Source organism: Flavonifractor porci (assembly GCF_037572415.1).
GTDB classification, from domain to species: domain Bacteria; phylum Bacillota; class Clostridia; order Oscillospirales; family Oscillospiraceae; genus Flavonifractor; species Flavonifractor porci.
In genome coordinates, this window is record NZ_JBBHLB010000011.1 from 56,964 (window position 1) to 104,683 (window position 47,720).

The window sequence follows — 47,720 nt, forward strand, 5'->3', positions numbered from 1 at the left end:
CCACCTGTTTTTGGGCGGCGGCCAGATCGGCCTGGGCGGCCTGAAGCTGACCGCGCATGGTCAGCAGGCCGGTGGCCGTGCCGATGAGCAGCGCCAGGATGACGAGTTTGGTCAGAAGGGATGCTTTCTTGAGTTTCATGGGTGACTCCTTCCCCGTCGGCGGCCTGGTCTGACCGGAGGGTATCTTCCGTTTCATCGGATATTGCATTTATTTTATACCACTTCGGCTCATAATGGAAGGCTTTTTTTGCGGATTTTCCGATTTTTTTACAGACCTTCCCCACCACCACAAGGGGTAGTGTGACGATGTGCCAAACCGCCCCAATAAAATCTGCCAGCCGGTAGCCCAGCCACAAAAAGCCCCGGCTCAGGGCCCAGAAATAAGTTGCGCCGCCGGCCAGCACCCCGGCCAGCAGATAGCCCCGCACCTCTCCCCGGCCGGCCACTGTGGTGTACACGAAGAGGGATACCGTGACCATCAGCCAAAATGCCAGGTCCAGCAGCCCGCCGATGAGGGGGAGGGGCAGGCGTACCCGCAGGATGCGCAGCAGGTCATATACCAGCCCCGCCGCCGCTCCCAGGCCCACCGCCCCCAGCAGAAAGAGGGCCTGCTCCCATACCCAGATCTCCATCTCAGCGGAACAGACGGCCGAAGAAGCCGCCGGATTTATCCCCCCGGCCGTCCTCGTAGGTCAGGGAGTCCACATCCCCCTCCACCTTCAGGTCCCCGCCGTCCAGACTCAGCTTTTCAATGTGCAGGTTCTCCCCCCGGATGATCAGGGTACCCTGGGAGGTGTGCATGACGATGGTATTTTCGTCAAAGCTCTCCACCTCCTCCACCCCGGACACTGACAGGCGCTCCCGGTCCTCCAGGATCAGATGGTGGGCCGCCTCCGGCCGGCCCCGTTCACTTTCATACGGCATGACAATGCCCCTTTCCCACATAGTCTTGTCTCTACTATATGGGACAGGGGCATGGGATATGAGTCACGCCATGGTCTTTGCCATCACAGGGGCCAGACGCCGGCTGAGAACCAGCGCCAGAGCCAGCTTGAGGCCGTCGGGGATCAGGAAGGGGATGACGCAGGTCCACAGGGCAGACACCACCCCAATGGGACCGCTGGTGGCGGCGTACATCAGCACGAACCAGGCGGTGCCGAAGGCGTAGCACACCGCCAGCCCTACAATACCGGACAGCGCAAAGACCACCGGGCCCTTGCCAAAGAGGACCTGAGCCCCCCACATCACCAGGGGGATGAGCAGAAAGCCCATAAGATAGCCGCCGGTGACCCCGGCAAAACGACCGATGCCGCCGGCAAAGCCGGAGAACACCGGCAGGCCCACCGCCCCCAGCAGCAGGTAGACCAGCACGGACAGGGAGCCCAGCTTGCCCCCCAGTATGCCTACCGCCACAAAAATGGCAAAGGTCTGCAAGGTAAAGGGCACCACCGTGGGGATGGTGATCCAGGCGCACAGGGTAATGAGAGCCGCCATCACGGCGACGTGGACCAGAGACTTGACTTTCATGGTGGTACCTCCGAATTGTAAACTTGATAATGATTATAGTTTACAATACAAAGAATGTCAACCATAAAATCAAATTGGTTGACAAAAAGAGCTGAGACAGGCTACAATATACCATAGAAAAAACGCAGGGGCGGCCTTTATGGCCGCCCGCTGAAAGCAGAGAGGATGGATGACCATGCTGCGGGACGAGGTGCTGGCACTGCTGAAGGCCCAGCAGGGCACTCCCCTGTCGGGGGAGGCCATGAGTCAGAAGCTGGGGGTAAGCCGGGCGGCGGTGTGGAAGGCCATGGAGGGCCTGCGGCAGGAGGGGTATGTGATCTCCTCCGCCCCCCGCCGGGGCTATGCTCTGGAGGACTCCCCCGATCTCCTCTCTCCCGGGGAGCTGATGGACCCGGGCCGGAAGATCGGTTCCAACCTGGTGTGCCTGGACACGGTGGACTCCACCAACAACGAGGTCAAGCGCCGGGCGGTGGATCAGGCGCCCGAGGGGCTGGTGGTGGTGTCGGCCACCCAGACCGGAGGCCGGGGCCGCCGGGGCCGCAGCTTTGTGTCCCCGCCGGGGGGACTCTACCTGTCCGCCCTGCTGCGGCCCGACTGCCCTCTGGAGCAGGTCAGCGCCCTCACCGCCTGGTCGGCGGTGGCGGTGTGCGACGCGGTGGAGCAGGTGTGCGGCCTACGACCGGGCATCAAGTGGCCCAACGACGTGATTCTGGAGGGGCGCAAGCTGTGCGGCATCCTCACTGAGCTGGAGCTGGAGGGAGAGACCGCCGCCCTGCGCTATGTGGTGGCGGGTATCGGCGTCAATCTCAGCCAAACCGAGGAGGATTTCGGTCCTGAGGTGGCTCCCGTGGCCATCTCTCTGGCCCAGGCGCTGGGAAAGGCCCCCAGGCGGGCGGAGATGGCCGCCGCCCTGCTGGACGCGTTGGACAGGCTGGACCGGGACTTTCCCGGGCAATGGGACAGCTGGCTGGAGCGGTACCGGGCGGACTGCATCACTGTGGGCCGTCAGATCAAGGTGCTGCGGGGCCAGGAGGAGCGCATCGGCACGGCGGTGGGGGTGGACGACACCTTCGCCCTGGTGGTACGCTGGGCCGACGGCAGCGAGGAGGCCCTGTCCTCCGGCGAAGTATCCGTCCGGGGCCTGCTGGGTTATGTGTAAGAAGAGGCTTCCCCCCTCTGGGGGGAAGCTGGCGAGCGCAGCGAGACTGATGAGGGGCTCCTCCGGTAAGCCCCCCTCATCCGGCCCTGGGGCCCACCTTCCCCCCTCTGGGGGGAAGGTCAGAAAGAAAAAGGGACCGCACCTCTTGGGTGCGGTCCCTTTTGGTGTTTTAATAAATCGAGTCCAGAATCTCCACGATCTGGGCCACGCAGCCCTCCTCGCAGGAGCACAGGATGCGGGCCCCCCAGTCCTTGACCTCCTGGGCGCAGTTGGAGGGGGCAAAGGGGATGGCCGAGATGGCCAGCATGGGGATGTCGTTCTGGTTGTCCCCCACGCAGTAGATCTTCTTGGGGTCCAAGCCCAGATAGTTGGCCAGATAGGCCACCATGCCACCCTTGTTGCTCCCCTTCCGGGTGAGCTCCAGCAGCACGGCGTTGGAGAAAATGACCTCGTAGTGCTTTGCCCACCGATCCAGCATATACCGCTGGGTCTCCAGCAATACCTCGTTGCGCTGCTGCAAAATAACCTTGCTCCAGGGCAGAGGCATCTGGGCAATGGGAACCTCCGACGCAGTGGCCCCAGCCCGGGTCAGATGCCGGTGGGTGACCTCGTTGGGCTGGTAGACGTAGATATCGTCGTGGTGGTAGGCTTCAAAGCCAATCTCCGGGATGTCCCGTGCCACCTGCTGCAGGTCCTCCTGCACCCGCAGGGGCAGGAAGGTCTCGTACACCATCCGGTCCTCGTCAAAGTCGTACAGGGCCGAGCCGTTGGACAGCACCACCGGCGCGTTGATGGGGGCGCAGTGGGCATGAGGGGCAAAGGTGGGGTGGGCCCGTCCGGTGGCCACCGTGAAGATGCCTCCCTCCCGGGTAAAGTACTCCAGGGCGGTCAGGTTGGCGGGCGCCACCTGCATATTCTCACCATAGAGGGTATCGTCAAAATCGCTGACCAGCAGAACACCGTCAAACTTTCCGATGGCAGCCGCCTCCCTTCTGAATAAAGTGATTTTATCAATAAAGTTTATCCCATGGAGCGCAGCCTTGTCAACACCGCCTCAAACCAGCGGGGCAGCGGGCACTCCAGAGTCACCCGTTCCCCGATACGGGGGTGGATAAAGGACAGCCGCCGGGCGTGGAGGCACTGCCCCGCCAGCCCCGGCCAGGGCTTTTTGGACCCGTAGACCACGTCTCCCAGCAGGGGGTGGCCCATGTAGGCCATGTGGACCCGGATCTGGTGGGTGCGTCCGGTCTCCAGGCGGCACTGGATGTGGGTATAACCGTTCAAATGCTCCAGCACCGACCAGTGGGTCACCGCCCGCCGGCCCTGGAGCTTGTTCACCGCCATCTTCTTCCGGTCGGTGGGGTGGCGGAAGATGGGGGCGTCCACGGTGCCCGATTTGTCCTTTAAATTGCCCACGCACACCGCCTCGTATTCCCGGTACAGGGAGTGGTCCTGAAGCTGCTCCGCCAGAGACAGGTGGGCAAAGTCGTTCTTGGCGGCAATGATGAGCCCCGAGGTGTCCCGGTCAATGCGGTGCACAATGCCGGGGCGCAGTTCTCCGTTGATTCCAGAAAGTGAATTACCGCAGTGATATAACAGTGCGTTGACCAAAGTGCCGTCGGGATGCCCGGCGGCGGGGTGGACCACCAGGCCCACCGGCTTGTTGACGGCGATGACGTCGTCGTCCTCGTAGATCACGTCCAGGGGGATATCCTGGGGCAGAACGTCGATGGGGGCGGGGTCGGGCAGGGCCAGCACCAGCTCGTCCCCGGCATTGGTCTTGTAGTTCTTCTTTACCGGCAGGCCGTTCAGGGTGACGGCTCCCTCCTCCAGCAGCCGCTGGGCCGCTGAGCGGGTCAGCTCGGGCAGCATCCGGGCCAGAAACTGGTCGGCCCGCTCCCCCGCCCGGTCGGCGGTCAGATGCAGAGGGGTCATGCCTTGTCCTCCTCTTTGCAAAACAGCAGGAAGTAGACACAGAAGGCAATGCCGCCGCACACGATGCAGATATCCGCCACATTGAAGATGGGGAAGTTCATAAACAGAGTCTGGAACATGTCGGTGACATAGCCCAGGAAGAGCCGGTCAATGAGGTTGCCCACCGCACCCGCCAGCACCAGGGCCAGGGAGACCATGCCGAAGGGGTGGTTGAAGGTTTTTCTGACCATCAGCACGATGATGAGGATGGAGGCAGCCGTCGAGATCAGGGTGAGAATCCAGGTGTGTTCTTCAAAGATGGAGAAGGCCGCGCCGGTGTTCTGGTAGTAGGTCAGCTGGAGGATGTGGGGCAGAAAAGGGACCCCCTCCCCCAGGGGGATGTTGGCCCGGACCAGGAATTTCACCAGCTGGTCCAGCACCACCAGAGCGGCGGCCAAAATGGCGTAGAGCATAGTTTTAGGCTCCTTTGACAAATCGTTCTCTTCATTGTAACATGGACGGCCCCGATGGGCAAGCCTTTGGTGGAGGTGCAGAAAGGACCCAACTGCAAAAAAGGACGCCGCAGAAGCGGCGTCCTTTTTGATGTTTCAGGTTACAATTATTCCCCAACAACAGCGGCGCAGCGGGGGCACAGCTCGGCGTGATGGCCGTCGGTGCCGATGGCGTCGTTGTGGTTCCAGCAGCGGGGGCACTTGGGGGCCTCGGACAGCTTGACGGCGATGGTGCAGGGGATGAGGCACTCCTGGTTCTTCTCCCCCTCCACACTGTCGGTGGTGACGGTGACCTTGGACACGATGCACAGGGAGGCCAGGTCCACGTCCTTCAGGAAGGCGGCGTCCTCAGCAGACACGGAGACAGTCACCTCGGTGTCCTGGGCCTTCTTGAACACGCCGGCGTTGCGGGCGTTCTCCAGGGCCTTGTTGACGGCGTCACGGAGAGCCACCAGCTTGGCCCAGCGGTCCTTGGAGCCCTCGTCCAGAGCGAAGGCGGCGTTGTCCTCGGGCATATCATTGAGCAGCACGCTCTCGGCGTCCACGCCCTTGGCGTGCTTCATGGCGTGCCAGATCTCGTCGGAGGTGAAGGCCAGGATGGGGGCCACCAGGCGGGTCATGCCGTCCAGGATATAGTAGAGGGCGGTCTGGGCGGAGCGGCGCTCGGCCTCGCTGCCGCAGTACAGGCGGTCCTTGATGATGTCCAGGTAGAAGTTGGACATATCCACCACGCAGAAGTTGTAGATGGCGCGGTACACACCGTGGAACTCGTAGCGGTCGTAGGCGGCCCGGACGTTCTTCACCAGCTCGTTGAGGCAGTGGAGGGCGTAGCGGTCCAGGTCCATCAGTCTCTCAACCGGCACCAGGTTGGCGTCAGGATCGAAGTCGCACAGGTTGCCCAGCATATAGCGGGCGGTGTTGCGGATCTTCAGGTAGGCCTGGGAGAGCTGCTTCATGATGTCCTTGGAGATACGCATATCCTGGGTGTAGTCGGCGGAAGCCACCCACAGGCGGAGCATATCGGCGCCGTACTCCTTGATGACCTCATCGGGGGACACGGCGTTGCCCAGGGACTTGTGCATGGCCTTGCCCTCGCCGTCCACGGTCCAGCCGTGGGTGGCGATCTGCTTGTAGGGGGCCACGCCGTTGACGGCGATGGAGGTGAGCATGGAGGACTGGAACCAGCCGCGGTACTGGTCGCCGCCCTCCAGGTACAGGTCGGCGGGATACTTCAGGTAGGGACGCTCTGCGGCCACGGCAGCCCAGGTGGAGCCGGAGTCGAACCACACGTCCATGATGTCGGACTCCTTGGAGAAGTGAGTCTTACCGCACTTGGGACATACGAAGCCCTGGGGCAGCAGATCCTTGGGCTCACGGTCGAACCACACGTTGGAGCCGTGCTGGCGGAAGAGGTCGGCCACATGGGCGATGGTCTCGGGGGTGACGATGTCCTCACCGCAGTCATCGCAGTAGAAGATGGGGATGGGCACGCCCCACACGCGCTGGCGGGAAATACACCAGTCGTTGCGCTCGGAGATCATGGAGATCATGCGCTCCTTGCCCCACTCAGGCTTCCACTGGATGTCGTCGCAGGACTTGACGGCGGCGTCCTTGATGGCGTCCACGGAGCAGAACCACTGCTCGGTGGCACGGTAGATGATGGGGTTCTTGCAGCGCCAGCAGTGGGGGTAGGAGTGGGTGATCTGCTCCTTGGCCACCAGGAAGCCTTCCTTCTCCAGGTCCTCCACCACCATGTCGTTGCCCTTGGCGTAGAACTGGCCGTTGTAGCGCTCGTCGGTCATGACACCCTTGGCGTTGACGGGCACGGGCACGCCGATGTTGGTGAGGCCAGCCTTGTCGTACTGCTGGCAGATCTGGAAGTCCTCGGCGCCGAAGCCGGGGGCGGTGTGGACGCAGCCAGAACCGGCGTCCAGGGTGACGTGCTCGCCGTTGAGGATGACGGACTCCCGGTCAAACAGGGGGTGCTTGGCGGTCATCAGCTCAAACTCAGAGCCCTTCAGCTCGGCCAGCACCTTGCAGGCCTCATAGTCGATGTGGGCGGCCTTGCACACGCTCTCGGCCAGGTCCTTGGCCAGCACGTACACGTCGCCGCTCGGCACCTGGAGCAGCACGTAGTCGAACTCGGCGTTCAGGCAGATGGCGAAGTTGCCGGGGATGGTCCAGGGGGTGGTGGTCCAGATCACGAAGTAGGTGCGGCTCAGGTCGGCGTACTGGCCCAGCTTGCCCTTGTCGTCCTTGACAGGGAACTTGACGAAGATGGTGGTACAGGGGTCGTCGGCGTACTCGATCTCGGCCTCGGCCAGAGCGGTCTGGTCGGCGGGGCACCAGTACACGGGCTTCATGCCCTTGTAGATCAGGCCCTTCTCAGCCATCTTGCCAAAGACCTCGATCTGCTTGGCCTCAAACTCGGGCAGCAGGGTGATATAGGGGTTGTCCCACTCGCCCAGCACGCCCAGGCGCTTAAACTGCTCGGTCATCTTGGCGATGTAGCCCTCGGCGTACTCCCGGCACTTGGTGCGGAACTGGGCGGTGGTCATCTCGTCCCGCTTGACCTTCTTGTCCTTGAGGACGGCGGACTCGATGGGCAGGCCGTGGGTGTCCCAGCCGGGGACGTAGGGGGCGTAATGGCCGGTCATGTTCTTCTCTTTGACGATGATGTCCTTGAGGATCTTGTTCAGGGCGGTGCCGATGTGGATGTTGCCGTTGGCGTAGGGCGGGCCGTCGTGGAGGACGAAGGTGGGCTTGCCGTCGTTACGCCCCACCATCTTGTTGTAGAGGTCGTGGTCGTACATCTCCTGGAGCATATCGGGCTCGCGCTTGGGCAGGCCTGCCCGCATGGGGAAGTCGGTCTGGGGCAGGTGGACAGTCTGGTTGTAGTCCATGATGGTTCTCCTTTATGTTGAAATTAAAATAACGCATGGGGAAAACCTTCTCCCCCCAGGGGAGAAGGTGGGCCAGGGGGCCGGATGAGGGGGCGCAGGCAAGGGGGAACCCCTCATCAGTCAGCCTGCGGCTGCCAGCTTCCCCCCACAGGGGGGAAGCCAGAGACAGGCAAACAAAAAGCGCCTTCGTCTCTTAAGAGACAAAGGCGCACACCTCTGCGGTACCACTCTCATTGTTCCGGGCATACCGGAACCACTCGACAGCCTGTAACGGGGCCAGCCGGGGCCGCTTACTCAGTTCGGCGGCCATGCTCAGAGGTGATTTTCCCGGCCCGTCCTGTCCGCCTTGCACCAAAATGGCGGCTCTCTGCGCAGGGTTGGGGGCGGTACTCGTCCTCGTCACAGCATGTTACAGATGAAAATCACTGGGAGACGCCCTTTTTCGGCGTCTCCCAGTATCTTACCCGTTTGCAGGGCTTCTGTCAAGGGGTTTTACCCCTTTTGCATCAGCTGAACGGTAAGTCCGTCCGGACCGGTGAGGAAACAGAAGCGGACCCCCGGATGGGGCTCACGGATGGGGCTGGGGTTCAGTCCGGCGACCTCCGCCCGGGCCCGCTCCCCGTCCAGGTCGGCCACGGCGAAGCCCAGGGACAGGCCGGCATAGCGGACGTCAGAGCGGCCGGCGCCCTGGATCAGCTCCACGGCGGTCTCCCCCTCCCCGCCGGAGAGGAAGGCAAAGTGGGCGTCGCCCATGGAAAACCGGCGAAGGACCTTCAGCCCGGTCCAGTTTTCCAGAAAGGAGACGGAAGCCTCCAGATCGGTGACGTAAAGGGTGGTGTGCAGATAGTGCATGGTCATACCTCCAGATAAAAAAGAGGCGCCGTGGAAAACCGCGGCGCCTTCCGTCATGGTTTGTGAGTGGTTCAGCGGATCTCGTAGTCCTTGCCGAACTGCAGGTTATCAAAGTCGATACGGCGGGTGGGCTCCTCCACCACGTCATCCTCGTCCTCCTCCGCAGGGGCGGCGGGGGCCTTCCGGCCGCTGAGTTCCATCAGCTCATCGTACAGGCTGCTCTCCTTGGCGCCCTCGGGGGCGGACAGGTCGGTGGTGTCCTCCTCCTGCTCCTTCTGGATGATCCGCTCCACATTCTCCTCAATGTCCCGGGCGGTGTCCCCCACCGGGTCCACGGATACAGGGGCGGCGGCGGTCACTTTAGACAGGCCGCTGAGGAAGTCCATCTCGTGCTGGTGGAGCTCCTTGAGCTTGCCCACATAGGCGGCGGTGGACTGCTGGGCGGCCACCAGGCGCATCTGCTCGTCCCGGATGGACTGCTGCAGCTCGGCAATGCGGGCCTTTGCGTCGGCCTCGGCGTTCTGCATCAGCTGGCTGCGCTTGGTCTCGGCCTCGGCCACCAGATCGTCCGCCATCTTCTGGGCGGTCATCAGGGCCTTGCGCATGGCGTCCTCGGTGGAGCGGTACTCCTCCACCTTCTCCACCAGCACCTTCATCTTGGCCTTCAGGGTGGCGTTTTCCTTGTAGAGGGTGGTGTAATCCGCCGTCAGGATATCCAGAAATTCGTCCACCATCGACATATTATATCCGTTAAACGCCTTGGTAAAGGCGTGTTCCGAAACTTCCTGCGGCGTAAGCATAGGTTGATTCCCCCTGATTTTTTGTGTCTTATACAGATTTTTGAAGGGGCGGGTCTGGGACCCGCCCGGCGGCTATGTTAGAAATACAGCCCGTTGTTCTCCAGCTCGTCGATGAGATCGCCCAGAATGTCCGCCCCACCCGATGCTGCGTATCGTGCGGGGACCCCGTTTTTAAATCTGCTCGGGCGAAATGAATTCGCCCGGCATCAAGGTTTTTGCTGCGCAAAAACGCTTGGGACGCCGGACTCCCGGCGGGACAACGTGGACGTTGTTCTCCAGAGACCGGGTTTAGAAATACAGCCCGTTGTTCTCCAACTCATCAATGAGATCGCCCAGGATGTCCACGTTGTAGGGCGTGATGATGTAAGTGGAGATGGCCACCTTCTTGATCTTGCCCTCGTTGGCGTAGGCCACGCCGGACAGGAAGTCCAGCAGGCGGCGGGCAATGTCCTTGTTGGTGGACTCCAGGTTGAGGACCACGGTGCGCTTTTCGCGCAGATGGTCGGCGATCTCGCTGGCGTTCTCAAAGCGCTCGGGCTTCACCAGCACCACCTGCAGCTGGGTGGTGGTGTGGATGTTGACCACCTTGTTGCTGCGGCGCTCGTTATCCAGGGAATAGAGGCTGCCGGTGGACTCGGAAACGGCCTGGCTCTTGGCGCTCTTGCGCTCCAGACGGTCGCCGCCGGTGCGGTCCATCCGCTCACTGCGGGAGACAGGCTCGAAGTCGTCCTCGTAGTCGTCCTCCGGCTCGTCCTCATAGGGGCGGGCCAGCCGCCGCAGCTCATCAAACAATCCCATATTCGGTTACCTCCTGAATCATAATCAAGCTTTATGCATGGGAGGGCGGGGGCCGAACAGGGCGGTGCCTACGCGCACCAGGGTAGCGCCCTCGCGGACGGCGTCCTCATAATCGCCGCTCATTCCCATAGAAAGACAGTCGATTGTGGTTCCATTATCCGACATCTTGTCTCTTATGTCAACAAAAAGCTGACGCATTTTTGCAAAAAAGGGCCGGTTTCCGTCCGGTCCCTCCGCCACCGGAGGGATGGCCATCAGTCCCCGCAGATTCACATGGGGGCAGGCGGCCGCTTTCTGGGCCAGAGCGGGCAGCTGGTCGGGGGAAATGCCGCTTTTGGACTCCTCCCCGCCGATGTTGATCTCCAGCAGGATGTCCTGCACCAGGTCCAGCTTGGCGGCCTGAGCCTCGATGGCGTCCAGCAGGTGCTCCGAGCCTACCGACTCAATGAGATCCACCCGGCCCACCACCTGTTTGACCTTGTTGGTCTGGAGATGGCCGATGAAGTGAAGGGCGGCCCCGGCATAGGCGTCGTCATCCAGATGGGCGGTCATCTCCTGGACCCGGTTCTCTCCGCAGATGGTGACGCCGGCGGCGATGGCCTGCCGGATGGTATCCGAGGTCTGAACCTTGGTGGCGGCCACCAGGGTGATCTCGGACGGGTCCCGGCCCACCTCACGGGCCGCGGCGGCGATGTTGGCCTTGACCTGCGCTACTTTCTCTTCCAGGGACATGATAGGCACCTCCAAAAAATACACACATAATAAGGCAAAACCGCCTGCGCGTCTTGGGCGCAGAGGGATCGTCCAAACTAATCAATGACCTTGCCGTCATACAGCTGGCCGGAGGAGATGATGATCTGGTCGCCCGCCCGCAGGGCCTTTTTGGCCTGAGAGGGGGCGGAGTCGGTGACAGGGGTCACCAAAAGGTAGTTTTCCTCCTCGGCCACCACCTGTACCTGCTTGCGTTCAGCCCGCTGGCCCACCAGAGCGTAAACGCAGGTCATGTTGACCTGCTTTTCTTCCCCGGTCTCGCTGTCGGTGACGGTCTGCTGCTCCACCCGCAGGGCCTCCTTGGGCAGGCGGATACCCGAGGTGGTGTCAAAGACCAGTTCCACGGTCTGCCGCCGCAGCAGGGTGGTGTCGGACAGGAACTTGTCGGTGGACAGCACCGCCACCACCTGCCCGTCGGCCGGGTCGCCCAGCCGCTCCACCTTCATGTACACCTCTCCCGACCAGTCCCGGGAAAAGCGGACGGTGATGCTCCGCCCCTCCACCAGCCGGGCGGCGTCCGCCTCCGGCAGGGTGCAGGCAAAGTACCAGGTGGAGTTGGTGATGAGCTTACCGATGGCGGAGGTGTCCTCCGCCGGCTTCTGGCTGGACAGGTCCTTCAGCTGGGCGGGGGTGAGGGTCTCCAGCATGGCCGGAGTAATCAGGCTTTCATATCCGTCCACCAGACCGGAAAAGGTGCCCGACTGGGCGGCAGTCACCCGGCTGGTGCTCTGGGAGGCCTGGGCCGTAAGGGAAGCGATCTGGGCATTGACGCTGTCCAGAGAGGCCTGGAGGGCGGCGGTGGAATCCTCTCCCTCCGTACCAAAGGTGTAACTGCGCTTGTAAACCAGGCTCTTCAGGTCCATGGTCTGGCTCTCCAGCCCGGTAAGGTCGCCGGAGGCGGCCGCTCCCCGCAGGTTGGCGATGGAATCGGCCACCCGGTCGCTGAGCTGGGCGGAGTCGCCGCTGCCGCCGGTCTGAGCCAGGGCATATTCCAGCTGCTCCTGCTCCAGCATCAGCTGCTGGAGGGTGGACCGCTGGGCAAGGCCGGCGTCGCTCTGGTAGAGCAGGGCCACCGTCTCGCCCCGGCTCACCTTCTCTCCCTCCTGGGGCAGGACCTCCACCGTGCCCCCCTGGCCGGGCAGGACGGTCTCCTGCCGGACCAGAAAGCCGGTGGTCTCCACACTGTCGCTGACGGTATAGGTATAGGCCAGCACCGTGGGATAGAGTTCCCGCAGGCTGCGCAGGGCGGAGACCCCGATGGAAATAAGTACCGCGGCCAGTACCAGCAGCATCACGATGCGGGCATTCAAAGAACCTTGCTTCATAGGCGCTCCTTTGGTCAGTCGCCACGCTCCTCCCGCTCCAGAGAGACGGCCCGTTCGGGCACAATGGTGGAGATGGCGTGCTTGTAGATCACCTGCTGCTTGTCCCCCGTCATAAGTACCACCACAAAGGCGTCATAGCCCACGATCTGGCCTTTCAGCTGATAGCCGTTCATCAAAAAGGTGGTGACGTTGGCATGGGTCCGCCGGGCGCGGAGCAGGAACAGGTCTTGCAGGTTGGGTGTCTTTTGCATATGGATGCACTCCTTTTTCTCTGAGATACATCCAATATATACCAATTGCTGGAAATGTTTTGTCGGATGTTGGGGAAGGGAGCACATTTCCCGGGACGAGTTTACATACCTGCCTTCCCCCTCGGGAGGAAGGTGGCCCGCAGGGCCGGATGAGGGGGCGTGGGTAAGAAGGAACCCCTCATCAGTCAGCCTATGGCTGCCAGCTTCCCCCCACCGGGGGGAAGCTTACGCCCGTCCGAATCGCTTCTCAATCTGCTGGCGGGTCAATTCTATCGCAACCGGCCTGCCATGGGGGCAATACTTGTGCCCCAGCGGGCAGGCCCGCCGGGGACCCCCGATGATTTTACATCCTCGGGCGAAGTGAATTCGCCCTGCGGCAAGGTTTTGCTGCGCAAAACGCTTGGACGCGCCGACGGCGCGCACAAGGTCAAGTTTATGCTCTGCCGAACCGTTTTTCAATCTGTTGGCGGGTCAATTCTATCGCAACCGGCCTGCCATGGGGGCAATACTTGACCGTGCCCGCCATGACGGCACGGGCTACCTTGAGCAGTTCGGCCTCCCCGTTTTTCTGGCCCCCCTTGATGGCCGCCTTGCAGGCCATGGTGTGGAGGAGGGCGTCCCGGGCGCTGTCCGGGTCGGCGGTGCCGCAGGTAATGAGCCTGCCCGCCAGCTCCAGCAGCACGTCGGGAATGGCGGCGGCGTCCACGTCGTCGGGGGCGGCGCGCACGATGATGGCCCCGCCGCCAAAGTCCTCCGCCTCAAAGCCAAAGCGCTCCAGCAGGGGCAGCTGAGCCAGCAGCGCGGCCCCCTCCTCCGCCGGAGGGGTAAAGACCACCGGGGTCAGGAGGGTCTGGACCATGGGGGTGTACCCCGCCGCCTTCAGGCGGTCAAAGTTCATCCGCTCATGGGCGGCGTGCTTATCGATGAGGAGCACCTTGTCCCCCTGCTCCACGATGATGTAGGTGTTTAAGACCTCCCCCGCCATGCGCCAAGGTGTTTCTTCCGGCTCAGGTTGGATGGGAGTCTGGGGCTCCACAGGGGGGACGGTGGGAGTGGGTTCCTTCTCGACCGTAGGGGCGACCCTTGTGGTCGCCCGCGGAGCCTCGGGAGATACCTCCACAGGCGGGGTGGTTTTGGCCGGGATGGGCCGCTCCGGGACCGTAGGGGCGCACAGTGTGCGCCCGCCGTCGGACAGGGCGGTGGAGGGACTCCCGGGCGCGCGCTGCGCGCCCATACAGGCGGGGGCCGCCTGCACAGGCTGAGCGGTTTGGGCAGGCCGGGCGGTAAAATCATGGAGGGCCAGGGACGACGCGGGCTTGCTTGCCGTCTTGCGGAACTGCTCCGCCGTCATGGTGCGGAAGGTGGTCTGGTGGGGGGGCACCGTGTCCTGGGCCGCCTTGGGAGCCAGCCGGGGGCTGTCCCCCAGGGCGGAGGGCCGGGACCGGTCAGCCTCCAGGGTGGATTTTACGGCGTAATACACCGCGTCAAACACCTTTTTATCGCTGCCGAACTTGACCTCCTGCTTGGTGGGGTGGACGTTCACGTCCACGGCGTTGAGCTTGGTGGTGAGATGGAGGACGCAGCCGGGGAACTTGCCCACCATCTTCTGGTTGGCGTAGGCCTCCTCCAGGGCGGCCATCATGGTGCGGCTCTTTACATACCGGCCGTTGACGAAGAAGTGCTGATAGCCCCGGGTGCCCCGGCAGCAGGTGGGCAGGGACACAAAGCCGGTGACCGTCATATCCTCCCCGGAGCCCTTCACCGGGGTAAAGCCCAGAGCCAGGTCACGGCCCAGCACGGCGTACAGGGCGGACTGGAGCTTGCCGTCGCCGGGGGTGAGCAGGTCCTGCTTGCCGTCCCGGAGGAACTTGATGCTCACCTCCGGGTGGGACAGGGCCAGCCGCTGGATCATGGCAAAGCAGGCGGCGCTCTCGGCGGAGTCCTTCTTCATGAACTTGAGCCGGGCGGGGGTGTTGTAAAACAGGTCCTTCACCACCATGGTGGTGCCCTGGGGACAGCCCGCCTCCTCCTGACTCACCACCACGCCTGCCTCCAGAGAGAGGGCGGTGCCCAGGGGGGCATCAGCGGGGCGGGTGAGCAGCTCCATCCGGGACACGGCGGAGATGGCGGCCAGAGCCTCGCCCCGGAAGCCCAGGGTGCCGATGGCCTCCAGGTCGTATTCGGTGCGCAGCTTGCTGGTGGCGTGGCGGAGGAAGGCGGTGGGGGCCTCGTCGGCGGCAATGCCGCAGCCGTTGTCGGTGACCCGGATCAGGGTCATGCCCCCGTGCTGGATCTCCACCGTCAGCTTGTCGGCCCCGGCGTCAATGGCGTTTTCCATCAGTTCCTTTACCACGGAGGCGGGCCGCTCCACCACCTCGCCGGCGGCAATCAGATCGGCCACATGGGAGTCAAGTTGTTGGATGTGAGGCATAGGATACCTGCTTTCTGAATGGAGAGATAACGGGCGGTCCGGGAGGCCCGCCCCTACATCGTTGGAAGTAGGGGGCGGCGTCCCCGACGCCCCGTGGGATCAGTGCAGCGCCCCCAGCAGCGTAAAAGCGTTGAGGGCCATATGGAGGGCGATGGCACTCCAGATGGAGCCGCCCCGGTCGTAGCACCAGGCCAGCGCCAGAGCCATGGGGGCATACTGGATCATCAACAGCAGATACCGCAGGTCCACCACCCCAAAGGCATACACAAAGGGGATGGCACAGTAGAAGGCGTAGAGGACCGCCGACAGCACATAGCCCAGAGGCCGGCTGTAATTGCGGACCGAGCCGAAGAGCAGTCCCCGGAACAGGGGCTCCTCCACCAGGGGCATGAGCACCACCAGGATAAAGACGGTGGCGGCGGGGGCGAAGTAGTATTGCTCGGGGTAGCTCATCAGGTTGGGGTTCTGCACCGGCAGGGGGATGAGGCCCACCAGGAAGGAGAGCACCTCGGCTCCCACCAGGCCGGTGACAAAGGCGAACAGGTTCTCCGGCAGCCAGTCCAGCAGCAGCCGGAAGCCGGTTTTCAGGAAGGACCAAAACACCAGGAAGATGAGGGAGGCAATGATGAGGTAGTACACCACGTTGGCCTCGGCCACCGGGAACTCCCCCTGATAGGAGCGCTGGACCCAGCCCATCAGCCAGGGAAAGAGAAACACATACAGGGCGAAAAAGACCCAGCCCCGGTAACATTCCGCCCGGGTGATCTGGGGCCGCCAGGGGCGGCGCCGTCCGGTGAGCATGGTGTGTTCCTCCTTTTTTGTGGTTGGTTTTATACCAGCTGCTTCAATTCAAAGAGCAGGTTCATGGCCTCAATGGGGGTGAGGGTGTTCAAGTCCACCGCCTGGAGCCGCCGGGCCACCTCGCCGCCCCCCATGTCCAGCAGGGACATCTGGTCGGTGGTCTGCGCCGCCGGGGCCTGGGGGGTCTGGATGCCTCCGGCCTCCAGCTCCTTCAGGATGTGGCGGGCCCGGGTGATGACCTTGTCGGGCACCCCGGCCAGCTTGGCCACCTCGATGCCGTAGCTCTGGTCGGCCCCGCCGGGGACGATCTTCCGCAGGAAGAGGATGTCGTCCCCCTTCTTCTTGGCGGCGATGTTGTAGTTCTTCACCCCGGGGATGACCCCCTCCAGGGCGGTGATCTCATGGTAGTGGGTGGCAAAGAGGGTCTTGGCCCCTAACCGCTTTTTGTCGGCGCAGTACTCCAGCACCGCACGGGCGATGGACATACCGTCGTAGGTGGAGGTGCCCCGGCCGATCTCGTCCAGGATGAGCAGGCTCTTGCTGGTGGCGTTTTTTAAGAGCTCCGCCACCTCGGTCATCTCCACCATAAAGGTGGACTGACCGGCGGACAGGTCGTCGCTGGCTCCAATGCGGGTGAATACCCGGTCCACGATGCCGATGCGGGCCGAGCGGGCGGGGACGAAGGAGCCCATCTGGGCCATCAGGACAATGAGGGCCACCTGGCGCATATAGGTGGACTTACCCGCCATATTGGGGCCGGTGATGATGGCCACCGTGTTGTCTTTCCCGTCCATCCGGGTGTCGTTGGGGACAAAGAGGGCATTTTTCAGCATCTTTTCCACCACCGGGTGGCGGCCCTCGGAGATGTCGATGGTGTCGGACAGGTCCACCTCGGGGCGGCAGTAGCCGTTCTCGGCGGCCACGGCGGCAAAGGAGGCCAGCACGTCCACCTGGGCCACGGCGGCGGCGGAGCGCTGGATGTCCCCCACCCGGGCGGCGGCCTGCTGCCGCAGGTCGCAGAAGAGCTGGTACTCCAGAGCGGTGACTCGGTCCTGGGCGGACAGGATCTCGTGCTCCAGGTCCTTCAGCTCCTGGGTGATGAACCGCTCGCAGTTGGCCAGGGTCTGCTTGCGGATGTAGTGCTCGGGCACCTGGTCGTAGTAGGACTTGGATACCTCGATGTAGTAGCCGAACACCTTGTTGAAGCCCACCTTCAGGCTCTTGATGCCGGTCTTTTCCTTCTCCCGGGCCTCCACAGCGGCCACCAGGTCCTTGCCGCCCGTGAGGATGTCCCGCAGCCGGTCCACCTCGGCGTTGTAGCCCGCCCGGATGAAGCCGCCCTCCCGGACGGAGAAGGGGGGCTCGTCCACAATGGCGGAGCAGATCAGCTCCCGCAGGTCGGGCAGGTCGTCCAGACTGGCGGACAGGGAGGTGAGCAGGGCGCCGGAGTAGGGGGAGAGCAGCTCCCGCAGCCGGGGCAGCTTGCCCAGGCCGGTGGCCAGGGCCATCAGATCCCGGCCTCCTGCGGTACCATACACGATGCGGCCGATGAGCCGCTCCAGGTCGGTGACCTCCCGGAGGGTGTTTTTCAGCTCGTCCCGGCCGATGGGGTCGCCCACCAGCTCCTCCACCGCGCCCAGACGGCGGCTGATGGCGCCGGGGGAGAGCAGGGGCCGCTCCATCCAGGTACGGATGAGCCGGTGGCCCATGGCGGTGCGGGTCTTGTCCAGCACCCACAGCAGGCTCCCCTTCTTCTCCTTGGAGCGGAGGGTCTCGGTGAGCTCCAGATTGCGCCGGGCGGTGAGGTCCAGCTCCATAAACTGGCCGGAGGTGTACCAGCTGAGGCTGGTGATGTGGGAGAGGTCGGTTTTCTGAGTTTCGTAGAGGTAGCTCAACAGGCCCCCCACCGCCTGGAGGGCGTGGTCGTCCCCCTGGGGCAGCTGGTCCAGACCGCTGGTGAACTGCTCCTCCACCAGGGAGCGGGCGGAATCAGGCCGGAAGCGGGCCTCCCCGCCGTTCTCGCACCGGCAGTCCAGCTTGCCCGTGAGAAAGTCCAGCAGGGCGGCGTCGCTGTAGGCCCCGTCGGACAGCATGGCCTCCCGGGGGGAGAAGCGGCCCAGCTCGTTGCACAGGTGCTCGGCGGCGTCGGGGCCGGTAAAGGAGGTGACGGAGATCTCGCCGGTGGAGATGTCGCAGAAGCACAGCCCCGATCCGGCAGAGTCCTCATAGATGGCGCAAATAAAGTTGTTGCGGCCCTCCTCCAGCATGGAGGAGGCGATGACGGTGCCGGGGGTGACGATGCGGATGATGTCCCGGTCCACCAGCCCCTTGGCGGTGGCGGGGTCCTCCATCTGCTCGCAGATGGCCACCTTGTAGCCCTTGGCGATGAGCCGGGCGATGTAGGCGTCGGCGCTGTGGTAGGGCACGCCGCACATGGGGGTGCGCTGATCCTCCGGCTTGCCCCGGTCCCGGGTGGTGAGGGTGAGATCCAGCTCCTTGGAGGCCAGCTTGGCGTCCTCCTGGAACATCTCGTAGAAGTCACCCAGCCGGAAAAAGAGGATGCAGTCCGGGTGGAGTTCTTTCATTTTGAGATATTGTTTCATCATGGGGGTCAGCTCGGACGGCATGGCGGGCGCTCCTTTTCTGTGACGGTATAGTAGCGATCCAGCTCCCATTTCTGGGGGTTCTGGTCGATATAGGTCCAAATGGTTTGAAAATCGTCGGTATTGCGGATAAGGTGGTCGTGGTAGCCCCGCTGCCAGACCGGTGCACCCCATGCTTTGGTCACCAAAGTCTTAAAGGAACGCACCACATTCGTCAGAGTAGGGGCCGATGCCCTCATCGGCCCGCTCTCCAGGGTTACCAAAAAATGAACGTGGTTGGGCATGACCACAAACTTGATCATACCGGGGATGGAGGACAGATGGCGCTCTGCCAGCTGTCCCAGCGGGGTGAGCCTGACCTGCGGGGCGATGTAGGCATCGCCCCCTACGATGGTAGATAGCGTGTGGCGGCGGTCCCTGGTGCAGATGGTAATGAAATAAGTACCGCCGGAGGTGTAATCCCAGGTTTTTAAACGGAGATTCTTACGGACAGGATAATCCGCCATCTAACCCACCTCCCTGCGGGCCGATGTGGGCATCGGCCCCTACGCCCTCTCCCCCATCAGGGACCACTTATTGGCTCCGGTAATCTTCACGTCCACAAACTGTCCGATGAGAGACTCCTCCCCGGTGAGGCGCACCAGTCGGTTGCCGGGGGTGCGGGCGGTGAGGCCCTTGTCGTCGGTGCCGTCCACCAGGCAGCGCACCGTCTTGCCGATATAGGCCGCGTGCTTTTCCTCGGAGATCTGGTCCTGCCGCTCCACCAGATGCTGGAACCAGGCCGCCTTCTCCTCCTTGGAGACGGGGTCCTCCATCTTGGCGGCGGGGGTGCCCACACGGGGGGAATAAATGAAGGTAAAGAGGGCGTCAAACCGCACCTCGTCCAGTAGAGTCATGGTCTGCTCAAATTCCTCGGCGGTTTCCCCGGGAAATCCCACGATGACGTCGGAGGTGATGACCACGTCGGGGATGGCCTCGCGCAGCCGGCGCACCTTGTCCAGGTAGCCCGCCCGGTCGTACACCCGGTTCATGGCCTTGAGTACCCGGTCGCTGCCCGCCTGGAAGGGCAGGTGGAAGCAGGGGGCGATCTTGGGGGAGGAGGCCATGGTGTCAAAGAGTTTCTGGGAGGCATCCTTGGGGTGGCTGGTCATAAAGCGCAGCAGGAAGTCCCCCTCAATCTCGGAGGCCGCCTTCAGGAGGTCGGCGAAGTCCATGGGATTGTCCAGATCCTTGCCGTAGGAGTTGACGTTCTGGCCCAGCAGGGTGATGTCCTTGTACCCCTCGGCCACCAGGCCCCGGATCTCCTCCAGAATGACCTCCGGCTGGCGGGAGCGCTCCCGGCCCCGGACGTAGGGCACGATGCAGTAGGTGCAGAAGTTGTTGCAGCCATACATGATGGACACCCAGGCCTTTACCTTGTCCTGGCGCACCACCGGGATGCCCTCGGCGATGGAGCCGGGCTCGTCGGTGATGTCGAAGATGCGGCCCCGGCGGGTCACCAGCCGGTAGAGCAGCTCCGGGAACCGCCACAGGGCGTGGGGCCCGAACACCAGGTCCACCTGCCGGTAGCTCTCTTTGATCTTCTGGGCACGGTGGGGCTCCTGAGCCATGCAGCCGCACACGCAGATGAGCTGGTTGGGCTTCTGGCGCTTGGTGTGGACCAGTGCGCCCACATTGCCCAGCACCCGCATCTCGGCGTGCTCCCGGATGGCGCAGGTGTTGATGAGGATCAGGTCGGCCTCGGCCTCGCTGTCGGTAAAGTTGTAGCCCATCTCCCGCAGGTAGCCCCGCAGCCGCTCGGAGTCGGCCTCGTTCTGCTGGCAGCCGTAGGTGTCCACGAAGGCCAGGGGGGCGGTGGGACGGGCGGCGTTGCGCTCATGAAGTTTCTGGCAGAAGTCCCGCTGACGCGCCACGTCGGCGGGGGAAATTTTGGTGGTCTGTCGGTTCAAAACGGTTCCTCCCGAAAAGTCTGTATCAATACTCAATCATAGCACTTTTTGCACTCAAACACAAGGCCTGTCCCCTTTTCATTGACTCAAATCGGCAGGGAGTATATAATGGAAAGGACTACCCACGGAAAGGCGGCTGAGCCATGAAAACCCTGGTCATCGAGCGGGACGCACTGAAACATAATATCTCCGTGGTCAAGGAGCGGGCGGGGAGCGCCGTGATCTACGGCGTGGTCACCGGAGACGGACAGGGGGCCGGTCTGGTGGAGCTGGCAAAGGCCCTGCGGGCCGAGGGCATCGGCCGCTTCGCCGTGTCCGAGGTGGCGGAGGCCGCCGCCCTGCGGAAGGCGGGCTTTGTGGAGGAGGAGATCCTCATGCTCCGTTGCACCACCGACCGGGAGGAGCTGGAACAGCTGCTGGACCTGAACGTGATCTGCACTGTGGGCTCCCACGACAGCGGCATGGCCCTCAACGGGGTGGCGGAGGCCCGGTCCACCATTGCCGAGGCCCATATCCAGATCGACACCGGCATGGGCTTCGGGGGCTTTCTCTCCAGCGAGCCGGAGAAGATTTTGTCCACCTTCCGGGACCTGTCCAGCATCGCTGTGTCCGGGGTGTGTACCCAGCTGTACACCAAGAGCCGCAAGGGCAAGGCCCTGGCGGCCCAGGTGGAGGAGTTTACCAAAACGGTGGAGGCCATCCACGCCGCCGGATTTGAGACGGGCACCGTCCACGCCGCCGGGTCCTATGTGCTGATGCACCACCCCGCCGCCCGGCTGGGGGGCGTCCGGGCGGGTACCGTCCTCATGGGCCGGTGCCGCCGGGCCAGAGGAGACGGCCTGCGCCGGGTGGGCTACGGCGAGGTCAAGGTGGAGGAGACCCGCTGGGTGCCCAAGGGCCACATTGTGGGGGGCAACACCCCCGCGCCCCTGAAGAAGAACACCCGGGTGGCGGTGCTCCCCGTGGGCTATCAGAACGGCTTCGGCATGGGCCGCCCCTGGGCGGGAGGCCTGCTGGACGCCATCCGCCGCTGGCTCACCCAGCGGCAGATCACCGTCCGGGTCAACGGCCAGAAGGCCAGAGTTATCGGGGGCATCGGCGCCATCGAGACCATCGTGGACGTGACCGACCTGAAATGTACCGCCGGAGACAAGGCGGTGTTTGATATCGACCCCATTTTTGCCAAGGGGTTTGTCCGGGAGTACCGGTAAGGGGACCCGGCACCCCCTCATCCGTCATTTGCTTTGCAAATGCCACCTTCCCCCCTGAGGGGGGAAGGTCTTACCCCAAAAAGAAAGGAATTTAAACTATGCGCGCAGTTGTGACAAGAGTGAAAAACGCCTCCGTCACCATCGACGGCAAGGTGAACGGCGAGATCGGCCAGGGCTTTCTGGTGCTGCTGGGGGTAGCCCCCGGCGATACCAAGGCCCAGGCCGTCAAGATGGCCGACAAGGTGTGCGGTCTGCGCATCTTTGAGGACGAGAATGAGAAGATGAACCTGAATCTGGAGGCGGTGGGGGGGTCCCTGCTGGTGGTGAGCCAGTTCACCCTGTACGCCGACACCAAGTCCCGCCGCCCCGGCTTCTCCGGGGCCGCCAAGCCGGATATCGCCATTCCCCTGTACGAGAAGTTCATGGCCGAGTGCGCCGGCCGGGGTTTTGAGGTCCAGCACGGCGAATTCGGCGCCGATATGCAGGTTTATTCTCAAAATGACGGTCCTGTGACCATCCTGCTGGACACCGACCAGATGTAAGGCTGAATTCGCCCCCGCGCTTTGCGCGTCCGAGCGTTTTGCCACAGGCAAAACCTCGATGCCGGGCGGATTCACTCCGCCCGAGCAGATCAAAAGATGCGGGGTCCCCGCAGGGCCGTGGCCCTGTGGGGGATTTGGCGCTGATATGCAGGTTTATTCTCAAAATGACGGTCCTGTGACCATCCTGCTGGACACCGATACCATGTAAAGAAGGGGGCAGACAACCCATGAAAATTCGCGTTTTACAGGTGGGGCCCATCGGCACCAACTGCTATCTGCTGGAGGACGAGGACACCCACACCGCCGCCGTGGTGGACCCCGGCGACGAGGCCGACCGCATCCTGGCCCAGGCCAGGGAGGACGGGGTGGAGATCCAGTCCATCCTGCTGACCCACGCCCACTACGACCACACCACCGGCGTGGCCGGACTGCTCAAGGCCCTGCCCGGCATCCCGGTGTACCTCCACCCCGCCGACATCGCCCGGCTGGGCACCCCCGTGTTCCCCGCCCTGGGCGCCGACCCCACCCCCTATAACGACGGCGACGTGGTGAAGGTGGGGGGCATCGATGTGCAGGTGCTCCACACCCCCGGCCACACTCCCGGCGGAGTGTGCCTGATGGCGGGCGAAGCCCTCTTCACCGGCGACACCCTGTTCCGGGGCTCCATGGGCCGCACCGACCTGCCCGGCGGCAGCTATGAGGAGATCATGGCCTCCCTGGCCCGGCTGACCAAGCTGCCCGGGGACTTCCACGTCCTCCCTGGCCACATGGATCTGTCTACCCTGGAGGCCGAGCGGAAGAGCAACTACTATATGCAGCAGGCCATGGGGTAATCTGGGCTGGGACGGTGACCGGAAGGGCCGTCGAGGACGCCGGCCCCTACCCGTAATCTGTAAAACCTTGTAGGGGGCGGCCTCTGGACGCCCCGTATCTCCTGTCCTCGCCTATTTCCCTGGAAAGGATTCTTCCTTCATGAAACTATACTTCAAGGGCCACGATTACAAATATGCCGCTGAGCAAATGTTATTGACCCTCTTCCCTGACCAGCGGCCGGACTACGACGACCAGCCCCCCGCTGCCGGAGAGGACCATCTGGTGCTCTCCCTGAGCCGGGGGAAGCTGTGGGCCACCGCCACCGCCAGGCTGACTTACCACGGTCAGTCATATGGGGCAAGCCGCCGGTGTAAACTGGAAGAGCTCACCGACGACCTCTCCACCAGCCGGGCCCTCCAGCGGATCTTGAAGCTGGCCTTCTACGACGCCGGGGTGGCCGCCCGGGGGAACGAGCCCCCCTGGGGAGCCCTTACCGGCGTGCGGCCGGTGAAGATCCCCACCAAGGCCATGCTGGCCGGGGCCACCCCCGCCCAGGCGGAGCGGGTGCTGAAGGATACCTACCGGGTGTCCTCCCTTCGGCGGCAGCTGGCAATGGACTGCGCTCAGGCCAGTCTGGACGCCCAGCGGAGCCTGAAACCGGAGGAGGTGTCCCTCTATGTGGGCATCCCCTTCTGCCCCACCCGGTGCGCCTACTGCTCCTTTGTGTCCGCCGACGTGGGCCGGGCCCTCAAGCTCATCGACCCCTTCCTGGACTGCCTTTCCCGGGAAATCAAGGCCACCGGTGAGATGCTTTCGGGGGCGGGCCTGAAGGTACGCACCGTCTACTTCGGCGGCGGCACCCCCACCACACTGTCCGCCCCTCAGCTGGACCGGCTCATGGGGGAGATCGCCCACTCCATTGATCTGTCCGCCTGCACCGAGTACACCGTGGAGGCCGGACGGCCCGACACCATTACCCGGGAAAAGCTGGAGGTATTGGCCCGCCGGGGCTGCGGCCGGGTGTCGGTGAATCCCCAGACCATGCAGGACCACGTTCTGGCCGCCATGGGCCGGGCCCACCGGGCTGAGGATATTTTAAAGGCCTATGCCCTGGCTCGTGACAGCGGCATCCCCTGCGTCAACATGGATCTGATCGCCGGTCTGCCCGCCGACAGCGTGGACGGCTTCCGGTCCACCCTGGACCAGGTGCTGGCCCTGGCGCCGGAGAACATCACCGTCCACACCCTGGCTATGAAGAAGGGCTCCCGGCTGATGGAGGAAGGAAGTGCGGTCCCCTCCAATGACGACGTGGCCGCCATGCTGGAGTACGCCTGGTCCGCCCTGCGTGGGGCGGGGCAGATCCCCTACTACCTCTACCGTCAGAAATATATGTCCGGCTCCTTTGAGAACGTGGGCTGGTGCCTGCCGGGCCATGAGAGCCTCTATAACATCTGCATGATGGAGGAGCTGCACACCATCGTCTCCCTGGGAGGCGGCGGGGTGACCAAGCTGGTCAATCCGGCCACCGGGCGTATCGAGCGCTTGGCCAACCCCAAGTATCCCAAGGAGTATATTGAGAAGATCGACGCCGTCTGCGCCGGAAAGGAGCGGGTCGCCCGCTTCCAAGGCGCCCTGTAAGGAGGTCCGTTATGCCCTATCAGCTGCAAGAGATCAACCAGAGCATCCGCACCGACCCCAAGGGATTTCTGGAGGCCTGCGACGCCGCCTATCAGAGCCGCATTGAAGGGGCGGTGGACCGCATTTTGGAGCGGATGAAGGAGAGCCCCATCGTGCTGCTGTCCGGCCCCTCCGGCTCGGGCAAGACCACCACTGCCCTCAAGCTGGAGCAGGAGCTGGAGCGCCGGGGTGTGAACACCCACACCATCTCCATGGACAACTACTACAAGACCCTCAACCGCAAGACCGCCCCCCGTACCCCCGAGGGGGACATCGACTACGAGTCCCCGGTGCTGCTGGACCTGGATCTGCTGGACGAGACCTTCTCCCGGCTGTCCCGGGGCGAGTGGGTGGTGGTGCCCAAGTACGAGTTTGCCCGGCAGATGCGCAACGACAGCAGGGGCACCTTCCTGAAGCTGGACAAAAACGAGATCGCCATCTTTGAGGGTATCCACGCCCTCAACGACGATATCTTCGGCCGCCACCCCGAGGCCACCGGCCTGTACATCTCCGCCCGCTCCAACGTGCTGGAGGGGGAGGAGCTGCGGTTCAAGGGCACCTGGATGCGCATTTCCCGCCGGGGCGTCCGTGACTATAATTTCCGGGGCACAGACCTTTTAGAGACGCTTTTGATGTGGTATAATGTGCGCCGGGGCGAGAAGAAGTACATCTCCCCCTTCAAGAACCGGGCCAATATCATCATCGACTCCTCCCTGCCCTACGAGGTGTCGGTGTTTGCCAACTACGCCCATGCGCTGAAAGAGGCGGTGGAGCAGATCCCCGCCGACAACCCCCGCTATCACGAGTTCCACGATCTGGTGGACGCCTTCCGGTATTTTGAGCCGGTGGACCCGGCCCTGGTCCCCCCCGAGTCCCTCATCCGGGAGTTCATCGGCGGCGGCAGCTATCACTACTAATAAAAGTCCAGGGGGGACTTTGTCCCCCCTGGATACAGCCCCGCCGCGCCGTAAGCGGCACAGTGGGGCTGATACCCCCCTCACCCGCGCCCACGCGGGTGGTTGCCCGCCAGTGGCGGAGCAAGCAGCAGTGTCCTGCGGCGAAGTGAATTCGCCTGCGGACTTATTTCTATCCCAATATCCGGTAACAACATAGGAAAGAAGGAAAAATACCATGTCTGAATGTACCCACAACTGTTCCTCCTGCGGCGAGAGCTGCGGCGAGCGCACCGCCCCCCAGGATCTCCACGTTCCCGCCAACGGCCTGTCCCACATCGGCAAGGTCATCGCCGTGGTCAGCGGCAAGGGGGGCGTGGGCAAGAGCCTGGTGACCTCCTCCCTGGCGGTAGCCATGCGCCGCATGGGCAAGAAGGTGGCCGTGCTGGACGCCGACATCACCGGCCCCTCCATCCCCGCCGCCTTTGGCATCCACACCCGGGCCGAGGGCAGTGAGCTGGGCATCTACCCCGCCGAGACCAAGACCGGCATCGGCATTATGAGCCTCAACCTGCTCACCGAGCATGAGACCGACCCCGTCATCTGGCGCGGCCCCGTCATTGCCGGCACCGTCAAGCAGTTCTGGTCCGACGTGATCTGGGGGGACGTGGACTATATGTTTGTGGATATGCCTCCCGGAACCGGTGACGTGCCCCTGACCGTGTTCCAGTCCCTGCCCATCGACGGCATCGTGGTGGTCACCTCTCCCCAGGATCTGGTGAGCATGATCGTCACCAAAGCCGTAAAGATGGCCGAGATGATGCACATTCCCGTGCTGGGCCTGGTGGAGAACTACTCCTACTTCCAGTGCCCCGACTGCGGCAAGCGCCACGCCATCTTCGGCGAGAGCCACATCGACCAGGTGGCCGCCGGCCTGGGCCTGAAGGTGCTGGCCCGTCTGCCCATGGACCCCGCTGTGGCCGCCGCCTGCGACGCCGGCAAGATCGAGGATCTGGAGCAGAACTATCTGGCCGACGTGTCCAAGACTCTGGCGGAATAACCAATATCAGCCTTTACAAAACGTTCATATCCGGTTCAAAACGGGTTCACAGGGAGAGGTTAGGATAAGAACCGTGGTTGAGACACACCACTCCTCTCTTTCCTCTCTTTTTCAGATCTTGGAAACACAGGCCCGCAACAGGCGGCGGGCCTGTGTTTCTGCGTTTCAGCCTCAAAAAGGAGGGACAAGCCATGCCCACCCGTGTGAAAAAACGCCGCCGTTCCCCTCTGCTGCCCATCATCGCTCTCCTTGTGCTGATTGGGGCGGCCTTCCTGGTCTGGCGGCTGGTATTCTCCGCCCCCCGGCCCTCGGGCAACCTGCCCGACTGGATCACCGAGGAGCTGCTCCCCATCAACCCCTACTCCCGGCCCGGCGAGGCACTGGAGGAGGTCAACGGCGTGGTGGTCCACTATGTGGGCAATCCGGGCACCACGGCGGAGCAGAACAACAGCTACTTTAGAAACCTGGCTACCACCGGGGAGACTTACGCCTCCAGCCACTTCCTCATCGGTCTGGACGGGGAGATCCTATGCAACGTCCCTCTGGACGAGATCGCCTACTGCACCGGCCCCCGGAATGTGGACACCATCTCCATCGAGTGCTGCCACCCCGACGACACCGGGGCCTTCACCCAGGCCACCTATGACTCCCTCATCAAGCTGGTGCGCTGGCTCATGGAGGAGTACCACCTGGACACCGACCAGGTCATCCGCCACTACGACGTCACCGGCAAGGAATGTCCCCGGTATTTTGTCCAAAACCCGGAGGCGTGGGAACAATTTAAGGCTGACCTGCAAGAATAGTCCGTTTTATTGGACAGCTGCTCTGGTATCCTGTACCCAACGATACAGGAAAGGAGCGCTGACTCATGGAATTTGAACTTCGCTATGTAAACGGACACATTGAGGTATACGACGCCGCCGGACGCTTCCGGTTTTCCGCTGACTCCCAGGGGGAGGCGCTGGCAGAACTGGAGGATATGGCTGCATGAGCAACAGGGCCGGACCGCAGAACCTGCGGTCCGGCCTTTCTTGACACTTTGGGCGGGAATGGGGTAATATAATGCTGTATGCGCACATTTGGCGCCGGCCCGGAAGGGCCGGCAGTTTTACGATATGAGGAGAGGCCCATGGCAAGAAGTTCTTCCCCAAAAAGTTACGGCAATGACTCCATTTCCTCCCTGAAGGGGGCGGATCGAGTCCGCAAGCGCCCGGCCGTCATCTTCGGCTCCGACGGGCTGGAGGGCTGCGAGCACGCGGTGTTTGAGATCCTGTCCAACGCCATCGACGAGGCCAGAGAGGGCCACGGCAATCTCATTACCCTTACCCGGTATGAGGACAAGTCCATCGAGGTGGAGGACTTTGGCCGGGGCTGCCCGGTGGACTGGAACGAGAAGGAGCAGAAGTACAACTGGGAGCTGGTGTTCTGCGAGCTGTACGCCGGCGGCAAGTACAACAACAACTCCGGCGACAACTACGAGTACTCCCTGGGCCTCAACGGCCTGGGCTCCTGCGCCACCCAGTACGCCAGCCGGTACTTTGACGCGGTGATCCACCGGGACGGCTTCGAGTACACCCTCCATTTTGAGAAGGGTGAAAACGTGGGCGGCCTGAAAAAGGAGCCCTACAGCGGCAAAAAGACCGGCTCCAGGTTCCGCTGGCTGCCCGATCTGGACGTATTCACCGATATCGACATTCCGGTGGAGTACTACCTGGACGTGCTCAAGCGGCAGGCGGTGGTCAACGCCGGCATCACCTTCCGGTTCCGCAACCAGGTGGGGGGCAAGTTTGAGACCACCGACTTCAAGTATGAAAACGGCATCGAGGACTATGTGAAGGAGCTGGCGGGGGACAACCCCCTGACTCAGCCGGTATTCTGGCAGACCGAGCGGAAGGGCCGGGACCGGGCGGACAAGGACGAGTACAAGGTGAAGCTGTCCGTGTCCTTCTGCTTCTCCAACACGGTGCAGGTCATCGAGCATTACCACAACTCCTCCTGGCTGGAGCACGGCGGCTCCCCGGAGAAGGCGGTGAAGTCCGCCTTTGTGGGCGGCATCGACGCCTGGCTCAAGACCCAGGGCAAGTACCAGAAGAACGAGAGCAAGCTGACCTGGGCCGACGTGGAGGACTGCCTGGTGCTGGTGAGCAACAACTTCTCCACCCAGACCTCCTACGAGAACCAGACCAAGAAGGCCATCACCAACAAGTTTGTTCAGGAGGCCATGACCGAGTTTTTGCGCGCCCAGTTGGAGGTCTACTTCATCGAGAACCCCTTCGACGCCGCCAAGATCGGCGAGCAGGTGCTCATCAACAAGCGCTCCCGGGAGAACGCCGAGCGTACCCGGCTGAACATCAAGAAGAAGCTGTCCGGCAATGTGGATATCTCCAACCGGGTGCAGAAGTTTGTGGACTGCCGCACCAAGGATACCACCCGCCGGGAGCTGTATATCGTGGAGGGCGATTCCGCTCTGGGCAGCGTCAAGCTGAGCCGGGACGCGGAGTTCCAGGGTATCATGCCCGTCCGGGGCAAGATTTTGAACTGCCTGAAGGCCGACTACGCCAAGATCTTCAAGAGCGAGATCATCACCGACCTTCTGAAGGTGCTGGGCTGCGGCGTGGAGGTCCACGACAAGCACGCCAAGGACCTGGCGGCCTTCGACCTCATGAACCTGCGGTGGAATAAGATCGTCATCTGTACCGATGCCGACGTGGACGGCTTCCAGATCCGCACCCTGATTTTGACCATGCTCTACCGCCTCACCCCCACCCTCATCCAGCGGGGCTATGTGTATATCGCGGAATCCCCCCTGTACGAGATCAACTATAAGGAAAAGACCTGGTTCGCCTACTCCGACGCCGAGAAGAACGACATCGTGAGCGGCGAGCTGGCGGGCAAAAAGTGCTCCATCAACCGCTCCAAGGGTCTGGGCGAGAACGAGCCGGACATGATGTGGCTCACCACCATGAATCCCGCCACACGGCGGCTCATCAAGGTCATGCCCGAGGATGTGGAAAACACCGCCCGGGTCTTTGATCTGCTGCTGGGGGACAACCTCCAGGGAAGAAAAGACCACATTGCAGAAAATGGATACAAATATCTGGAACTGGCGGATATTTCGTAACGGATACAGGCCGGGATCTGAAAAGATCCCGGCCTGTATATTCTTGCAAACATAACCATCGCTTGGTATAATCTATCTGCATCGTATTCGACAGAATACAAATCTGGATCAGGAGGGATCATCTTGAGGAAATTGCTTTCTTGTGGTCTTACCCTGGCGCTCTGCGGGAGCCTGCTCACCCCCGCTTTGGCCGCTGACCAGGGGCTGACCCGGGGGGAGCTGGCACAGCAGCTGGTGGAGCTGTGCGGCTACACCCAGGAGCTGGAGACCTACGAGGCCCAGCCCAGCGTCTATACCGACGTGGCGGATGACGCGGCCTGTCAGGGCGCCGCCAATCTGCTCCAGGACAAGGGCCTGATGCAGGGGGGCGGCGGCGGAGCCTTCCAGCCCCAGCGTACCGCCACCCCGCTGGAGGCGGCCACCGCCCTGATGCGCTGGGCGGGCCTGAGCGACCAGCAGATCGGCGCCTGGCCCAACGATTACAGCGCCCTGGCCCACAGCCTGACTCTGGCCGGAGGGGACGTACTGACCGAAAGCTCCCTGAAGGAGATGGCGGAGCTGGCCGCTCAGTACCGGGATACCATCCAGGCCGAGACTCCCGCGCCCCTTTTCGTCAACGGCGAGGCCCAGCCCATCTTCCCCTATGACACCATCATCCGGGAAGTGGTGTATGTGGAGACCCCCGTGGACACCGACAGCGACGGCAAGGCCGACCTGGTCAAGGTGCTCATTCAGCGCCCCGCCGCCACCGACAAGGGCATGAAGGCCGCTACCATTTTTGAGGCCCGGCCCTACTCCGCCGGCTGCACCGACGCCTATGACCTGGACACCTGGAACGCCCACATCGTGGACGCCAAGCTCACCCAGGCCCAGCAGTCCACCACCACTACCAAGGAGGACTGGGACTGGACTGCCGGTAAGAGCGAGGATGCCAAACTGACCCGGCAGACCGTGACCGGCACCGGCAAGGCCGGGGACGGCGGCGATGTGTGGGCCACCACCGAGAACGTGGATTCCTATGACTACTGGCTGGTGCGGGGCTACGCCTATGTGTCCTGCGCCGGACCGGGCACCCTGGGCTCCGACGGCTTTGAGACCTGCGCCAGCGCCGACGAGACCGCCGCCTTTGCCGCGGTGGTGCAGTGGCTGGCCGGCGACGAGAGCGTGAAGGCCTACACCGACAAGACCTCCGGCATTGAGGTAAAGGCCGACTGGTCCAACGGCAATGTGGCCATGAGCGGCCAGTCCTATGCCGGTTCCACCGCCTTCGCCGTGGCCTCCACCGGCGTGGAGGGCCTTAAGACCATCGTGCCCCGGGCGGGCATCGCCAGCTGGTACGACTACTACCGCTCCCAGGGCACCGCGGCGGGCGGACTGTACTACCCCGGCGACGACTGCAACATCCTGGCCGACTACTGTATGTCCCGCCAGCTGGATGAGGGGGATTACGCCGCCATCCAGGGGGACTATGAGGCCTATCAGGCCCAGATGATCCAGGATCAGGACGCCCTCTCCGGCGACTACAACTTCTTCTGGGACGAGCGCAACTACACCAACGGCGCGGAGAAGCTGAACTGCTCCGCCCTCATCATCCACGGCCTCAACGACTTCAACGTGCGGCCCAAGCAGTTTGACCTGATGTACGACGCCTTCCAGTCTGCCGGTCAGGAGGCCAAGCTGGTCCTCCACCAGGGCGCCCACATGACCCCCGACCAGATCGACGGCCTGGACCTGAACGGCATCCTGGGCCGCTGGTATGCCCACTACCTGTACGGGGTGGACAACGGCGCCGAGGACGAGGCCAACGTCCGCATCCAGAGCAACACCGACCTGAGCTGGGCCAGCTATGACAGCTGGGGCAGCGACACCACCGTGCGCTTTGACGCCGGGGAGGGCCAGGCGGCCTTTTCCAGCGACCTGTCCGCCACCAGCTTTGACACCTCTCTGGCGGACACCGGCGACGGCTGGATCGAGTACTGCACCGACATGGCCTACGCCTGGGAGAAGGATGTGATCTCCGGCACCACCGACGCCAGCCTGGTGTTCGCCTTTGACGTGGAGGAGGACCTGCACATCAACGGCACCCCCACCGTCACCATCAAGGCCAGCGCCGACCAGCCCACCGGTATCCTCAGCGCCATGCTGGTGGATCTGGCCCCCGAGGGCGGCATGAAGGCCGTCATGCTGGAGCAGTACGGCGAGGCTGTGGCAGCCGAGACGCTGAAGAGCGGCGCGGTGTGGCAGGGCGGCGGCCTGACGGCCAAGGACCTGCAGCAGTTCGCCCTGACCCAGACCGACCACAAGATCATCACCCGGGGCTGGATGGATATCCAGAACCGCACCTCCATCTACCATGTGGACACAGTGACCCCCGGCGAGTGCTACACCTTCCAGCTGGAGCTCCAGCCCATGGACTACACCGTGGAGGCCGGCCACCAGCTGGCCCTGGTGCTCTACTCCGTGGACCCGGAGGTTACCTACTGGCCCGAGACTGTCACCGCCTTTACGGTGGACCGCACCGGCACCTACGTCACCATTCCCGTCATGAAGTAAACCCTTCCGGCGGCCTGCGCGTTGCGCGGGCCGCCGGTCTTTGTTTTGACGCTTTACGGCGATGAATTGCGTTTTTTTGAAAGGAATGATATAATTCTAACCACTGAGCAGGGGCGGTCCGGACTGCCGGAGCAGTCTGTGATCCAGGCCTGGAAGCGCTTGCACACCGTGCAGCGGTTCCCCTGCCGGGGGCGGCCTCTGCGCCGCCCCGTGTCCCGTCTGAACCTGTGTCTGAGCGACCCCCGCCTTTTTCCGTCTCATGCCGCCCGCAGGGGCGTTTGGTACCATCCACCACTGTGAAAGGAAAAGGAGGTTCCCATGAAGAAGCTGCTTACGATCCTGTTGACGCTGGCGCTGAGCCTGTCCCTTTCCCTGCCTGCCCTGGCCGCCCCGGCGGAGGAGGCATACCCCCTGGATGAGAAGGCGGCCGCCTGGATGGCCGCCCATCCCGAGGAGACCGCCCAGATGGAGGCCGGTCTGGACGCCTATGTCCGGGAGATCTGGATCTACGGAAGCGTGGCGGAGATGGCGGAGGACTGGGGGATGTCGGAGGAGTATGTCCGCACCATGCTGCTGGAGGAACAGGTCCTCCAGATCGTCTATGAGGAGGAAAGGGCCGCCTTCCTGGAGGAATACAAGGCCGCCCATCCCGGAGTGCTGGAGCAGTTCGACGCCGACGCCTGGTTCCAGCGGATGTATGGGACCCAATACCGTCCGCCGGTGGAGGCCTTTATGGAGGATTACGGCCTGACCACCCGGCAGGAATTTGAGGCGTATATGCTCCAGAACTTTGTGGACCATCAGATCCATATCATGGAGATGCAGGACGAGATCGACCAGGCCCTGGCGGAGGACCCCCTCGTTCTGGACGGCTTTGACGTGGACGGGTATTTTGCCCGGGAGTATTCCTATTACCAGACGGCCGATGAGTTTATGAACGATTACGACCTGCTGGACCGGCAGGAGTTTGAGACCTATCTGACCTGGGAATATATCTTCTATTACGACGGTTCGGAGGGGTGGCAGAGCACCGACAGCTGGAAGCAGTCCATGGGCTGGGTCCCCGGTCAGATGGGGATCATGGTCAACGGCGCTTATCTGGCCTTTGAGGGCGACGCCCTGCCCTATGCCGAGCGGGGAGTCACCTATGTGCCCGCCGATGTGCTGGGAGAGACTCTGGGCCTTACCCTGACGGGGGACTACGTCCCTCTGCGGGAGACAGCGGAGGCGGCGGGCTGCCTGGTGTGGTGGGACCCCGTCTATGAGACCGCCGTGCTCATGGACCCGGCCGCTCTGGCAGAGACGGTGGACAGCCGCTTTACCATCTTCAACCAGATTCTGAATGTCCAGGCCGGGCAGCGGGAACGCTGGAAGAGCAGGGAACAGGGGGAGATCACCCTCACCCTGTTCGACAGCCTCAACGGCGACCAGACCTACAAGGCCACCTATACCGCCGACGGCCTGTTCGGCCCGGAGGGCGCCCAAATTGGGGTAAACTATGACCTCTCCCAGATGCTGAGCCAGATGCTGAGTACCATGGACCCGACCTACGGAATGGACCCGGAGATCGTGGAAGCGCTGGAGGAGCTGGAACGGGGAGACATTGAGCTGCGGTACGACAGCGCCACCGGCTCCACCGCCTTTACCGCTTCCTTCCTGCCCGCGCTGCTCACCGCCGCAGGCGTGCCAGACCTGGGACAGAACAGCTGGATCGTCCTGCCCGAAGGGTCGGTCCAGGAGATAGACACGATTCTGACCTTCCGGGCCGGCGGCATTACCGTGGGCAGTCTGCTGGCTGACAGCTATGCAGCACAGACCGGCCTGTACAACGACCCCGCCCTCTACTGGGAGGAGGCCCTGGCCGGGGCGGATCAACTGGCAATCTATCTGGGAGACGACGCCTTTACCCGGCAGGGGAATGCCTGGGTGCTGGAGATGGACCCCGCCGCCATGGGCTGGTACATGGGCTCGGAGGAGTTCAAGCTGGAGTGCGCCTTTCAGGACAGCGGCGCCGTTTCGGGCGCTCTGTGGGTCCAGACCCCGGACGGGGGCAGCTGGTCCCCCGCCACCCGCCTTGCCCTGGAGTGGACTGTAACGGCCAGCCGGGGCACCATGGAGCTGGAATATCACATCAAAAATCAGATGAAACTGGTGGTGAACATCACCTCCACCATAACGGAAACCACGGCGCGGCCCGAGACGCTGCCGCCGGAGGACGCCGTTGTCCCGCCCGCCGCCTGACGGGCCCCACCTGACAAGAAGGACTGATACCATTGGCAAAGAAAAAGGACCCCCAGGAGGGGGCGAAGAAGGTCAACAACCCCAACGTTATGGGCCTGCGGCCCGAGGTGCTGGAGCAGCCCATCACCGAGACGCTGGAGCTCAACTATATGCCCTACGCCATGAGCGTTATCGTCTCCCGGGCCATCCCGGAGATCGACGGGTTCAAGCCCTCCCACCGCAAGCTGCTGTACACCATGTACCAGATGCACCTGCTGGGCGGCAGCCGCACCAAGAGCGCCAACGTGGTGGGCCAGACCATGAAACTCAACCCCCACGGCGACGCTGCCATCTACGACACCATGGTGCGCCTCTCCCGGGGCTACGGCGCCCTGCTCCACCCCCTGGTGGACTCCAAGGGCAACTTCGGTAAGGTGTACTCCCGGGACATGGCCTGGGCGGCCAGCCGTTACACCGAGGTGCGGCTGGACCCCATCTGCGCCGAGCTCTTCCGGGACATCGACCAGGATACGGTGGACTTTGTGGACAACTACGACGGCTCCATGAAGGAGCCCACCCTGCTGCCCACCACCTTCCCCAACGTGCTGGTGAGCGCCAACCAGGGCATTGCCGTGGGCATGGCCTCCAACCTGTGCGGCTTCAACCTGGGGGAGGTATGCGACGCCGCGGCGGCCTTTTTGAAAAATCCACAGGTCAACCTGATGGAGCATCTGAAAGCTCCCGATTTCCCCACCGGCGGCGAGCTTTTGTACGATGAGGCCGCTTTAAAGCAGATCTACGCCACCGGCCGGGGCTCCTTCCAGGTGCGGGCCCGGTGGCGCTACCTCAAGAGTGAAAATCTCATTGAGGTGTATGAGATCCCCTACACCACCACGGTGGAGGCCATCATGGACAAGGTGGCCGAGCTCATCAAGGCGGGCAAGATCAAAGAGATCGCCGATATGCGGGACGAGACCGACCTGAACGGCCTGAAAATCACCATCGACCTGAAGCGGGGCACCGACCCGGACAAGCTGATGGCCAAGCTGTTCAAGTCCACCACCCTCCAGGACGCCTGCTCCTGCAACTTCAATATCCTCATTGCCGGGATGCCCCGTGTGATGGGTGTGGGCGAGATTCTGGAGGAGTGGACCGGCTGGCGGATGGACGGCGTGCGCCGCCGGACCTACTATGTGATGAAGAAGAAGCAGGAGAAGCTCCACCTGCTCAAGGGCCTGAAAAAGATCCTGCTGGACATCGACCGGGCCATCAAGATCATCCGGGAGACCGAGGAGGACGCCGAGGTGGTGCCCAACCTGATGATCGGCTTCGGCATCGACTCTGTCCAGGCGGAATACGTGGCCGACATCAAGCTGCGCAACATCAACAAGGAGTATATCCTCAAGCGCATTGAAGAAGTGGCCGGGCTGGAGGAGGAGATCGCCGACCTCCAGGACATCGTCAACAACCCGGGCCGCATCAAGAAGATCATCACCACTGAGCTGGCGGCGGTGAAAAAGAAGTATGCCTCTCCCCGGCGCACCGAGATCGTCTACGACTATCAGGCCGCCGGCGCTGTGGAGGAGGAGGACGATACCCCCGACTATCCCGTCCATGTGTTCTGCTCCAGGGAGGGCTACTTCAAGAAGATCACCCCCCAGTCCCTGCGGATGAGCAGCGAGCAGAAGTACAAGGAGGGGGACGGCCCCTGGCTGCACTGGGAGGGGAACAACCGGGATATGCTGCTGGTGTTTACCGACAAGCAGCAGTGCTACAAGGCCCCCCTCAGCGAGTTCGACGACGCCAAAGCCAGCGTACTGGGCGACTTTTTGGCCACCAAGCTGGGCATGGACCCCGGGGAGAGCTTCGTGTGGGCCTGCCTCACCAGCGACTACTCCGGACACCTGCTCTTCTTCTTTGAAAACGGCAAGGTGGCCCGGGTAGAGGTGGCCGCCTACCAGACGCAGACCAAGCGGAGAAAGCTCACCGGCGCCTACTCCGACAAGTCTCCCCTGGCCGCTGCCCTCCACATCAGGGAGGACCTGGAGGTGGCGGTCACCTCCACCGAGGGCCGGTGCCTGGTGTTCCACACCGCCGCACTCACACCCAAGACCACCCGCTCCACCCAGGGCGTCAACGTCATGACCCTCAAGCCCAAGTGGAAGGTGGAAAAGGCCGTTCCGCTGACGGACACCACCATTGTCAACGCCGCCCGGTACCGGGCACGGTCCCTGCCGGTGGCGGGCGCCCTGCTGAAGGAGGAGGACCGGGGCGAGGAACAGATCAGCCTGCTGTGATTCTGGAAGAGAAATGAGGAATACCCGTTGAAACACACTGTGAGTTATTATGTAAAAAGCTATGCCATCATCACACTGGGCTCCATCCTGTACGCTCTGGCCTTTAACATCTTCTACGCCCCCAACCTGGTGGCCATGGGTGGCCTCACCGGTCTGGGCCAGGTGCTCAATGCCATTATCCCTGTCCTGCCGGTGGGCACCATGGTGTTCGTCATGAACGTACCCCTCTTCTTCCTGGGGTGGAAGTACATCGGGGGGCACCTGCTGGTGTCCTCCCTGTACGCCATGACCTTCAGCTCCTTTGCCATCGACGTGCTGGATATGATCTACCGCTTCCCTCCCATGGATACCATGCTGGCCTCCATCTTCGGCGGAGTTTTGCTGGGGGCGGGCATTGGCCTGGTGTTTTCCAAGGGGGCTACCACCGGCGGCACCGATCTCATTGCCCGTCTGCTCAAGCTGAAGTTTGCCTGGCTGCCCATGGGCACTCTGGTGCTGATCCCTGATTTCATCGTCATTGCCCTGGCCGCCATGGCCTTTAACAAGGTGGAGACCGCCCTGTACGGCGTGGTGTCCCTCTATATCACCACCAAGGTGATGGACACCGTTCTGTACGGCCTGGACAGCTCCAAGGTGGCCTATATCATCAGCGACTCCTACCGGGAGATCGCCGACGCCATCATTGCCATGGACCGGGGAGCAACCCTCCTCCACGGCGAGGGAGTCTACTCCGGCAATGAAAAAAAGGTGCTGATGGTGGCCTTCAAGCAAAAGGAGATCGTGCCCCTGAAGGAGAAGGTCAACGAGATCGATCCCCGGGCGTTCCTCATTGTGTGTGACGCCCACGATGTGCTGGGCGAGGGCTTCCGCACCTACAGCAAGGATGATATTTAATTGACTCCCGCAGAGAAAGGAAGGGTTTCCATGACGGATTTCACCAAGGTAAAGGCCAACCTGGAGAAGCGGGGCTATACCGTGTCCTGCTTTGCCACGGCGGCGGAGGCCGCCGACTATCTGGACGGTAAGCTGGACGGCAGGACCATCGGCATCGGCGGTTCGGTGACCGTCCGGGAGATGGGCCTTCTGGACCGGCTCAAAGCCCACAACACCGTGGTCTCCCACTGGGAGGGGGACCGCAAGGAGGATGCCGCCTTTACCCAGGTCTACCTGTGCTCGGTGAACGCTCTGGCGGAGACCGGCGAGATGGTGAACATTGACGGGGTGGGCAACCGCATTGCCTCTACCGTGTTCGGCCATGAGGAGCTCTATCTGTTGGTGGGCCGCAACAAGCTGGCTCCCAACTACGACGGGGCGGTGTGGCGGGCCCGCAATGTGGCCTCGCCTAAAAACGCCATCCGCCTCCAGCGCAAGACCCCCTGCGCCGTCAAGGGGGACAAGTGCTACGACTGCAGCAGCCCCGAGCGGCTGTGCCGGGGCATGACGGTGCTGTGGCAGGCATCCAACGGCATCGGACGTACCGAGGTGGTACTGATCGACGAGGACCTGGGCTTTTGAGTGAGGAAAGGGGGCGGGGCCTGTGAAAAAGTACATACCGGCTCTGGCCCTGAGTCTGGCTCTGCTGCTGGGCGGGTGCTCCCTGTCGGGGCAGGCCTATACGGTGGTGGAGCCCCACGCGGAGCATCCCGCACTGGGCGAAAATGAGTCCACCATCAAGGCCAGCACCTACTCTGAGCTGGTCAACGGCGTGCTGTTCTTTGTCTCCCAGGGGGTGGAGGAGGGCGTCATCCAGATCACCGACTATAACGGCGACGTGGAGGACGACCTGAACCGGGCCTGCCTGGAGGTGGCCAAGGACGACCCCCTGGGGGCCTATGCGGTGGACTTCATCAAGAACGACTATACCACCATCATCACCACCTATGAGGCCACCATCACCATCTCCTACCGCCGCTCCCCCGAGCAGGTGAGCAGCCTGGTGAACATCACCGGCACCAGCGCCATTCGGGAGGAGGCGGTCCAGGCCCTGTCGGCTTTCAAGACCGAACTGGCTCTGCGGGTGGGCTACTTTACCGGGGATGCCGCCGCGGTGGAGGAACAGGTGCGCCAGGCTTACTATGACACCCCTGAGACCGCTCTGGGGATGCCGGAGTGCTCGGTGGAGCTCTATCCCAAAACCGACACCGGCACCCAGCGCATCGTGGAGATCCTGCTGGACTACCCGGAGGAGCCCACGGCCCTCCAGCAGAAGCGCCAGCAGCTTCAGGAGAAGTCGGCGGCCATCCTCACCCCCATCCAGCACCAGATCGCCAGCCGGCGGCTGGACCTGCTGATGGGGACGCTGCCCAACGTGGTGCAGGTGGACCTGAAAACCGGCGGTGCCACCGCCTGGGACGCGCTGGTGGGGAAGGGCGCCAATGATGAGGGCCTGGCCCTGGCCTTCCAGCTGCTGTGCGACGGCCTGGGCCTGAAGGGACAGATCGTAGAGGGTACCCTGCAGGGAAAGCCCCACTTTTTCAATCAGGTGAGCCGCAACGGCCAGACCGTGTGGGTGGATCTGAGCCGCAGTACCAGCCAGACCTGGACGGCGGCCCAAATGGCTGAAATGGGCTATCAATGGCAGGACCAGGAGGCCTGAAAAGAAAAAATAAAAAATTGAAAAATTCCCTTGACATTGGCGGCACGGATTGCTATAATAACATCCGTCGCTTGCAGGTGTAGCTCATCTGGTAGAGCGCCACCTTGCCAAGGTGGAGGTAGCGAGTTCGAGCCTCGTCACCTGCTCCAGAAAAAAGAAACAGCACTCCATTCGGAGTGCTGTTTCTTTTTTCATTCCTGGGAAATTAAAATGCTCAGGGCAAAAGCGCCGCCGGCCCGAAGGGCCGGTTTCTGGATTTCATAAGAACAAAAACGCAGGACATCCTTTGGATGTCCTGCGTTCTGTTTTCGATTACCCCAGGAAGAACCGGGCCGCCACCGCCGCCACGGCGGTGAGCATCCCCGCCGACGCGATGAGATCGGCGGCCAGGGCCAGGTCCAGCCCGCGGCGGGGCCGGGTGGGCTCCTCCGGCGCGGAGAGTTCCTCCGGGACCTCTTCCACCGCAGGCTCCCCTTCCAGGGCCCGGCGGCAGGCCTCAAAGTCCAGCACCTTTCCCTCCAGGCAGGCGGACTTCCGCCGGGGCAGTACGGTATAGCACACCGTCTCCTGACCCACGCAGGCCTTTTGGTCCGACTCACTTGCGTATCCTGTGATCCGTCTGGCGTCCAGATTCAGATAAATGGTCTCCATACCGTTTCCCTCCTGTTGTTCCGGCGTTTGATCCCAGTATACGGGATAAGGTGTCCTATAAAACGTACTTTGCAAGGACCCTTGTACTTTTCTGACGGCGCAGAGCGGCAAAAAGTTCCCCACACAGCATTAGAACTTTTGTTCGCACTCAGTATACAACATACGTTCGATTTTTGCAAGCACTTTTTTGAGAGAAAATGTGAAACCGCAGGGTTCAGAAAAAGGGGCTATTTTCCTTGCAACCGGGGAAAAGATTTGATATACTGGCAAAGATCATGACATGGGAAAGGATGACCCCGCTGTGGAGTATCAAAACGTTACCTTGATCGGAATGCCCGGCTCGGGCAAGAGCACCGTGGGGGTGCTGCTGGCCAAGACGCTGGGCTATCGCTTTGTGGACGCCGATCTGCTCATCCAGCAGCGGGAGGGCGCCCTGCTCCAGGACATCCTGGACCAGCGGGGCGTGGAGGCCTTCCTGGACGTGGAGGAGGGCGTCATCCGGGATCTGGACTGTACCCGCACCGTCATCGCCCCCGGCGGCAGCGCAATTTGCCGGGAGGAGGCCGCCCGCCATCTCAAGGAGCTGGGGCTGGTGGTGTATCTCCATGTGCCTCTGGAGGAGCTGGAGCGGCGCATCCGCAACATTACCACCCGGGGCATTGCCATGTCCCCCGGCCAGACGCTGGCCGACGTGTACGCCGCCCGGGAGCCTCTGTACCGCAAATACGCCGACCTGACGGTGGATGTGACGGGGGGAAATACCCTGGAGCAGACGGTGGCGGCAGTGGTGGCCCGGCTGGGCTGACCGCCCCTTGTATTTTTTTGAAATAATGATATACTATATTCCAGTAAACGATCATGTACGAAATGCCCGCCGGCTGGCCGGCGGGCTTCGTCGTGTTTTTTCTGCCTCCGCGCGGCAGTTTTATTTTTTGTGCCCCCGGCGCGGAAGGGGCATTTCTGAGGAAAGGAACGAACCGCATGACATTCCAGGACCTCGGCCTGAAAGCGCCCATCCTGAAGGCGCTGGCCGAACAGGGGTATGAACGCCCCTCCCCCATTCAGGAAAAGGCCATCCCCCCCGCTTTGGCGGGCAGAGATGTGCTGGGCTGCGCCCAGACCGGCACCGGCAAGACCTGCGCCTTTGCCGCACCCATCCTCCAGCGGCTGAGCGGAACCAGGGGCAAGGGTATCCGGGCCCTCGTCCTTACCCCCACCCGGGAGCTGGCCCTCCAGATTCAGGAGAATATCGTGGCCTACAGCCGCCACCTGCCCCTCCGCTCCGCCGTCATCTTCGGCGGCGTGGGCCAGAACCCCCAGGTGGAGCAGCTGAAAAAGGGCGTGGACATCCTGGTGGCTACCCCCGGCCGCTTGGGCGACCTGTACAACCAGAAATTCGTGGACCTGTCCAGGCTGGAGGTCTTTGTACTGGACGAGGCCGACCGGATGCTGGACATGGGCTTTATCCACGATGTCCGCCGCATCCTGGGCTGGCTGCCCAAGAAGAAGCAGACCCTCTTCTTTTCTGCTACCATGCCCCCGGAGGTCCAGGGACTGGTGGATTCCCTGCTGGTAAACCCGGTAAAGGTGGCGGTGAACCCGGTGTCCTCCCCGGTGGAGGTCATCGACCAGAAGCTCTACTATGTGGACCGGGGCAACAAGACCAAGCTGCTGGCTTCCCTGATCCTGGAGCCCGACGTGAAGAACGCCCTGGTGTTCACCCGCACCAAGCACGGCGCCAACAAGGTGGCCGGGGATCTGGTGAAGGCGGGCATCGCCGCCGCCGCCATCCACGGCAACAAGAGCCAGACCGCCCGGCAGCAGGCCCTGGCCGACTTCAAGAGCGGACAGGTCCGCGCCCTGGTGGCCACCGACATTGCCGCCCGGGGTCTGGACATTGATGAGCTGTCCCATGTGTTCAACTACAACCTGCCCGACGTGCCTGAGACCTACGTCCACCGCATCGGCCGTACCGGCCGGGCGGGCCGGGGCGGTACCGCCATCTCCTTCTGCGACATCAATGAGAAGGAGGAGCTCAAGAGCATCCAGAAGCTGCTGGGCCGTGCCATCCCGGTGGTGGAGGGCCACCCCTGGCCCATGGAGGTCTTTGAACCCCTGCCCAAGGATAAAAAGGGCCGGATCATCAACCCGGAGGACGCCGAGGCCCGGGCCGCCGCCAAGGAGAAGCGCCGCCAGCGGGACGCCGCCAACAAGGCCGCCGCTGCCGAGCGCAAGGCCAAGGCTGCCCAGAAGGCGGCTGAGGCGGCGGAACAGCCCGCCCCCGCCCAGCCGGAGAAAAAGAAGAAGTCCAAGCGGGGGGTGCGCAACAGCGCGACCCTGGAGGAGGCCCTGGTGGCCACCGCGCCCGCCCGCCCCGCCGCCCCCGAGCCGGCCTTTGCCGATTTCCGCCGGCCCGACCCCCTGGCCAGCGACATCATTATGGATGCCACCGCCCGGCTGCTGGCACCCCGGAAGCCCGCGCCCCGGCCTGAGAAAAAGGAGAACCGGAAGGAGAAGCGGCCCAAGGAAAAGCAGCCCAGGGAGAAGCAGACCCCTCAGGAGAAGGCTCCCCAGAAGCAGCCCAAGGCCCAGGGTAAGAAGCAGGCCGCAGCCCAGTCCTCCGCCTCCGCCCCCGCGCCCAAGAGCGGACGGAAAAAGCACGGCGGCAGAGGCCGCGCAGGCCGTCCGCCGGAGATCGTGCTGCGGACCAACGGCCAGAAGGACTCCACCGAGCAGCCCAGCCTGATGAAGCCCTATTACCTCAGCGACGACTGATGGGATCAATTTCTGAACGGCGCTGCCGCATGATTGCGGCAGCGCCGTTTTTTTGCCCAGTTATGGGGAGCGGCTAAAAGCCTGAAAGAAAAAATATGTACAAAAAAATTTTTGTGTTAAATTATTCACAAAAATAAATGAGGGAAAAAACGGAGGAAAATCAGGCATAATTGATAAAGACGGCGGGAATAAAGGGATAAAAACTATGCAAAAAAAGCTGAAAAAAAGAAAGGCCAAAAATTGAACTGATAATTTTAAACTTGCAATCTTGGTCAGTTTGAAGTATCATGACTAGTAACATCGGATAAATTGTCCAGAGGGACAAGAGATGGGGAAAGGCGGTGAATGTATGTCTCTGGAAGCGATCAAGCAGGTGACTGAGGCGGAACAGGCCAACAAGCAGCGCAAGGCGGAAGCTCAGGCGGAGGCCAAGCGCACCGTGGCGGAGGCCGAGCGGGCCGGCAAGGCCCGGCTGGCGGAGGCCCGGGCTCAGGCCGAGGCCCAGGTCCGTGAATTTATGCGCTCGGCGGAGGAAACGGCGGCCAAACACGCGGCCGAGGTAAACGCCCAGACGCAGAAGGCCTGCGACGCCCTGCGCTCCAAGGCGGAGGGCCGTCTGGCCGACGCCGCTGAGAGCATCGTGAGAAGGGTAGTGAAGAACTGATGTCCATTGTGAAAATGAAGCGGCTGCGGCTCATCGGAATGCAATCCGAGCGGGAGTCCATGCTGCGGCTGCTTCAGCATTTGGGCTGTGTGGAGATCGACGAGCCGGGGGACCGCAAGGATGACCCCGACTGGGCCAGTCTGACGCGGCCGGACACCGGGGCGCTGAACGAGGCCAGGGATGCCCGTTCCAGCGTGGAGAATGCCCTGAAAGCCCTGAAGAAGTACGGACCCAAACAGAAGGGCGGGCTCCTCACCCCCAGACCGGTGATCACAGAGGGAGAACTCTTCGACGACGCGGCCTACCGGACCGGCCTGGCGGATGCCGGGCAGCTGGTGGCCCTGGAGCGGAAGATCTCGGCTCTGTACGCCGAGCAGAACAAACTGCGGACTCAAAAGCTGGCGCTGGCTCCCTGGCTGGCGCTGGATATCCCCCTGGAGACGGCCTCTACCCCGGAGGTGGCGGTGTCCTTCGGCACCGTGGCCGCGTCCACCGATCTGGACGCCATGGATGGGGCCCTGGGGGCGGTCACCGACCTGTATGAGCTCATGCGGGCGGGGGCGGACAACGAACTGAAATATCTGGTGTTCCTCTGCCACCGCAGCGTGGAGGAGGACTGCCAGGCGGTGCTCAAGGAGTACGGCTTCTCCCGGGCGGCCCTGCGGGGCTGGACGGGGACGGCGGCGGAGAACGACAAGCGGCTGGACGAAAAGCTGGCCGACGCCGCCCGTGCGCTGGAGTCCACCATCGACCAGGTGGGGGAATACGCCTCCAAAAAGGGCGCTCTGGAGCGGTGCCTGGACAGGGCCGATCAGGAGATCGCCCGGGAGGAGGCCCGCTGCCGTCTGCTGGACAGCAGTTCCGCCTTCTTCCTGGAGGGCTGGGTGCCTGTCCCCGACGAGAAAAAGCTGCTGGAGCGGTTGGGGCAGTACACCTGCTGCTGGGAGACCCAGGACCCGGCAGCCGAGGACTATCCGGTGGTGCCGGTGAAGCTGAAGAACAACCGCTTTACCGAGCCGCTGACCACCATTACCGAGATGTATTCCCTGCCCGCCTATGACGGCGTGGACCCCAACGGGCTGATGGCCCCCTTCTATATCTTCTTCTTCGGGTTTATGTTCGCTGATCTGGGCTACGGCCTGATCCTGGCGGGGGCCTGCGCCTTCATCAACCACAAGGTCCACCCCAAGGGGGGCTTCGGACAGCTGATCCGGCTGATGATCATGTGCGGCATTTCCTCTGCTGTCATCGGCTTCTTTACCGGCGGCTTCTTCTCCGACTTCCTGTATCAGTTCACCAACATGCTGGGCCTGTCCCAGCCGGTGATCCCCTTCCTGTCGGTGCCCGAGGGGGCGACGGGCGTGCCCGGCCCCCTGCTCAACGTCATGGGCGACCCCATGACCGTGCTGGTCTTTGCGCTGGCCGTGGGCTTTGTGCAGATCCTGGTGGGCATGGCGGTGAAATTCTGGATGCTGTGCCGCCGGGGCCAGGTGGTGGACGCCATCCTGGATATCGGTACCTGGTGGGTCATCTTTGTGGGTATCGCCCTGTTCGCGCTGAATGTGGGCAATGTGGCGGGCTACCCGGTGGTGCTCATCATCGGCTGCCTGATGCTGCTGGGCCAGGCCAGAAACGCCAAGGGCTTCGGCAAGGTGACCGCCATCATCGGCGCGGTGTACAACGGCGTGACGGGCTACTTCGGAGACATCCTCTCCTACTCCCGTCTGATGGTGATGATGCTGGCCGGTTCGGTCATCGGCCAGGTGTTCAACATCCTGGGCGCCATGCCCGGCGGCGGACTGCCCCCGGCCATCGGCATCCCCATCTTCTTTATCATCTTCATCATCGGTCACGCCTTCAACATCGGCCTGAACGTGATCGGCACCTACGTCCACACGTCCCGTCTGCAATACCTGGAATTTTTCAAGCAGTTCTATGAAGAGGGCGGACGCCCCTGGCGGCCCCTGAACATTGCGACAAAGTATGTCGACATTAAGGAGGAAGAGTAACATGACATTCGGTGAATTTCTGACCCAATACGCTGGCGCGTTCTTTGGTTTCCTGGGCGCCGCTCTTGCCGCGGGCCTGGCCTGCGTTGGTTCCGCCAAGGGTACCGGCCTGGCCGGTGAGGCGGGCGCCGGCCTGCTGGCCGAGGACCCCTCTCAGTTCTCCAAGTGTATGATCCTGCAGGTGATCCCCGGCACCCAGGGCCTGTACGGCCTGGTCATTGGCTTCCTGGCCCTGATGAAGATGGGGCTGTTTGACGGTACCGTGGGCGAGCTGACCATCGCTCAGGGCCTCATCGTCTTGGCCGCCTGCATCCCCATGGCCCTCGGCGGTCTGCTCTCCGGCATCGCTCAGGGCCGGGTGGCCGCCGCCTCCGTGGGCATCGTGGCCAAGAACCCCAACGACTGGTCCAAGGGCATGGTGCTCTGTATCATCGTGGAGTTCTACGCCATCCTGTCTCTGCTCATCTCCTTCCTGATGATCATGTTCGGCTTCTGAGCCAGAGGTAGACTATGGACGGAATTGAAAAAATCACCGGACGCATCGCGGCTGACGCCGGACGGGAGATCGACGACATCAACGCCGAGGCCCGCCGTCAGGCCGACGAGATCACGGCCCGGTATGAGGCTCAGGCCCGGCGGGAGAGCGAGGAGATCCTGTCCCGGGGCCGCCGCAACGCCGATGAGCGGGTGGAGCGGCTGGCCAGCGTGGCCCAACTGGACGCCCGCAAGCTGGAGCTGGCCGCCAAGCAGGAAATGCTCTCCAAGGCCTATGACCTGGCGCTGGAGAAGCTGGTGAACCTGCCCGACAAGGAGTATGTGAAGCTGCTGGCCGACCTGGCGGTACGCGCCTCCTCCACCGGCCGGGAGGCGGTCATCTTCTCCCAGAAGGACCGCGCCCGTTACGGCAAGGCCGTGGTCACCCAGGCCAACGAGAAGCTGGGCGACGGACGGCTGACCATGTCCGAGCAGTCCCGCCCCATTCAGGGGGGCCTCATCCTCAGCGACGGGGACGTGGAGGTCAACTGCACCTTTGAGACGCTGGTGCGCCTCCAGCGGGGCGAAATGGACCGCGAGGTGGCCAAGGTGCTCTTCGACTGATGCGCTCCTTGCAAGTAAGGAGGCAACATTTTGGCTAAAATCAAAGATACCGACTATCTGACCATATCCGCCCGTATCCGGGCCATGGAGAACCGTCTCCTCACCCGGGAGCGGATGGAGCGGATGCTGGACGCCCGCACCGACGACGAGGCCGCCAAGGTCCTCACCGAGTGCGGCTACGGGGAGTTGACCGCCCTCACCCATGCCGCTCTGGACGAACTGCTCTCCGCCGCCCGGGCTGCTCTGTACAAGGAACTGAAGGGCGCGGTGCCCGACAAGCGGCTGGTGGACGTGTTCCAGATGAAATACGACTACCACAACGCCAAGACCCTCATCAAGGCCGCTGCCGTAGGGGCCGATCCCGACCGGCTGCTGATGGAGGGCGGCCGCTGGACCGCCGGGCAGATCAAGGAGGCCTGGCAGCGGGACAACCTGCGGGACTTCACCGATCCCTTCCGGCAGGCCATTGTCCAGGCCCGGGAGCTGCTGAGCGGCGGCAACGATCCCCAGCTGGCCGACTTCGTGCTGGACCGGGCCTACTTCGCCGAGATGAGCCAGGCCGCCAGGGCCGTGGGCAGTCCCTTCCTGGAGGGGTATGTCCGCCTGCTCATTGATTCCACCAACCTGCGCTCCGCCGTCCGGTGTGCCCGCATGGGCAAGGGCAACGATTTCCTCAATCAGGTGCTGCTGCCCGGCGGCAACGTGGAGGTACACACTCTCACTTCCGGTAAGGGCAGTGACCTGGCCGCCCTGTTCCGGGCGGGCCCCCTCAGCGAGGCGGCCGCCGCAGGCGCCGCCCTCACCGCCCCCGGCAGCGGGGAGCTGACCGCCTTTGAGCGCCTGTGCGACAACGCGGTGATGGGCTACCTGGCCCAGGCCCGCCGCATCCCCTTCGGGGAGCAGGCGGTGATCGGTTACCTGTATGCCAGGGAGAACGAGTTTAC

At 62.9% G+C, this 47,720-nt stretch carries 43 protein-coding genes, 1 tRNA gene, 1 pseudogene and 1 other annotated feature (1 of these 46 only partly in view); of the genes and pseudogenes, 25 read left to right on the forward strand and 20 right to left on the reverse strand.

The genetic code is table 11. The annotated features are described in order from the left end of the window. From WHJ28_RS10880 to WHJ28_RS10890, 4 genes and pseudogenes are all read right to left on the reverse strand, one after another. Window positions 1-139, reverse strand: the 5' portion of a protein-coding gene (locus WHJ28_RS10880; protein ID WP_340042144.1) for a septum formation initiator family protein. The gene continues 137 nt to the left of window position 1, outside the view; only the first 139 of its 276 coding nucleotides appear in the window; its start codon is at window positions 137-139; its stop codon lies off the left edge, out of view. Window positions 140-374: 235 nt separating this feature from the next. After that, a pseudogene (gene yabQ / locus WHJ28_RS16530) lies at window positions 375-632 on the reverse strand (spore cortex biosynthesis protein YabQ); the annotation flags it as partial. 1 nt (window position 633) lies between these two features. Continuing rightward, window positions 634-924 (reverse strand): sporulation protein YabP, encoded by a 291-nt coding sequence (gene yabP, locus WHJ28_RS10885; RefSeq protein ID WP_340042145.1) that lies wholly within the window; start codon window positions 922-924, stop codon window positions 634-636. 63 nt (window positions 925-987) lie between these two features. Further along, window positions 988-1,527, reverse strand: coding sequence for a biotin transporter BioY (locus tag WHJ28_RS10890; protein ID WP_340042146.1), 540 nt, complete (start codon window positions 1,525-1,527; stop codon window positions 988-990). Window positions 1,528-1,702: 175 nt separating this feature from the next. Here WHJ28_RS10890 and WHJ28_RS10895 point away from each other — a divergent pair, with 175 nt between their 5' ends. Further along, complete coding sequence (locus tag WHJ28_RS10895) at window positions 1,703-2,686, forward strand: biotin--[acetyl-CoA-carboxylase] ligase (RefSeq protein ID WP_340042147.1); 984 nt, start codon at window positions 1,703-1,705, stop codon at window positions 2,684-2,686. 169 nt (window positions 2,687-2,855) lie between these two features. Here WHJ28_RS10895 and WHJ28_RS10900 read toward each other — a convergent pair whose 3' ends face one another. From WHJ28_RS10900 to miaB, 15 genes are all read right to left on the reverse strand, one after another. After that, window positions 2,856-3,710, reverse strand: coding sequence for an HAD-IIB family hydrolase (locus WHJ28_RS10900; RefSeq protein ID WP_340042183.1), 855 nt, complete (start codon window positions 3,708-3,710; stop codon window positions 2,856-2,858). Next, on the reverse strand, window positions 3,707-4,621 hold the full coding sequence (locus WHJ28_RS10905) for an RluA family pseudouridine synthase (protein ID WP_340042148.1): 915 nt from the start codon (window positions 4,619-4,621) through the stop codon (window positions 3,707-3,709). Before WHJ28_RS10905 ends, WHJ28_RS10900 begins: the two co-directional genes overlap by 4 nt. Then, window positions 4,618-5,073 (reverse strand): signal peptidase II, encoded by a 456-nt coding sequence (gene lspA / locus WHJ28_RS10910; protein WP_340042149.1) that lies wholly within the window; start codon window positions 5,071-5,073, stop codon window positions 4,618-4,620. Before lspA ends, WHJ28_RS10905 begins: the two co-directional genes overlap by 4 nt. A gap of 146 nt (window positions 5,074-5,219) precedes the next feature. After that, window positions 5,220-8,015, reverse strand: coding sequence for an isoleucine--tRNA ligase (gene ileS, locus WHJ28_RS10915; RefSeq protein WP_340042150.1), 2,796 nt, complete (start codon window positions 8,013-8,015; stop codon window positions 5,220-5,222). A 193-nt stretch (window positions 8,016-8,208) separates the two neighbouring features. After that, window positions 8,209-8,427, reverse strand: a binding site (T-box leader). Between the two features lie 80 nt (window positions 8,428-8,507). Then, window positions 8,508-8,867 carry a VOC family protein gene (locus WHJ28_RS10920; protein ID WP_340042151.1) on the reverse strand — a complete coding sequence of 120 codons (360 nt, stop codon included), beginning with the start codon at window positions 8,865-8,867 and terminating at the stop codon, window positions 8,508-8,510. Between the two features lie 71 nt (window positions 8,868-8,938). Next, window positions 8,939-9,667, reverse strand: coding sequence for a DivIVA domain-containing protein (locus tag WHJ28_RS10925; protein ID WP_340042152.1), 729 nt, complete (start codon window positions 9,665-9,667; stop codon window positions 8,939-8,941). 288 nt (window positions 9,668-9,955) lie between these two features. Beyond that, window positions 9,956-10,465, reverse strand: coding sequence for a cell division protein SepF (locus tag WHJ28_RS10930; protein WP_340042153.1), 510 nt, complete (start codon window positions 10,463-10,465; stop codon window positions 9,956-9,958). A gap of 24 nt (window positions 10,466-10,489) precedes the next feature. After that, on the reverse strand, window positions 10,490-11,197 hold the full coding sequence (locus WHJ28_RS10935) for a YggS family pyridoxal phosphate-dependent enzyme (protein ID WP_340042154.1): 708 nt from the start codon (window positions 11,195-11,197) through the stop codon (window positions 10,490-10,492). 77 nt (window positions 11,198-11,274) lie between these two features. Next, window positions 11,275-12,561: a biotin/lipoyl attachment domain-containing protein gene (locus tag WHJ28_RS10940; RefSeq protein WP_340042155.1), complete on the reverse strand. Its 1,287-nt coding sequence runs from the start codon at window positions 12,559-12,561 to the stop codon at window positions 11,275-11,277. A 14-nt stretch (window positions 12,562-12,575) separates the two neighbouring features. After that, complete coding sequence (gene hfq / locus WHJ28_RS10945) at window positions 12,576-12,812, reverse strand: RNA chaperone Hfq (protein WP_340042156.1); 237 nt, start codon at window positions 12,810-12,812, stop codon at window positions 12,576-12,578. A gap of 433 nt (window positions 12,813-13,245) precedes the next feature. Beyond that, a complete protein-coding gene (gene mutL / locus WHJ28_RS10950; protein ID WP_340042157.1) occupies window positions 13,246-15,243 on the reverse strand; it encodes a DNA mismatch repair endonuclease MutL in 1,998 nt (665 codons plus the stop codon). A gap of 99 nt (window positions 15,244-15,342) precedes the next feature. Continuing rightward, the gene (locus WHJ28_RS10955) at window positions 15,343-16,044 is read right to left on the reverse strand and encodes a CPBP family intramembrane glutamic endopeptidase (RefSeq protein WP_340042158.1); all 702 of its coding nucleotides are present in this window, start codon (window positions 16,042-16,044) and stop codon (window positions 15,343-15,345) included. 29 nt (window positions 16,045-16,073) lie between these two features. Further along, the gene (mutS, locus tag WHJ28_RS10960; RefSeq protein ID WP_340042159.1) at window positions 16,074-18,671 is read right to left on the reverse strand and encodes a DNA mismatch repair protein MutS; all 2,598 of its coding nucleotides are present in this window, start codon (window positions 18,669-18,671) and stop codon (window positions 16,074-16,076) included. After that, entirely contained in the window at window positions 18,656-19,153 is a 498-nt protein-coding gene (locus WHJ28_RS10965; RefSeq protein ID WP_340042160.1) for a transposase, read from the reverse strand. The genes mutS and WHJ28_RS10965 overlap by 16 nt, the downstream gene beginning before the upstream one ends. A 39-nt stretch (window positions 19,154-19,192) precedes the next feature. Beyond that, a complete protein-coding gene (gene miaB, locus WHJ28_RS10970; RefSeq protein ID WP_340042161.1) occupies window positions 19,193-20,596 on the reverse strand; it encodes a tRNA (N6-isopentenyl adenosine(37)-C2)-methylthiotransferase MiaB in 1,404 nt (467 codons plus the stop codon). A gap of 143 nt (window positions 20,597-20,739) precedes the next feature. On the opposite strand from miaB, the gene WHJ28_RS10975 reads away from it, so the two are divergent. From WHJ28_RS10975 to WHJ28_RS11055, 17 genes are all read left to right on the forward strand, one after another. Then, complete coding sequence (locus tag WHJ28_RS10975) at window positions 20,740-21,807, forward strand: alanine racemase (RefSeq protein ID WP_340042162.1); 1,068 nt, start codon at window positions 20,740-20,742, stop codon at window positions 21,805-21,807. 98 nt (window positions 21,808-21,905) lie between these two features. After that, a complete protein-coding gene (dtd, locus tag WHJ28_RS10980; protein WP_340042163.1) occupies window positions 21,906-22,349 on the forward strand; it encodes a D-aminoacyl-tRNA deacylase in 444 nt (147 codons plus the stop codon). A 58-nt stretch (window positions 22,350-22,407) separates the two neighbouring features. Then, on the forward strand, window positions 22,408-22,557 hold the full coding sequence (locus WHJ28_RS10985) for a D-aminoacyl-tRNA deacylase (RefSeq protein WP_275532727.1): 150 nt from the start codon (window positions 22,408-22,410) through the stop codon (window positions 22,555-22,557). A gap of 19 nt (window positions 22,558-22,576) precedes the next feature. Then, window positions 22,577-23,182 carry an MBL fold metallo-hydrolase gene (locus tag WHJ28_RS10990; protein WP_340042164.1) on the forward strand — a complete coding sequence of 202 codons (606 nt, stop codon included), beginning with the start codon at window positions 22,577-22,579 and terminating at the stop codon, window positions 23,180-23,182. Window positions 23,183-23,321: 139 nt separating this feature from the next. Further along, window positions 23,322-24,800, forward strand: a complete 1,479-nt coding sequence (gene hemZ, locus WHJ28_RS10995; protein ID WP_340042165.1) for a coproporphyrinogen dehydrogenase HemZ — start codon at window positions 23,322-23,324, stop codon at window positions 24,798-24,800. Window positions 24,801-24,811: 11 nt separating this feature from the next. Further along, a complete protein-coding gene (locus WHJ28_RS11000; protein WP_340042166.1) occupies window positions 24,812-25,756 on the forward strand; it encodes a uridine kinase family protein in 945 nt (314 codons plus the stop codon). A gap of 214 nt (window positions 25,757-25,970) precedes the next feature. After that, window positions 25,971-26,792 carry a P-loop NTPase gene (locus WHJ28_RS11005; protein WP_340042167.1) on the forward strand — a complete coding sequence of 274 codons (822 nt, stop codon included), beginning with the start codon at window positions 25,971-25,973 and terminating at the stop codon, window positions 26,790-26,792. A 191-nt stretch (window positions 26,793-26,983) separates the two neighbouring features. Continuing rightward, on the forward strand, window positions 26,984-27,595 hold the full coding sequence (locus WHJ28_RS11010) for a peptidoglycan recognition protein family protein (RefSeq protein WP_340042168.1): 612 nt from the start codon (window positions 26,984-26,986) through the stop codon (window positions 27,593-27,595). A gap of 65 nt (window positions 27,596-27,660) precedes the next feature. Next, window positions 27,661-27,783: a hypothetical protein gene (locus WHJ28_RS11015; RefSeq protein WP_275533400.1), complete on the forward strand. Its 123-nt coding sequence runs from the start codon at window positions 27,661-27,663 to the stop codon at window positions 27,781-27,783. Between the two features lie 138 nt (window positions 27,784-27,921). Next, window positions 27,922-29,913: a DNA gyrase/topoisomerase IV subunit B gene (locus WHJ28_RS11020; RefSeq protein WP_340042169.1), complete on the forward strand. Its 1,992-nt coding sequence runs from the start codon at window positions 27,922-27,924 to the stop codon at window positions 29,911-29,913. A 123-nt stretch (window positions 29,914-30,036) separates the two neighbouring features. Then, entirely contained in the window at window positions 30,037-32,466 is a 2,430-nt protein-coding gene (locus WHJ28_RS11025) for a Xaa-Pro dipeptidyl-peptidase (protein ID WP_340042170.1), read from the forward strand. 318 nt (window positions 32,467-32,784) lie between these two features. Then, window positions 32,785-34,707, forward strand: a complete 1,923-nt coding sequence (locus WHJ28_RS11030) for a hypothetical protein (RefSeq protein ID WP_340042171.1) — start codon at window positions 32,785-32,787, stop codon at window positions 34,705-34,707. 32 nt (window positions 34,708-34,739) lie between these two features. Further along, window positions 34,740-36,983, forward strand: a complete 2,244-nt coding sequence (locus WHJ28_RS11035; RefSeq protein WP_340042172.1) for a DNA gyrase subunit A — start codon at window positions 34,740-34,742, stop codon at window positions 36,981-36,983. A 27-nt stretch (window positions 36,984-37,010) separates the two neighbouring features. Beyond that, the gene (locus WHJ28_RS11040) at window positions 37,011-37,877 is read left to right on the forward strand and encodes a YitT family protein (protein ID WP_340042173.1); all 867 of its coding nucleotides are present in this window, start codon (window positions 37,011-37,013) and stop codon (window positions 37,875-37,877) included. Between the two features lie 30 nt (window positions 37,878-37,907). Further along, on the forward strand, window positions 37,908-38,498 hold the full coding sequence (locus tag WHJ28_RS11045; protein ID WP_340042174.1) for a lactate utilization protein: 591 nt from the start codon (window positions 37,908-37,910) through the stop codon (window positions 38,496-38,498). 22 nt (window positions 38,499-38,520) lie between these two features. Next, complete coding sequence (locus WHJ28_RS11050) at window positions 38,521-39,579, forward strand: hypothetical protein (RefSeq protein ID WP_340042175.1); 1,059 nt, start codon at window positions 38,521-38,523, stop codon at window positions 39,577-39,579. A 73-nt stretch (window positions 39,580-39,652) separates the two neighbouring features. Next, window positions 39,653-39,728, forward strand: a tRNA-Gly gene (locus tag WHJ28_RS11055). 163 nt (window positions 39,729-39,891) lie between these two features. On the opposite strand, the gene WHJ28_RS11060 is transcribed toward WHJ28_RS11055, so the two are convergent. Continuing rightward, a complete protein-coding gene (locus WHJ28_RS11060) occupies window positions 39,892-40,230 on the reverse strand; it encodes a hypothetical protein (protein WP_340042176.1) in 339 nt (112 codons plus the stop codon). Window positions 40,231-40,510: 280 nt separating this feature from the next. Between WHJ28_RS11060 and WHJ28_RS11065 the strand changes: the two genes are divergently transcribed. The 7 genes from WHJ28_RS11065 to WHJ28_RS11095 form a co-directional block, all read left to right on the forward strand. Then, window positions 40,511-41,035, forward strand: a complete 525-nt coding sequence (locus tag WHJ28_RS11065; RefSeq protein ID WP_340042177.1) for a shikimate kinase — start codon at window positions 40,511-40,513, stop codon at window positions 41,033-41,035. Between the two features lie 176 nt (window positions 41,036-41,211). Continuing rightward, on the forward strand, window positions 41,212-43,005 hold the full coding sequence (locus WHJ28_RS11070) for a DEAD/DEAH box helicase (RefSeq protein ID WP_340042178.1): 1,794 nt from the start codon (window positions 41,212-41,214) through the stop codon (window positions 43,003-43,005). 349 nt (window positions 43,006-43,354) lie between these two features. After that, window positions 43,355-43,669 (forward strand): V-type ATPase subunit subunit G family protein, encoded by a 315-nt coding sequence (locus tag WHJ28_RS11075; RefSeq protein ID WP_087270957.1) that lies wholly within the window; start codon window positions 43,355-43,357, stop codon window positions 43,667-43,669. Beyond that, complete coding sequence (locus WHJ28_RS11080) at window positions 43,669-45,678, forward strand: V-type ATP synthase subunit I (RefSeq protein WP_340042179.1); 2,010 nt, start codon at window positions 43,669-43,671, stop codon at window positions 45,676-45,678. The genes WHJ28_RS11075 and WHJ28_RS11080 overlap by 1 nt, the downstream gene beginning before the upstream one ends. Window position 45,679: 1 nt before the next feature. Beyond that, window positions 45,680-46,174, forward strand: a complete 495-nt coding sequence (locus WHJ28_RS11085; protein ID WP_340042180.1) for a V-type ATP synthase subunit K — start codon at window positions 45,680-45,682, stop codon at window positions 46,172-46,174. Window positions 46,175-46,188: 14 nt separating this feature from the next. Next, the gene (locus WHJ28_RS11090) at window positions 46,189-46,776 is read left to right on the forward strand and encodes a V-type ATP synthase subunit E (protein ID WP_340042181.1); all 588 of its coding nucleotides are present in this window, start codon (window positions 46,189-46,191) and stop codon (window positions 46,774-46,776) included. 30 nt (window positions 46,777-46,806) lie between these two features. Further along, a partial coding sequence (locus tag WHJ28_RS11095) for a V-type ATPase subunit (protein ID WP_340042182.1) occupies window positions 46,807-47,720 on the forward strand: 914 nt, incomplete at its 3' end.

What these genes read in the sequence shown, in the direction of transcription:
- yabP (WP_340042145.1), bottom strand. Translation starts at nt 924, where the DNA reads ATGCCGTATGAAAGTGAACGGGGCCGGCCGGAGGCGGCCCACCATCTG.
- WHJ28_RS10890 (WP_340042146.1), bottom strand. Translation starts at nt 1,527, where the DNA reads ATGAAAGTCAAGTCTCTGGTCCACGTCGCCGTGATGGCGGCTCTCATT.
- WHJ28_RS10895 (WP_340042147.1), top strand. Translation starts at nt 1,703, where the DNA reads ATGCTGCGGGACGAGGTGCTGGCACTGCTGAAGGCCCAGCAGGGCACT.
- WHJ28_RS10905 (WP_340042148.1), bottom strand. Translation starts at nt 4,621, where the DNA reads ATGACCCCTCTGCATCTGACCGCCGACCGGGCGGGGGAGCGGGCCGAC.
- lspA (WP_340042149.1), bottom strand. Translation starts at nt 5,073, where the DNA reads ATGCTCTACGCCATTTTGGCCGCCGCTCTGGTGGTGCTGGACCAGCTG.
- ileS (WP_340042150.1), bottom strand. Translation starts at nt 8,015, where the DNA reads ATGGACTACAACCAGACTGTCCACCTGCCCCAGACCGACTTCCCCATG.
- WHJ28_RS10920 (WP_340042151.1), bottom strand. Translation starts at nt 8,867, where the DNA reads ATGCACTATCTGCACACCACCCTTTACGTCACCGATCTGGAGGCTTCC.
- WHJ28_RS10925 (WP_340042152.1), bottom strand. Translation starts at nt 9,667, where the DNA reads ATGCTTACGCCGCAGGAAGTTTCGGAACACGCCTTTACCAAGGCGTTT.
- WHJ28_RS10930 (WP_340042153.1), bottom strand. Translation starts at nt 10,465, where the DNA reads ATGGGATTGTTTGATGAGCTGCGGCGGCTGGCCCGCCCCTATGAGGAC.
- WHJ28_RS10935 (WP_340042154.1), bottom strand. Translation starts at nt 11,197, where the DNA reads ATGTCCCTGGAAGAGAAAGTAGCGCAGGTCAAGGCCAACATCGCCGCC.
- WHJ28_RS10940 (WP_340042155.1), bottom strand. Translation starts at nt 12,561, where the DNA reads ATGAAGCAAGGTTCTTTGAATGCCCGCATCGTGATGCTGCTGGTACTG.
- hfq (WP_340042156.1), bottom strand. Translation starts at nt 12,812, where the DNA reads ATGCAAAAGACACCCAACCTGCAAGACCTGTTCCTGCTCCGCGCCCGG.
- mutL (WP_340042157.1), bottom strand. Translation starts at nt 15,243, where the DNA reads ATGCCTCACATCCAACAACTTGACTCCCATGTGGCCGATCTGATTGCC.
- WHJ28_RS10955 (WP_340042158.1), bottom strand. Translation starts at nt 16,044, where the DNA reads ATGCTCACCGGACGGCGCCGCCCCTGGCGGCCCCAGATCACCCGGGCG.
- mutS (WP_340042159.1), bottom strand. Translation starts at nt 18,671, where the DNA reads ATGCCGTCCGAGCTGACCCCCATGATGAAACAATATCTCAAAATGAAA.
- WHJ28_RS10965 (WP_340042160.1), bottom strand. Translation starts at nt 19,153, where the DNA reads ATGGCGGATTATCCTGTCCGTAAGAATCTCCGTTTAAAAACCTGGGAT.
- WHJ28_RS10975 (WP_340042162.1), top strand. Translation starts at nt 20,740, where the DNA reads ATGAAAACCCTGGTCATCGAGCGGGACGCACTGAAACATAATATCTCC.
- dtd (WP_340042163.1), top strand. Translation starts at nt 21,906, where the DNA reads ATGCGCGCAGTTGTGACAAGAGTGAAAAACGCCTCCGTCACCATCGAC.
- WHJ28_RS10985 (WP_275532727.1), top strand. Translation starts at nt 22,408, where the DNA reads ATGCCGGGCGGATTCACTCCGCCCGAGCAGATCAAAAGATGCGGGGTC.
- WHJ28_RS10990 (WP_340042164.1), top strand. Translation starts at nt 22,577, where the DNA reads ATGAAAATTCGCGTTTTACAGGTGGGGCCCATCGGCACCAACTGCTAT.
- hemZ (WP_340042165.1), top strand. Translation starts at nt 23,322, where the DNA reads ATGAAACTATACTTCAAGGGCCACGATTACAAATATGCCGCTGAGCAA.
- WHJ28_RS11000 (WP_340042166.1), top strand. Translation starts at nt 24,812, where the DNA reads ATGCCCTATCAGCTGCAAGAGATCAACCAGAGCATCCGCACCGACCCC.
- WHJ28_RS11005 (WP_340042167.1), top strand. Translation starts at nt 25,971, where the DNA reads ATGTCTGAATGTACCCACAACTGTTCCTCCTGCGGCGAGAGCTGCGGC.
- WHJ28_RS11010 (WP_340042168.1), top strand. Translation starts at nt 26,984, where the DNA reads ATGCCCACCCGTGTGAAAAAACGCCGCCGTTCCCCTCTGCTGCCCATC.
- WHJ28_RS11015 (WP_275533400.1), top strand. Translation starts at nt 27,661, where the DNA reads ATGGAATTTGAACTTCGCTATGTAAACGGACACATTGAGGTATACGAC.
- WHJ28_RS11020 (WP_340042169.1), top strand. Translation starts at nt 27,922, where the DNA reads ATGGCAAGAAGTTCTTCCCCAAAAAGTTACGGCAATGACTCCATTTCC.
- WHJ28_RS11030 (WP_340042171.1), top strand. Translation starts at nt 32,785, where the DNA reads ATGAAGAAGCTGCTTACGATCCTGTTGACGCTGGCGCTGAGCCTGTCC.
- WHJ28_RS11045 (WP_340042174.1), top strand. Translation starts at nt 37,908, where the DNA reads ATGACGGATTTCACCAAGGTAAAGGCCAACCTGGAGAAGCGGGGCTAT.
- WHJ28_RS11060 (WP_340042176.1), bottom strand. Translation starts at nt 40,230, where the DNA reads ATGGAGACCATTTATCTGAATCTGGACGCCAGACGGATCACAGGATAC.
- WHJ28_RS11065 (WP_340042177.1), top strand. Translation starts at nt 40,511, where the DNA reads ATGGGAAAGGATGACCCCGCTGTGGAGTATCAAAACGTTACCTTGATC.
- WHJ28_RS11070 (WP_340042178.1), top strand. Translation starts at nt 41,212, where the DNA reads ATGACATTCCAGGACCTCGGCCTGAAAGCGCCCATCCTGAAGGCGCTG.
- WHJ28_RS11075 (WP_087270957.1), top strand. Translation starts at nt 43,355, where the DNA reads ATGTCTCTGGAAGCGATCAAGCAGGTGACTGAGGCGGAACAGGCCAAC.
- WHJ28_RS11080 (WP_340042179.1), top strand. Translation starts at nt 43,669, where the DNA reads ATGTCCATTGTGAAAATGAAGCGGCTGCGGCTCATCGGAATGCAATCC.
- WHJ28_RS11085 (WP_340042180.1), top strand. Translation starts at nt 45,680, where the DNA reads ATGACATTCGGTGAATTTCTGACCCAATACGCTGGCGCGTTCTTTGGT.
- WHJ28_RS11090 (WP_340042181.1), top strand. Translation starts at nt 46,189, where the DNA reads ATGGACGGAATTGAAAAAATCACCGGACGCATCGCGGCTGACGCCGGA.